This window comes from Paraburkholderia sp. J69-1 (assembly GCF_905220255.1).
Classification (GTDB): Bacteria; Pseudomonadota; Gammaproteobacteria; order Burkholderiales; family Burkholderiaceae; genus Paraburkholderia.
Genome location: NZ_CAJMZG010000003.1, coordinates 399037 through 456707 on the forward strand (window position 1 = coordinate 399037; position 57671 = coordinate 456707).

Here is a 57671-nt window from a genome sequence, read left to right on the forward strand (position 1 = left end):
ACATCGCGACCTCCCGGGCTTTTATCCCTCCGTGGAGCCTCGGCACCGCCCTCGAAACGAAGGTGGGAGACGAGACCGGATTGCTCTCGGACCAGGCATCGGGCACAGGACTGAAACCAGCATCGTCCTGCGCAGCGACCGGAACCCTAGCGATCCTAAGATGATGCAAATTACTTCGCACCTCTCGCCAGGTCATTTAGCGAGATTTGTGCCAGTGAACGAACGAGACTCGCTATGCCTTGTGACGAAAGGGTTTTGCGGGCAATGTGCCCTGCTCGCTTTCGGTTCGCATACGCCCTATGTTGGTGATTCATGCGCTGCAGATGAACCGCGCGGCACTATTTGTGGGCGTAATTTTTAGTGTTTTCACGGCGCGACGCCGCAAATGTCGATGGCATGGCTGTTGCGTTCAATGCCATCGTTCTGAATCCGCTTCGAGATCGCCCATGTCCGCTACTCACCGCCTGCGCCAATTCCTTTATTCGATTTTTTCTGCGCGATTCATCGAATTGCAACGTCATGGTGCTAGCCCGGCGAAAAGCGATATGAGCAAGCGCGCCTGACGAAGCAGCTTGCCGATACCTTGATCGCCGGGTCTATCACCGGGCGCTACATCAGCTATCCGATTTCAGTTTTCCGCCGGTTGCCCAGGCGTCTTTCGCGATCTCCGTAAACACGATTTCGACGACCTCCGGCGGACACGTCAAGGCTTGGCGCACGACTGCTTCATCGCACTACCCGTCAGCACCAACTCACTGAAATCGGCGCGCTTTACTACGAGCGCTGCAAACGCGCACTGTATGAATTCGAACAGGCTGAAGCCAGTGCCGCCGAATTGCGCAGCAGCCCGCGCGGCAGACTGAAAATCGTCGCGCCGGTCAGCTTCGGCAGCGAAAAACTGGCGCCGGTTCTGGCCGATTATCTCGAACGTCATCCCGAAGTCAGCGTCGACCTGACGCTCGACAATGCGCCAGTCGACCTGATGCGCGAGGGATATCACCTCGCCATTCATGTCGGCGAAATCGATAGCGCGGATCTGGTCGCGCATCCGTTACACGCTTATCGGCGCGTTCTGGCGGCGGCGCCCTCGTACCTCGAACAGCATGGTCATCCACCAACGCCGGAGCAATTGCGCGAGCACGCCTGCCTTGGCCTGTCGTACTGGAAAAAGAAGGAATTCTTCTGGACCCTGGCGGGGCCGCAGCAGCAGATATGCCATGTGCCTGTCGATGGTCGTTTTAGCGCGAACGACGGCCGTGCATTACGCGCCGCGGCGCTGCGCGGCACCGGCATCGTGCTGCAACCGGAAATGCTGCTGGAAAACGATCTGGCTGAAGGCCGCCTCGTTGCCGTGCTGCCCGAATGGAGTCATGTGCCTACGCCGATGCATCTCGTGCATTCGCGCGATGTGCGACCGACTGCGATGCTGCGCACCGCTATTGATTTCCTGGTCAAACGCTTCGCCGGTGAATAGCAAGTTATATAGCGATGCGAAATGGTTTTGCCATTTTCATTTATCTCGCTTCGCATAAAAGACATCGCTATTTCACAGACTCACTATGCACGCTGATTGACGGGAAGCCGCTGCCACGCGGCTCTCGCATTTTCCCCTTGCTGCGTTGCACAAGCTCGCCTATACCACTAGGGCGTCGGCGGGGCGACGGCTCGCGCAGCCAGTCGAATGGACCTCATTGCACCGCACGATGCCTCATTGCAGCCAGCAGGCAAGCCGGCCACCGATGCCGGAATGCCATTGAAACGGGGGAGTCAGCATCATGCAACTCGGTATTTCGCCCAAGGTCGAAAAATTGGGCCGTTATGCGGTTCAAAAAGGCAAGAGTTCCATTTCCGGATTATCGTCCGGTGCATTCATGACGGTGCAACTGCATCTCGCGCATTCGGCAAGTTTCAGCGGCGTGGGCGTGATTGCAGGCGGTCCTTTCCGTTGCGCCGAATCGTTTCGCGGCGCAGCGCCGCTCGCCGAAGACGCCTACGTGCAGAGCGCGGAATACATCTGCATGAGCCCGCTCACGGCCGCCACGGGCCCGGATGCCAGCCGCCTCGCCAATCTCGCGCGCAGCACCGCGGATGCCGGCAAAATCGATGCGATCGCCAATCTGCAGGACGATCGCGTCTTTCTCTTTTCGGGTACGGAAGATTCGGTCGTGCATTCGACCGTGGTGAAATGCACGGAGTTGTTTTACCGGCAACTGGGCGTCAAGACGCTCACGTTCGACGGCACCGTGCCCGCCGGTCATTGCATCGTCACCAACAATCCCGAAGACTCGCTGCTGAAGCTGAATCAGCCGCCTTATATCAATCGCGGCGACGGCATGCTCTCACATGAAATCCTGCACTATCTCTACGACGATCTCGCTCCGCCGACCGATCGCCCGACCGGACGTATCGTGCGTTTCGACCAGCGCGAGTTCTTCGATAACGAAGCGCGTGCGAGCATGAGCGATTTCGGTTACGCCTACATTCCGCGTGCCGTGGAACTCGAAGGCAAACCCGCGCGCGTGCATATCGTGCTGCATGGCTGCAAGCAGGGTTATGGCTTCGTGAATTTCGTCAACGGGCGCGAAGACGTGCTCAATCAGGTGAGCTATGGCAATCGCTATATCACCACCACGGGCTACAACGAAATCGCCGATAGCAACGACATCATCGTGCTCTATCCGCAAGCCACGGGTTCGGATGGCACGGTGCAAAACCCCGACGGTTGCTGGGACTGGTGGGGCTATACGAGCCCTGATCCGCAAGCGCCCGATTACTACTCGCGCGACGCGATCCAGATTCGTGCGATCCATCGCATGCTGACCCAGCTCGGCGGTTGAGCGCGGCGCCGGTCATTCCACTTCTTTCGATGTGAGCCTTCCATGAATCAGATGATCACCGAACCGGCCGCGTTCTTACCGGCAGCGCTCGACCTCGCGCAGACTGCTCCCGCCGCGCATGCGGCCACGATCAGCGATTTCGCGCGCGCGCATGTGCTGTTGCAGGGCTGGGCGCAACGCGCCGCCATCAATGGCGCGGATACGACCAAACTGTTGGCCTCGGGCATGCTGTTCGTATTCGCGGGCGAGTTGCTCGACATGCAGCGCGCAACCTATGAACGCTTTATCAAGCAACAGGGCGCAACGCTCGAAGACTGGGTCGAATGGGGCCATCAGCGTGCACAATTGCGCGGCGCGAATACCATGACGAAGCTGATGGAGCAGGAGATGAATCTGGTTGGCCGGATCGGCCAGATCTTTACGGATCAGTTCACCAATCTTGTGGCGCTACAGGAGAACGTGGAAATCGCTTATGGGTTCTGGCTGAGCCAGAAGCTTGGCGGCGCATCCACGAGCCGCGTGGCGGCCGCTGCGTGGTCGGGGCAGGCGCAGGCGGTTTGAGGCTGGCGACACACCCTCGCAGAAAACTGGATACAACGCCGCCGGCAACCTTCTATGCCGACGGCGTTTTCTATTGCGCTCTCTTTCTTTAAACGCGTTCGCGAGATTTGATCCGATATTGCCGATTGTGAATTTATTTTCATCTTCGCGCGCATCCCGCTGGCGCGGGGCACCGGCCTGGATGAATTTCTCTTCATGTTGATGCTGGGGTTTTGTAGCAAAGCCTCCGCTATCGTGCGTTCCGTGGGCGCTTCGCCCTCCTCTGATATTTAAAGGAACGTCATGAAGATCGCTATTCAATTCGGTATCGCCGCCACGCTGCTCGTTTCGGCTCTCGCTCACGCGCAATCGGCACCGCAAGCCTCGCATCAGGCTGGCATCGCAGCGCAAACCGCAACCCAGATCCAAACCGCCGACAACACGTGGGTGCCGCCTTATGGCCAGCCCGTCGCGCAGAAAACCCGCACGCAGGTCTATCAGGAACTGATCCAGGCCGAAAACGACGGCCAGCTGGCTTATCTGGATTCGGTGGTGTTTGCGCATTCGTGATGGTCCACGGGCGCGGGTGGGCCTATGCGATGTATGCCCTTTTTGCGCAATGGGCTATTTCAGCCATTCCCGCTACGGCAGCCGAACTATCGGTGCCCGCCCATCCCGCCGCCCGAACCCATTCTGACGCTTGACCCGCTACCGCTGAACGACGAGCCTTGCATCGTGGCCACCGCATCGCTGGAACTCGACTGGCTGTCGTCCAGCAGAAGATCGCTCGCGCTGTTGCGATTGCGCCTCGGGTTCGTGCCTGTGGCACTCGAACGAAGAGCCGTATCGAACGCTCCCAGCCCACTGGCGTTATGCGCCGGCTGTCTGTGCGTGGCGTCTACGTTCACCGGGGGATGCGCGCCATAAACGTATCCCTGCTCCACACCCACCACCAGGCTCGCGCCAACGGCGCCGCAACCGGTGCTGATCACCGCGGCCTCCTGCGTGAACGAGCCCATCGTCCCCACCCCCATCGACATCTGACCGCTCACCGCCACCGGCGCGCATTGCGCCGCGACGAAGACAATGCCGCTCTCCGGCACGATCACATCGACGAACGTCGTCCCGCCGATAACCAGGCTGGCCAGTTTGCCCGGCGCAAGCACGCCGCCCTGTGCAGCGCCGGTCGTCACGAAATCGATATCGACCGCAAAACCCGTCAGCCGGTTCGCATGCGCGGGTAACGGGACGGAATATGCCGCATCACGCGGCCCATCGTCGATACCTGCGAAGTGGCCGCCGCGAGTCGTTATCCGAAAGCCGAGTCCAGGGAGATTCGTCGCATAGACCTTGCCCAGTCCTGCGCTCACATCCGCGGGTGCCGATACACGCAATTCGCGCACGTTCTTCGAGCCATTACACGTGAACGGAATGTCGCTGACGATCGCGGCATGCGTCGAGCCAACCCGCGTTCCCACCGGCGCGTTGAGCGGCACGGTAATCTGCACGGGCGCGAGCGGCAGGACGACGGCAGCCGGCTCGGCGGTTGGACGGCAATCGGCGTGCGCCAAGGTCGAGCCGCAACAACTCGCAAGCAATGCCATTGCAAGCGTCAACCCGCGCGCACCGCGGCATGCATACGATTCGATCAGACGGAGCATCTTCGGAAAAAGGTCAATGAAGCTGACCGATTTTACGGCACCGTCGATTCGGTGCTTCATGTGCCGTTTTACCGATTCTTACCGCAGCATTGTGGTGAAAAACGTGCGGAACGCAGGGATTGAAACGGCATACTATTTGGCTGGCGACTCCGGCTTTTCCGGAAAGAGCAACGATTTATAAAAGTCGGTGACACGTTCCAGATAGGATTTATCCGGTTCAGAGCCGATCTTCTGCATCCACCGCGTATTCATATAGTTTTTGATAGCGACAAATCGGCTCCATGCATCTTCGATTTCGCTTTCCGCCATACTGTCGTGCACGTGCTTTGCGAACATCGGATACATCGTTTCGACTGCGGGCTGGCGCTCACCAGGAGTGTTCCAGAGCCAGAATAATGCCTGCGCCTCCGGGTCCGTGTTGAACATCGAGGCAGGGACCTTCCCGTCGATCTGCTTCATGGCCTGCGCCTGATCGAACGACGGCAGCGTCTTCGTACCATGCTGCTTGAGATAAGCAATTTCGCGCGTGAGTTTCTCGTAGCGACCGTGGGCCAGCGGATTCGTGACGCCGCCAAACACGCCGCTATTACGCTGTTCGGCGGCCGCACGGTTCTGCGGCTGGTCGTACCACATGCGCAACCACTGGATATACACGACCATATGCCCCTTGAGCTCGCCCTGGATGCTTTTGGGCAGATCGGTGATCACGACAGGACGTGGTGGCGCAGCAGTATCGGATGGATGGCAGCCGTCCAGCATATTGGGCGCGGGCGTCTTCGGATTCAGGAAATCGAGCGCTCCCGTAGCGGGTTTCGCTGCGGACGGCAAACCCATTGGACCGTCAGGACCCAGGCTCGAAAGATTGGGAATCTCGCGCGTGACCGCCACGAGTTTTTTCACAGTCTGGCGGTACGTCAACTGGAAATCCTCGATTTCGCGCGGCGCGAGAATTTCTTCCTGAAGGTCGATATCGATAGCCGCGAGATCCTCCAGTTTCGGCATGGGAATCCCCGCGCCATAGGCGCGGTAGTACATCATCTCCAGCGGCACACGCGCCAGCTTGTCGGACAGGCCCTCCTCGCCTTCGACCGCGCCGCCGCCCACATCCACTTGCGCCCCTGGAAACAGGCGCTCCTGGCGCGGCCCGCGCATGTCCGCGGGGTCGACACCCAGCATGGTAAGTGGCTTGTAAAAGCGCAGTTCATGCGCCGCCGCGTAATGCACGCACTTTTCGATCTCCGGCGAAACAATCAGATCCGACGACACCTCATTGCTCATCGGTATATAGCCGGTCAGCAGGTTGTCGTCGAAACGATTGGTAACGCAGTCGAATAAGCCGACGAACTTGATCTTGACCGATACGCCGTCGTATTTCCCGCCCTTGCAGACCTCTTCGAGCAATTGATTTGCAAAGGCCAATGCGAGTCCGCCGCCCATGTCGTAGCCAAACAGCGCAACATGAATCGAGTTGAGTGTCGAAGTCTTTTTCGCCGCCGCGACTGCGGCCTTGAATTGCGCCTCGGCGGATTTCAATCGCGTGTCGACACCGGTGTTGAAAAGCGCGGCGCCCAGCTTCGTGTCGCGCAAGAGCTGGAACGATTCCGCAAATGCGCCAGCCGTCTCCTTGCCGAGTTCCTTGGCCAGTTGCTTCGGCAAACGATAGGGATATCGCAGCGCATCGCGGTAAAACTGTTTCCACTCCTTGCGCACGTACCGCATTGCACGCCGGCCCTGCGAAGCTGGCTTGGTCGTCGTACGCTCGATCTCTTTCGCGGCCTTGCTCGCGCCGCCCTTCAGCCGGTCGTACACGCCGTCGATCGTCGAACTGACACGGCCGCCCAGCGACGCATCCTTGACCTTACCGCTCTTGCTCCACTCTTCCTTGAGTGCATCTTTCAGCTTGTCGGTCGTCAGCGCGTCGCGCTTTTCCTTGGCCTTGTCTTCCAGCGTGTCCGTTGCCCTGTCCAGCAGCACCGCCTTCAGCGGACTGTCTTCCGGGTCGTAATCCGCTCCCAGACCGGGATAGTAGAACTTGCGCATGTTCTTGCCCGAATCGTCATTCAGCGCGTCGAACAATTTGCTGATATTCGTTCGAGGTCCGTATCGATCGCTGAAGCCAAAGCCGTCAAAAAAGAAGCTGGCCCACAAGACGTGTTCGCACGCCGGGCAGATCTGCTCGGCTTCGGCCTTCGTGCGGTAAATCTCGGCGGAGGCGGCGTCTTTCTTCAGATTGATCTCGGCCATGAGGTCTATTTACCCGGCGTAGGTGGCAAAGTCGGCGCGCCCATATCGTCGACCCATTGAAGATCGGCCGTGCCATTCTTTCTAAAATAGACACGCAGATACTGCGCATTTTCCGACTGAGGCTGCGGGATCGTGACGTCGATGGTCCTGCTTTCCTGCGGCACGCCGTTATCCCTTTCGGCCTTGCTTTGCGCGAACTTCCAGTACAGCTTGACCGTCTGCCCAGGTGTCACGGTGCAGCCGCACGCAAAACCGCCTCCGCCGCCAAAATCCTGCCCATCGCTGCGCCCCGAAGGATTGCCGAAACAACCGGACTGATGCGCTTCGTCCAGCCAGAACCGGTTCAATTTGCGTTCGTACTCGTTGTAGCCCGTCACGCACACCGTATGCTTGTGCGACAGCAATTCATCGCTGTGCTTGCCACATGCGGCCAGCGGGATCGTGGCGAACAGCGCCACTACAATCATCGACTTACTGAATTTCATCAATACCCTCTCAAACCTGTTGCGCATCGCCTGGCGCTTTCTGCAATGGCGGCCCATACCGATTCTGTTCCGGCTCCCCGCCGACAAAACCATTCGCGCCGATCGCAATGAATGGCCCGACAACCGGAACCGCATGAATGAAGACCCACCATCCCGACTTGCCCAGGTCATGCCAGCGCCGCACCGACACCGCCGTCAACAGCCAGAACATCAGGACGATAAACGGAATGCCGACGATTGCCGCGAAAACCTCGGTGGCCGGCAGATCCATCAGCACATCGATCATCGTCGCAACGATCAGCAGCGATACTGTCACGCCCCACCATTGCAGGCGTCCCGAGCGTCCATTGAACGAAAACAGCACGCGTGGGTTCATCTCCGAATCTCCGCGTCAGCAGCGTGAACGGCTGGCTGCGCGTGGCGACCGGCAATGCCATCGTGTACAAGCTCGCATAGCGCGTCGAAATCGTTGCGATAACAGCCGATCGCGTCGACGATGAAACCGGCGATTGCAGGGTCTTCCAGCGACGTGCCCGGATACATCGACATCAGTGCGCCCAGCCGATAAGCCAGTTGCTCGTGCGTTGCGTGGTCGCTCTGCATCTGCTCATCGAGCAGCGCAAACAGCGCGACCATCTCACGATAAATCACGAACGGATCGGCATCGACCGCGATGCGGCCATGACGCCGCAATTCGCCGAGCACCGCATCGACACGATTGCCACGCTGCAAGGCTTCGAGTTCGCACCGCTCGACCCGCGGATAAAAAATGCGCTCGCGCCGGCGCGGATGCTGTTCGACGCCAATCGCGCCATCGCGGCGCACGTAGGTCCACGACACGCATGGCGAAAGCAGGGCTTGCCAGCGCGCCGCAGACAATGCGCTCGCCAGCGTCTGAAACACCGCCGCGTCGTAAAAGCGCAGCAGGCCATCGCGATGGTCCGGCAAGGCCACACGCGTTCGCACACCCAGCCGTGGAGCCAGATCTGCAAGCGGATACGCGCTCACCAGCGCGATAAACGCAAACGGCCGGCGTTCCAGATGCCGCTCGAGCAATGCCCCGACATGCGGCGCGTGATACTCGCAAAGCAGCGCGCACACTTCCGGGTTGGTCGATTCCGGCTGCCCGGCAAGCAGATTCACGACACCGCCGCCCTGCACGAGCCGCTGCCACGGCGCGGCATTGATCGGCAATTGCGAAGCGTCGCTCAGCAAATAACGATACGTGCCCGCAAAACTCGCATGCTCGTGCGCCGCCGCGCGCTCCCAGGACTGCAACAAAGAAGTCATCGTCGTCACCCGCGCGTAGCAATGGCTTCGTGACGCAGTGCGAGATCGCGCATGCAGCCAACGCATGCTGGTTTGTTCAGCGAGGGCAACTGCACGTTCGCTGAACGCGGCCCCGTGAGCGTGTGCTGCGCGGCGTGGAAAGTCGCCTTGCCCGGCGCACCGATCACGATGTCTTTGCCCTCCATCTTCAGATAGGCACCGGCAGCGCTCAACAGCACGCGTTTGGGCGTCTGCACGGCCACGCTCGCCTGGGCGCTCGACACGGTAAGCGTCTTGCGTGCGCTGGCTTCGAGTGTGCCGGCATTCTGCGCCTGCAGCGTGAGCGCACCCGTGGCCGCATGCAATGCAATCCCCTGCGCGCCAACCGGCCGTTGCGCGCCCGATGCGCCGAGCGTATGAAGCGCGATGCCCTCTTTCGCGACGATGCTCGCCTTGCCCTGCGCCGTCAGTTGAACGTCCTGTCCGGCGCTCAATACGGTCGCTGTGCCGGACGCCCAGATATGGCTTTGCGCGCTCATCGCTGCCATGCCAGCGGCTGCGTGCGCGACCAGATGCGGCTCTTGCCACGCACATGCGCGTCCCGCGCCGCCTCCTGATGCATTGCTCGAATCGCTACGCTCCTTGTCTGCACCGATCGATGTCTGGCTGTCACGCAAACTCTCGATCGCCGGGAGCAGCGACGCGCTCGCCGCGCTTGCGGCGGCATCGCTCACAGCGGCCCCGGGCTCCGCGCCCTGCTTGCGCGCGGCATCGGCGAGACTCTGCAGCATCTGCTGATGCTGTGCCAGCACCTGGCTCGCAGCGCTGGCGTCCATCTGGTTTGCGCCGGCCGCCGTGCTGATCAGCAAGCCCGCTCCGCCGCGCAGAGCGCCCGCAGCCTGGGTCGAAAGCTCCACGCCGTAGCCGCGATCGGCGCGACGCTGGTTGTCCTCGACCTGCTTGATATGACCGAGCGTGAGGCCGCTCGCGTGATCCGTGGTGTAAAGGCGCGCGCTGGACTGGGCCGCCGTATCGTCGAGCATGAATTGACGATAACCGCCGGTGCCGTTCTGGCTCACGCTCATATCCTGTGTCTTGAAGCCGCTGAGCACCTCTGCGTGATCGTTGCCCGCGAACCATGCGGACGCATTGCCCGTGCTGCTGCCCGGACCGCCCGCCTGCGCATTGTGCTGGGCGTGGGCGTTGCCTGCGCCGTTGTAGAGCGCAGCCACCGCGACCGGTCGATCCGGCTGTCCTTCGAGCCATTCGGTCCACACTTCCTGGCCGACGCGCGGCACGCTTACGCCGCCCCAGTTATCGCCGCCCACGGGCGTGAGCATACGTGTCCACGTCCCCGCGCCGTGATCGGCTGGTGCGTTCTCCTTGCGCGGGTGCGCTTCGCGACTGGCGGCATTCTGGCCGCGCTGCGCGTGATGCTGGATACGAATGCGATGATCGCGGTCGGTGTGAACGGGATCGCCCGCGCCGACGACGATGGCCGTCTGCGCACCCGGCACGATCGCCACCGGATGAGCACGGCCGCCATGACCGTCATTCGTTAGCGGACGATAAGCCTGTTCGAATGGCAACGCCGTGAAGCGATTCTGATAGACGCCGTCTCCCTGCGCGTCGTTCTGCGCGTCGTTCTGCGTTTGCGCCTGCATGGCGGTTTGCATGACCGCGCCAAGCTGCTGCGCGATCGCGCCGTACACATCCGCGCTCACATTCGCGTGCGCCTCGTGATCGACGCGCAGGCACACGAACGGGTTTTGCGCAGACAGTGTCGGATGATCGCTGATCGCAAAGTGCAGGCCCGCGCGCAAATCGCGCCGCGTGCTGCCGCCTTCGCAACGCCAGGCGGCGACACGTTGCGCATCGAGCTGGCGCTGTGCCTGACGATCGCCGATCGCGGATGTCTGATACGCGTACGGCCCCGCCACGTCGCGGTCCTCGCCGGGCACTACTGCACCCGTCGCCTGCGCGAGCGTCGCGCGCGTCGACAGGCTGCGATGGTCCCAGCTTGCCCGCGCCACGCTGCCGATGCGCCAGCGGCGCGCGTTGACGAAGTGCTGGATGGCACCTTGCGGATCGCCGTCGCTGCTTTGATGAAAGCCGATTGGTTCCGGCTCGGCCGGTGTGAAGCGCAGATTCGAATCTGCGAGGACGAGCGTGTGCTTGCCGAAACTGCCCGACGCGTGATCGGCCGCGTGCTCGAACCAGTAAAACAGGCCCTCTTCGGCCCAAAGGCGCTCCAGAAAGGCAAAATCGGATTCACCCGCTTGCGCGGTGAGGCTGCGCTTCGCATAACGCGAAGCGTCGTCGAGCGACCAGCGCCAGGCGGGCGCAACCACACCGCTCGCGTAATGGCCGAAGATCTGCTCGGTGATCTCAATGACGCTCGCGTCCTGGAAGTTGTAGCTGTCCACGCGCTGCTGAAGAAGCGCGAGCCACGGCTGGACAACGAGTCGCACGCGCGCGAGCCCGCCGTTATAGCCATCGAGTTCGGCGGCGAAAACGTGGCCGTGAAATGGGCGTCGTGCATCGAGTCCTTGCGCCGCCTGCCATTCGATCAGCACAGGTGCGCCGATCAATTTTTCCAGCGGCAGGTCGGGCGTTTCGGTCAGAGCGGTCAGCTCGAAACGGAAACCGCCGCCGTCGAGCGACTCCCAACCTTGCAGGTTTTCGGCGACGAGCGTGTTCTGGCCGAGCGGTGTCGTCAGCCAGAGGAAGCGGTCATGCTGGGACCAGCCGCCGAGAAAAGCACGGATCAGATCAGTAGTGTTCGACATGGTGTGCTCTTGCGGTACGCATCGCGATATCGATTGCCTGCTGGATTGCTGGAGTCATGGTCGGGTTGTATCGCTCGAGCATGAGTACTGCTTCTTGCGCTGACGCTCGATACGCAGTCCATTACCAGGCTTTCGCCAGGCGCAAAAACCACCCGCGTAAATCGGACCGCCTTTGTTATCCCTCGTCGAAATGCCGAACGTGTAGAGCATTCCGCTGTCGAGCGGCTTCGGCGGCGTGACGACTTTGGCCCCGTCGATGGCCTGTCCATAGACAATGCAATCGCCGTGATGCAATATGACCGGCGGCGCGCTTTCAGGTATTTCGACTTCCCAGTAAGTTTCGACCGGCGTCGCAATACCCGTCGCACGTACGACGCCAATGTCGGCCAGTTTCACGGCGTCCTGCATATATTCGTCATCCGAAGCAAAGCACAGTGCTGGCTTGTCGCCAACTTGCCGGACGTCGAGACTCACTACGACGAGTTGACTCGCGCAAGCAGATGTCAAAAAGGTGCATACCGCCAGCAACGCGGCGCTATTTCGGAAGATTCGCTGCATCTTTTGGGTCCTTGAATAACGGCGCCAGTACTTTTTCTAATTTGTGGTGATCGGGGAACGGTGCATCATGAATAGCCGCCCTCAACGTCTTCGCGATAACAATCGCGTAATAGTCGGCCACGATATTGCCCTGCTGTTCCATATTGAAATCCCCGAATACCTGTCCGGCCTCGATGGTGTAATCGTAGGCGCTGCCGAACCGAAGTCTGACGAGAATGCCATGCCAGCGCACGGCATAACCCATCTGGAATTGCCAGACATGTGTCATTTCATGAAGGAACCATGACCTCTTCTGGATAAACTCACCCTGAGGCAATGAGAAATCCTCTTCATAATCTCCTTCAAGAAAATACATCTCTCCATTCGGCGTAACAGCCGTTCTTTTGCTCTGCAGGTTAAACCAGAAATAGCTGCCTTTATGAACGCGCACGCGGCTGTAGTCGATGCCATCCTGAAAGATCAGCTTCGCCATCTCGATCTCGCCTTGCGTCAACGCGCGGCCTTCGCTGCCGACTTCGACGGATTTGACCGAACTCCCCACCTGCGCATCGTTGGTCTGAATATCGGCAATCGGCACATTCACGGCTTCGGGCGCTGCCGCCGCCGTTCTCGAGCAGCAATCGACCGTCTGCGCGGGCGTGAGTGCTGCGCTCTCGATCTTCACGGGCTGATCGGTGACGATGCGCTGGGTCCGGCCGTCGTCGTCGGTCACACCGGAGACGGTCGAACCATCGGCCAGTTTGAGCTGATACGCGACCTTGGCCAACGGGTCCGCCGATTTGCTGACAAAGCGAATCTGCTCGTCATACACCGCAAACGGCGCGAGCACTGGCAACCCAGGCAATTGCACGCTGTCCGAGGCAGCGCCCGGAAACGGATGTCCTGCCGCTTTCACTGAAAACTGCCCCGGCGTCTCGACGATGATATCGGCGCCCTTGATCGTGATGCGGTTCTGGCCTTGCTGCAGCACGATGGCGTCTTTCGCAAGCACATCGACGCGCTCTTCTGTCGACGTCACGCTCACGGTCTGATCGCCGGATATTTCCATCGTAGACGCATGCGCCTCCACGCTCACCGGCCCCTCTCCCGCAATCGCCTTCACACCGCCCGCGACGCTGTAGAAGCTTGTCGCATCTCCTGACGCGGCCGCCACCGTCGCCGCCGCGCCAACGTGGGCGTCTCCTTGCGCGCTCACGTGCACGTGCTGCGCCGCGTAGGCGACTGCGCTATTGGGCGTTGTCATCGCGATGTTGTTCGGCGACTCCATCAGCACCGCTGGCTGCGCGAAGCGCTCGACGGCCTTTCCGCTGGGCTGCGCCGTGCTCTGGCCATTCACGCTGCCCGTGTATTTGCCGTCCTGCGCCGGATCGATCGACTTGAGAAACGCACTTTGTGCCGCATTCGCGCCGAGCCCCAACGCCTGCGCGCCGAGCGCCGCCGTGTCGAGTTCCGCGGATGCATCGACGGCATTCTTCAGTTGTCCGATGCGTTCTGCGGCATCCATCTGCGTCGATACACCCTGACGGCGCGCCGTGCTCGACATCAGCACGCCTTCGCCCGCGCGCACGACGCCCCAGCCCTGCGTCGCCAGTTCGAAGCCTTCGCCGCGATACGCGCCGCGCGTCGCGCCTTGTTGCTCGATCAGGTAGCCTTGCGCGAGCGTGCTGCTCGCGGTCGCATTCGTCAACTCGTGGCGCAACTGTCCGGGCGCATCGTCCATCACCCAACGACTGCCGCTCTGGCCGTCGAGCGTTTGCGTCTGCAGGCCCGTAAGCGTGCCGGAATGATTGGCATCACTCCCTTCGCCCGCCGCGAACGGCGGCTGCACGCGCCCGCCATACACTTGCCCCAGTACGACCGGCAAATCGATGTTGCCCGATTCGAAGCCCACCGCCACTTCGGCACCGACGCGCGGCGTGAACGCGTGGCCGAAGTTCGGCCCCGCCGCCTGCTCGGCCACGCGCACCAGCACGCCGCTGCGATGATCGCCCGGCGCATGACCTGCCGGATTGGAACGGCTCGCCGTATCGGTCAATCCGCCCGCCAGCGGCGCGGTGCCCCGCATCCACGGAAACTGGATGCGCACCTGATGATCGCGCGTGCTGCTCACCACGTTGCCCGGCTCGCCCACGACGATGGCCGTCTGCACACCATGCACAACGGGACGATCGCGAAACGTCGGCACGATCGCCACGTGTTCCGGCACAGCGGTAAAGCGATTCCGATACAACCCCTGGTCGAGTTCGCCGCTCGCGAGCACCTGTGCGATCTGCGCGCCGAGGTTGTTCACCGCCTCGTGCTCGATCCACAGCGGGACGAACTTCACCGTGCCGTCCAGATAACCCGTGAGCGTGTGAACCTTGCCGGTTTCAAGCGTGCGCGACGAACCCGCGCCGTGGTATATGCGCCGGTCGAGTTGCAGCGCGTCCAGCCGCTGATCGGCGTAACGCTGCGCCTCCTCGCCGGTTTCGAAACGGCCGGCACGCTGTCCTTCGTAGATCTCGCGCGCCGGCAACACCGGCACGTCCGCTTCGGAAAGCTGTCTCGCACGTCCCGCGAGCGCGAGCAATTCGCTGGACTTCCAGCTCGTCGCGACCACGCTGTCCGCCACCAGTTGCCGGCGCTCCGCGAATTGCGTCATGACGCCATCGGGATCGCCCACATCCTGCCGGTTATACGCGATGGTACTGCCCGTATCGAAGCCAGCACGCCGATCGAACACCACCACGCTATGATTGCCGCACGGCGCATCGCCCGTATCCTGCGCATGTTCGATGCGATAAGACAGCCCTGCTTCGGCAAGCTGACGTAGCACGAAATCCCGATCCGTTTCGCGATACTGGCCGCGCAGCCTGTACGTGCGCAGCGGCTCGTGCAGCTCGTAGCGCCGCCGCGCTTCGGGGTAATCGCTGAACACACGCTCGCAAACGCCCACCGTATCGAGATCGACGAAATACAGGCAGTTGCGGCGCAATTGCAGCAGCGCCAGCCACGACTCCATGGTGATGCGGTAGCGCGTGATTTCGCCGTCGCTATCGGCATAGGCCGCGTGCGTGACGTAGCCGTTCCAGCAGCGCTCGCCTGCGCCCGTAGCCAGCCGCAGGCGCACCGCGCTGCCCATCAGCGGCGCGAGGTCGAGAAACGCCGCGTTCGACAGCACGTCGATCTCGAAGCGAAACGATTCGTTCACGCCTTCGCGACCATGAAAGCGCTCGACGACGAACGCGCCCGGCATCGCGGTATCGATCTGAATATGACGGGTCGCCTGCCTCACACCCGTTAAAGCGCCAACAAGATCCATGTCGTGTTCCAGCCAGATACGGTAATAGTCGATACGTTCAGAACATCTTGCCCATGTCGATGTTGTACTTCACCATCTGACGCTGCGCTTCCCATTCTTCTTCGGCCGTCGGCACGCGCGGCGCATCCCAGCGCACGCCGTTCACGAACACCGTGCGCCAGCGTAGATAGCCCCATACGAAATAGAACTCGCGGCCCGAGTCCTGCAGCGCGAGCCCGCCGGTCACTTTGGGGTCGGTCAGTACGGCGCTGTCACTCGACGCATCGGTGCGCCTCGCGGCACGCGCCTGTTGCGCCGCGCGCTGTGCGGCGTCGTAACGCGCCAGAATGGCGCTTTGCTGTGCGCTGAGCGGCGAGCGCGGTTCCGGGTCGGCCAGCATCGCAGGCGAAGGCGCGAGGCCCACCGAACCTGCGCCGATCATCTGCATGATCTGCGCCGTGCCCGGCATACCGGTTGCCTGACGCTGCTTCCATTGCGCATGATCGCGCTCGAACTGGGCCTGCTGCTTCTTGAGATCCTGAATCTGCTTGTGGTTCCAGACATCATCGTCGTCGCCAAGCGGCTTGAACCATGCACGCGAGTCATGCATGAAGCCGTCGTAAAGCGCGCTGATCGCCGCTTCGGGCGGCCCCAGGTTCCAGTCGCTGCGCACTTCGCACCATTGCCGCCACTTTTCCTCGATCTGCTGACGAAAGAAGTCGACGGCAAGCTTTCCGCCGCCGATCGCCGGGGCAACGAAGGGATTCACAGCCAGACTCGCGAGCGCAGGCAACAGCGGCGGCGCAACCAGCGCGACGGACTTCGGGTTTTTCGCCATCTGGTTGTCGATCGCCTTCATGACGTAGTGACCCACCGTCGGCCCGCCATTTTTCTCGCACTCGAGCAGGTCCTTCCATTCGGCCCTGAGCTCTTCGTTCGCGCTGTCGAGATCGGCGCCATCCTGCGGATAGGCGGCTTTGGCCGCCTTGAAGCCCGGCTGCTCGCGCAGATTGTCGAGCCGCATCCTGCGCCAGCGCAGATAGAGACCGTAGTGCGCGCGCATCAGCCCTGCGGTGCCGTGATCCTGATTGGCGTAGTAGCCTTTGCTCGTGTTGACGTAGTTCGCGAAGGCGGTCTTGAGGGCGGACGAAATGCCGAAAGACGCCGCGACATCGGCACCCGCGCTGATCGCGTCAAGCGGAACACCCGCCACGCGCGCCGCTCGATACATGTCGAGCAAGGGCACCTGCGAAAGCTTGTCCGCATCGCCGGTGCCACGTCCCTGCTCGCCGGGGCCATAGCCTCCGCCGACGTCCGAATGCACGCCGGGATAGACGATTTCCTCCCGGCCATCCATCGCGCTGTCGATCAGGTCGAGCGGAAACGAGCCGCGCGGTTCATGGGCGGCAACCATATGAACGCAGCGACGCACATAGGACGGCACCGCCATCAGTTCCTTGCGCCCCCAGCCGCCATGTCCGTCGAACACCGTCGCGGCCGTACTCTGGGCAATACCCACAGAGGCCACCGTATCGAAGATGCCGAGAAAATCGTACGAGACCGGCACGCCACAGAGCGTGAAATCCGGATCGAGCGCATCGGCGAGCCAGTTCGAGAACGTGCGCGCCTCGGCCGCACCGCGCGAGAAGCCAAACACGTACAGGCGAATTCGCTGTACTTTCGGCTTGCCATTGACGAGCCGATCGCCCACGCGCGCCTTGAGCGCGGCACAACGCTCGCGCATCACACGGCGGCGTTTCTCGTCCCATTCGCGCATCGTGCGCGTCCAGTTCGCAATATCGACTTCGCCTTTGAGTTGCGACCAGATGGTGTCGCGATCCCAACGCAATTCGATACCGTTTTGCTCCGCGGCTATCAGTCTGAGCGCCCCTGCGCCCGAACTGCCACGCGCGTTGATATCGCCGATGCTGCCAGGCTGGGGTGGCGTGCCGCCGAGATCGATGCCTTTGAAGTTGAGGTCGACGCTGATGGATCGCGTGATGTCCTTGTCTTTTTGTTGCAGCGCTTCGCTCAAGGTCACACCGCAAGCGTATTGATGCACGGTGTTGTGAATCTGCAAGAGGGCCCAGTTGATGCGCCCCTCGCCTGCCCATCCCGCCGCGGCACCTGCAGCAGCCTGCAGGCCGACACCCTGATCACCGACTTCGTTGACGAACGGCGTCCCCACGCCCGCCACATAGATTGGCTGGTGCCATCGGTCGACCATAAATGCATGGAAGAGACGCGAGACGTTGCTGTCTTTCCCTCCCGGACGATCGCGCCCCTCGTTATTGCGCGTCCCATCGAAAAAGACGCCGATGTGAAGCGTCTTGCAGCAACTCATGCCGTCGTCGTCATGCAGACGCCGAAGGATGGCATCCTGCTCCGCCTTCGTCACAATGTTCACGTCCGGACGCTCGGGCGCGGCGAAGCGAAAGCTCATCGCTGACTCCTCTTCTCAGGCGTCAAGCAGTGCGGATCGCTGTTGAGCAGCGCGAAGTGCCCCGGACAAGCCTCGTCGGGCCGCTGCAAACCTTCGGGAAAGCCTGCGAATCCTGGCGCCCATCTGGACGCATAGACCTTGATCCTGTCGCCCGGCATGAACAGTACCCACAGAAAGCCGTCATAGAACGATTCATAGGGCTCGACCTGCACAATCCGTCTCGCCATTGCCACCGGATTCTTCGCGAACATGACGTCATCGCGCCAATCGACGGTCACGGTGACGCCTGGATGCCATTTGGCCGGCAACGAAACGCAGCAACTTATGCCGCTGGCACCGCCGTTACGGCGTGCGCGCACTGCGCCATCGCCGACGTCATTCACCTGGAAACGGCCAATGGGTACATCGGTGTAGTTCAGCGCGCTGATTTTAAGGTCGAGCGTATCGTCGACTCCCGTTGCGCCTGGTGGCGCCGCAACTTGTGCATTCGCCTGCGAAGAAGATTCAGCTGCGCGCGAACAACCCGCTACGTCCAGCGCAAACGTCAGCATGACGAAGCAGCTCGCTGTTTTCCTGATCAACCCGAATATCATGAACGAATCCTTTTTTCAGGCGCCCACGGCCAACGCATCTGATGCGTTCGCCGCCAGCAACCCCGCCGCCTCCAGCGCATCGAGCGCCACACGCGACGCGCCCGCAACCGTTCCCTCATGCATCGTCCACGCCGCGTTCACACACGAGTGAATCTGCGAAGGCGTGCCCGCCAGCGTGCCGAAACTTTCGGGCCGCTGGCGTACGTGATAAATCAACGTGTCGATCCTGGCAGCCTCGCGCAGCGCGCCGATCTGCCTTGCGTCGAGTACATAAGGCTTGCCGCTTTCATCCACGGTCTCACCCGTTTCACCGCGATCCAGCGCGACCAGCGCCCCCGTACGATCGAACATCCACCACGCGTCTATACCCGCGATAAATCGAGCGCGCTGCTGCGCCGTCAATACATCGAGCCATACCGGCAAACAACGCGTATCAGCGAAACGTACGAGAAACGCCTCGTCGTCTTCGCTTGCCTGCGCCTCCATCTGTCCGCGCAGATGCGCAGCCAGCGCCACGCTCGCACACACGCCATGCAGCAGGCTCAACATCGGCCGCCCAGCCGATTCACGCAGCACCACCTCGCAAAGCGCCATGCGTGCGTCGATATCGTCGGGCAAACGCACGAGACACGGCGAGATCGCCAGCAAATCGTCGCCCTCGTACATGCCTTCGTACAGCACGACACGCGAATTGGCGTCGATGTGCGCAGCAAGCCCCTCATGCAATTCGGGCGCAAATGCCATATCGAGAAGCAGATGCCACGCCCCCTCGCCCGCGCCGCGTTCGAACAGCTCGCGCAGGCGCGCCGTCGTATCGTCGCGATACGGATCGATCCAGTCGAACGCTACGTTCTTCACGCTCACACCGCCTTGGCCGCGAGCGCACTGCCCGACTGCATCGCATGCATCAGACACTCGACGCAGACTTTTTCAGGGAACTGCGGCAGCGGCGTATCCGCCTGTTCCGGGCCCACGAACGCATGCTGCGCGGCATACACGACAAACTTGCCCGGACAGCCGAACGTGACGTTACCGCCTTCAATAGTGATGTGCGCGCCGCCGCTGACCGCGAGATGCACGGTCTTCTTCGCGGCGATCTGCACGTCCGCGCTCGCGGATGCGAGCCTCACGTCGTCGCGCGCGCGCATCGCAAGCGTGTCCTGCTGCGCCTGCAAGCTCATGCCATCCTTGCCCGCGATCACGCTCATACCAACACCCGACGCATTGCCCGCGCCCGCCAGCCAGCCGATGCCCTGGCCGCTATGCACGCGCAACTGGCGCGCGCCGGCAAGGTTGAAATCGCCGCCGCTGCCGACGGTCAGCGTCTCGCCCGCGTTCCACTGCAAGGCCTGTCCGGCAATCATCCCGTGACCGCCTTGCGCCTCCACGCCGAGCACGGCATCGCCGCTATGGGGCAATGTCTTGCCGGTTGCGCGCTGCGAGGCATCGGCGCTGGCCTGCTGGTAGCCGTTCGCGCTCACCGTGGTCGCGAAACTCTGCGCCAGCGCGTCGAGCGGCGCAGCGCTCGCGTTCAGCGCCGATTGGCCGCTTTGCGTCACGCCACGCTGCGCGGCGAACGGCAGCGTGCCATGCGCGGCCGCCGTGCTGTCGAAGCGTTTGACCAGCGCGATCTGCCGCGCGAGCAACCCTTGCAATGCCGATACATCGCCCGCCGGCTGTGCCGCACCCGCCGGCGCATAGCTGGAGACCAGCACGCCGCGCGTCGCGCGCACCGCGCCATAAGCATCGGAGCGCAACTCCACGCCCTGACCGCGGAAACTGCCGAGGTAGTTGTCGGCCTGATGGCGCAGATGGCCGATGTTGAGTTGCGTGGCCGCGTGGCTCGTCGACATCTGCATGCGGCCCATGCCGTCACTGTCGTCCGCGACCAGCTGATTGTGGCCCTGCCCGTCGAAGCCCTGGCTCTTGAAGCCGGATAACGCCCCGGCATGATTGTGCCCGCCGCCCTGGCGACTCGCGCCGCCGCCCGCGCCATGCCACGCGGGGCTCAAACCGCCTGCGAGATTGGCCTGGGCGCTGGGCGCATGATCCGATGCGCGCGTGTACACGCTGTCGTCGAGCGTTTGCGCGGCTGTGCCGCCAGGCGTCGGCATCACGCCGCCTTCGCCGCGCCCGTTGAACAGACCACCGAGCACGATCGGCCGATGAATCAGCCCGTGATGAAACTGTACGAGTACTTCGTGGCCGATACGCGGCGTCTGTTGCAGCCCGTGCCCTTCGCTCGCGAGACGCTGTACAGCACGCACCGGATACGTACCGGTATCGCCCACCTCCTGCCAGTGAAAACGCAGGCGCAAACGACCCTGTGCATCGGTATGCACAGGCCCGGTCGCGCCAGCCTGCGCCTCGCCCTGCGGACCGACGACGATGGCGGTCTGCGCGCCCAGCGCCGTCGCCGCAGGATTGAGGCGCTGGCCCGTGCCGTCGGCGAGCGTGGGCCGCCAGACTTGTGTGCGGGGCACCGCATCGAAACGGTTCGCGTAGCCGCCGGCCTTCGCCTGCTTGAGCAGACGCGCGTCCAGTCCCGTGGCAGGCAGCGCTGCAGCGTGTTGCTCCAGCGCCGACAGCACGGCCTCAGGCAGGTTGTTGATGCCGATGTGATCGATACGCGTAAGCAGCAGCGCTTCGGGCGCCTGAGCGTCGCTCTGCGACGTGAGCCAGGACGCGCTCGCCATCTTCATCGCGCAGCCCGCGCGCGCCGTGCGCAACGTGCCGATACCGGTCCAGATCTGCGCTTGCGACAGCATCGCCTGCGCATGGCGCTGCGCGGTTTCCTGCGCCTCGCGCAGACTGTCGAAGGCCTCTGGCCCGACATCGTCGTAAAGCTCGCGCGCGCCATCGGGACGGCGCAGGCTCGCGCTCGCGGTCTTCGCCTGGTTGGCGCGATAGTCGCTGCTGATCAGCGTGACGCGATCGGCGGTCAGCGAAAGCGATTGCCCGATGCCGACGATCATGTCGTCCGCGCTCGTATTCATACCGCTCAACTGGCGCGGCACGCCGCCGAGCCGCGCCGACGTTTCGTCCTCGGCGAGCAGTGTGCTGTCGTCGAAAATCAGCATCGTGTGGCCGGCCGGCGCTTCGTCATCCTCGATAAAGCAGAAACCGAGACCCGCCTCGGCCAGCAAGTGCCGCACGAACGCGTAGTGCGTATGCGTGCGGTACTGCACGCGAAATGGACTCGCGCCCAGCGTTTCGATACGCCGGTCCGCATCGACGGTGAAACGCCAGCTCGCGATATCGGCATAAGGCGCGAACACCGCGTCGAGCACATCCGCCACGGTCTGCTTCATGAAAGTGCGCTGATCTCGCGCATGTTCGAGCACGGCCAGCCACGGCACGAGTTGCAGCCGGTAGCGCGCGACCCCGGCGTCAAAACCCAGACATTCGGCCTGCGCCACCAGCCCGCTGCGCACTGCACTGCTGCCGTCGGCCAGCGTCGTGCGAATCAATGCGCGCTGCCCGAGCATCGCTTCGAGATCCAGCGATGGGTTTGTGGCGAGCGTATGAACGTCCCATTCGAAGTTAGCGGAAAGCGCTTCATGACCGTACCAGCGCTCGATTTGCATTGCCGCAAGCGCGCCTTCGCCTTCCAGCGAATACAGCCGATTGAATGCGTTAAAAAACGACGCCAATTCAGTAATAACGCTCATGCAATTTCCGCTTCTCAGGATCTGACGTTCTTCTAGTTGAATTTAATAATCCGAAGGTAAAGGCACGAGCGTAGGCTATCGCACACCGCCCCGCGTACAACGCCCCGGATAGCGCAATTTCCCCCGAACGATCTCAGGGAAAAATCAAATTAAACCAGACACCTAGCGCTATTTTCATGCACAATGAATAACCAAACCCTACAAATATTACATCGATGAGATTCTAGATCAGCATATCGTTTTCGGCTACTGAAAAACCATCCTTCTTTAAAGCTTGACGCATCGACATTGAACGCGATAATGGCAGGCAGCAAATCCGGCAATCAGCCATCGATACAATCTTTTATTATATTTTCAGGCAATAAATACCGGACCGACCATTCAATTCCGGTTTAAAGAAGCGCGTAGCCAGTAAATTCGCCCGTTTTCGGCGGCGCATTCCCGTTCAATCGCTGCACACATCGCGTCACCCGCCCTGCAAGGAGACCCATTCATGTCGAAGCCCTTCATCGTTCTGGGCGACAAGCACAGCCATGGCGGCAGCGTCACGAGCGCTTCGGCCGTGTCGTCGGTGAAGAACCGTGGAATCGCTCGCCGCAACGACACGGTCAGTTGCCCGATTCACGGCTCGAACCATATCGCCGAAGGCGACGACACAATGAGCGTGCAAGGCGAAGCCGTTGCACGCGACGGCCACAAGACGGCCTGTGGCGCGACGCTGATCGCGAGCCAGTCGGCCGGCAGCGACTGAAACGCGCGAAGCAAACGCGCCATACAAGCGATTCGAATCGCATCGAAAACGGGGTGACGACAGGGATGATCAAGGCGTTGCGCAGGACGGCATCAGTGGCCGTGACCTTTATTGTCGTGTGGACGGCGCTCTATTTCTGGTGGCGATCCACGTGGCATCAGCCCAGCCAACGGGAGTTGATACTCTGCGGCATTGCCCTGCCGATCGCTTTGACCGTCGGCATCGCGGTGGCGCGTGCGCTTCTCCAACAGCGCAAGACGCTGCCCGATGCACAGCAACATGGCGCTGCGGCTACGGCATCCACGTCCACGACGACCGCGCCGCCCGACGCATCGCAGGGACTCACCGCAGCGCTGATCGACAGCAGCGTGCGAGTGCCCGCAGGTGCGACCACGGCGGAGGTCCTGATTGCCGCGCAAGCGAATCGCGCGCTCGGCTTGCACCCCGATCTCGAACGTCCCGATGGCAGCGGCGTATTTGCAGGCAGCGTCGAAGCGCTCTCGCTCGATCGCTTCGACACGGAACTGCTTGTATCGGCCCAACACGAAACACTGCGCGACGAGCACTGGCGTGCGCTGGCGCTCGCGGCCGATGCGCTGGACGAACTGCTCGAACGCCACGCCGCGCTCTCGAATCCCACGCCCGACACCCCGCCGCTAAAACTGCATCTGCTGGTGCCGATACGCTGGCAGCACGAAGCGGCCACGCTAGCGGCATGGCTCGAAACACACGCGGCGCAGGAACGCGTGCCGCCGGGACTGGCGCAAGCGCAATTGCATGTGATCGCGAATCCGGTCCAGGGCTGCATGGTTGTCGACGAGGTCATTCAGGCCTTGCACCTGCTGCCTGGGAGCGAGCCGCACGTCGTACTGGCTTTCGATTCATGCGCGACGCAACAGGCCGTGAATGTGCTCGCACGCGAGGGACGCCTTTACGGACACGACCGGCCCGACGGCGAGGTGCCAGGCGAAGGCGCATGCGCGCTGTTGCTCGCGCGTCCCGACACACCGCTGGCCATGCAGGCACCGCGTCTGCATCGGCTCGTGGCGGCTCAGCATGTGCCAGACGGCGCCACGAAGAGCACGCTCGATCATGTACTGGAAAAAGCGCGCGCGCAGTTCGCCCCTCTTTACCCCGGGAATGCGCCCTATGGTCTGATCAGCGACGCCGATCAGCGCAACGCCACGCGCAGCGAAATCGTGACGATCGCCGAACGTACCTGGCAGGACGAAGCGCCCGCGCGCAGCAGTCATTTAGGCCTTGCCAACGGCGCAAGCGGCACGGCGCTCGCACTGGTGACGCTCGCGGTCGCGGCGCAGCGCGCCAACGACACATGCCAGCCGATCTTCGCCGCAACGCTCAGCGACCCGCTCGCCCGTGCAGCAATCCTTGTTGCGCCTGGTGTGCTGGCGACGCCTGTGCCGGACACGGCGTAGAGATCACGAAACTTCTCCACCCGTTAATTCGTATTCCTTTATTTATATTATTACGAAGTGGATGGAAAAATTTGGGCGGAAAGCAGACAGAGTCGAACTGTCCCAGGAACGGCTGACGTCCCCAACTGGATTTGAAGTCCAGCCGCACCACCGGATGCGATTGCCTTCCCTTGCACAACGATCGAGACACAAAACAAAATCAAAGCCATTCACGCATTCGGCTATCGGGTCTTAGAAAATGCAGATCGCGCTGAAACCGAGTATATCCAACGCGATCGAAGAACTCCAGAATCTGGATCGCGCGCTTGCGCCCGAGACCGGACGTATCGCGAAACGCCGCCGCACCGACACCCGCACGACCACCGAGCGCCATCTCCGCAATCAGGCGCGCGAGATCGTGCACAACCTCACGGTCATAAAACAGATCGCGCACGATCTGATACAAGCGCCCAAGGCGTGCAAGCTTACGCAGCAACGCGCGTACCTTCTCTTCCGGCTGTTGCATATCGCGCGCGAGATCGCGCACCCACGGCGGATCGAAACGGCCTAGCGCGATCAGCGGCATAAGCCGCGCAGCCAGCGCCTCCTCTTCCGCGTCGAGCGAAACCGCATGCGAAGGCAGATGCAGCCACGGCCCGCTACGCGCAATGCGCCCCTGCTCGACCAGCGCATCGACAGCCGCGCGCCATACCGTATCAGTGACAAGCGGCGCTGCCATACGCCGCAGACGCGCGGCATCCGGGCCTTGCTCGTCGGGCATCCGCGCATGGAAATCGCCCAGCACATCGACGATGCGCGCAACCAGCCGCGTCCAATGTTCACGCGCCAGCACAATCGAATCTTCGGCGCGGCCTTGCGGCGCGATGACGATCACGTCGTCCGGTAACGCGAGCGTCGCCGCATCGTAGCCCGTCAACTGCGTCAATGCGCTGCGTTCGAGCCCGCGCGGCGCCTGCGCGATCAGCGCATCGACACGCCCTTCATCCAGCCACGCACGCAGCGCATCGAGCCACGCGCGCCGCTCCGGCGTGCGCCGTCTGCGCGACGGGCCGAAGGGATCGAGCACGCGTCCGCCGCCCACGGTACGACTCGCCTGCGCGTTACGCACGATAAAGCGGTCGCCCGGCAGCGCATGCAGCGGTGCATCGAACACCAACTGCACGCGCGCGCGCTCGCCCGCCGCAAGTGTTTCGCCTTCGAGCAGCGCAACGTTCACCACACGATGCGTCGTGCCCAGATGCACGTGCAGTGGCGACCAGTGTTGCAGGGTGATGTCCGCATCGGCGAGCAATTGCAGTTCGACGTCGAGCCGCGTAGCCGGTTGCGCAAGCCGCGCATCGACGATCCAGTCGCCGCGCGCGATGTGATCCTTGTCGACGCCAGCAAGGTTGAGCGCGCAACGTTGTCCCGCATGGCCGATTTCCGCAGCACGATTCTGCGCATGGATGCCACGCACGCGCACGGGCTCGCCAGCAGGCGCGAGCAGCAGCGTATCGCCGGTCTGCACGCGGCCCGCGAAGACCGTGCCGGTCACGACCGTGCCCTGCCCGGTCAACGTGAATACGCGGTCCACCGCGAGCCGGAACAAACCATCGTCGCCGCGCGATTGCCATTGCATCGCCCGCTCGCGCAGATACGCATCGAGTTGCGCGACGCCCGCGTTATCGGGCTCGCTTGCGTGGGTTTCGAAGATCGGCGCGTCGCGTAACGAAGTCGGCGCGAGCCACGCGGCGATTTCCGCGCGTACCTGCGCGAGACGCCCGGCATCCACGCGATCGACTTTGGTGAGCGCGATCGCACCGTGCTGCACGCCCAGCCATTGCAGGATCGCGAGATGTTCGCGCGTTTGCGGCATCACGCCGTCGTCGGCGGCGATCACGAGCAGCGCGAAGTCGATGCCGCATGCGCCCGCCGCCATCGTGTGCACGAGCTTTTCATGGCCGGGAACGTCGATAAATCCCAGCACGTCGCCGTTCGCAAGCGGCGTATACGCGTAGCCGAGTTCGATTGAAATGCCGCGCGCTTTCTCTTCCTTCAGGCGATCGGTGTCCACGCCCGTCAGCGCGCGCACGAGCGTGGTCTTGCCGTGATCGATATGCCCCGCTGTGCCAACGATCACAGGCGCAGCTCCGCGAGTTGGGCAATGAAGGCCGCTTCGTCGGCGCTTTCGAGGCAGCGCAGGTCGAGGTGCAGGGCATCGTCGGCGATACGGCCGATCACCGGGCGCGGCAACGCCCGCAGCGCGCGTTCGAGCCTGAGCAGCGCGCGGCCGCTGCCGCCCTTGCCGCGATGGCGCAGCACGAGGCCGCTACTCGGCAGCACATCGACCGGCAATGCGCCGCTGCCGATCTGGCTGAACATCGGCGCGATACTCGCTTCGTAGCTTTCGCCCAGCGCGCGCTGCCACGCAGGCAAGGCGCGTGTGGCGGCTTCGTGCATTTCGGCGGCGGGACGCGTGAGCAGGCGCAGCGTCGTCAGCCGTTCGCGCAGAAACTCGGGTGCCTGATAGAGCCTGAGCACCGGCTCCAGCGCCGCGAGCGTGAGCTTGCCCACTCTCAGCGCGCGCTTGAGCGGATGCTTCTTGATCTTCGCGATCAGATCCTTCCTGCCGACGATCAAGCCCGCTTGCGGCCCGCCCAGCAATTTGTCGCCGCTAAAGGTCACGACATCCGCGCCGGCTTGCACGGTTGCGCGCACGGTTGGCTCGGCAGGCAAGCCCCATTGCGTGAGATCGGTCAGCGTGCCGCTGCCAAGATCGACCGCGACCGGCAATCCATGTTGTCGCGCCAGCGGTGCGAGTTCGTCCAGTTCGACGCTTTTCGTAAAACCGCTGATTGCGTAGTTGCTGCAATGCACTTTCATCAGCAAAGCTGTGCGTGCATTGATCGCCGCTTCGTAATCCTTAAGATGTGTGCGATTGGTCGTGCCGATCTCGCGCAGACGTGCGCCTGCGCGACTCATGATGTCGGGGATACGAAACGCGCCGCCAATCTCCACCAGTTCGCCGCGCGAGACAATCACTTCCTTGCGCGTGGCCAGCGCGGAAAGCGTGAGCAACACCGCCGCCGCATTATTGTTCACGACCGTGGCCGCTTCCGCGCCCGTGAGTTCGCCAATGAGTTCGTCGATCAGATCGTCGCGATCGCCGCGCTTGCCGGTGGCCAGATCGAATTCGAGGTTCGCAGGTTGCGTGAGCGCCTGCACCACCGCGCGCACCGATTCGTCAGGCAGCAGCGCGCGGCCCAGATTCGTATGCAGCACGGTGCCCGTGAGATTGAAAACCGCCCGCAATTTTCCCTGCGAACGCTTTTGCAAAGCGATATCGGCATCGGCGATCACGTGCTCGATGGAGAACGGGTGCTGTACATCGTCAGCGTGAAGATACACGCCGGACTGCACATCGCGGCGCCATCCGTCGAGCGTCGCGCGGATTGCTTCGAGCACCTGCGTGCGCCCGTATTGCGCGATCAAGGTCTGTGCAGCGGCCGAGGCGATCACGCGTTCCACCGCCGGCATCTGCGCGAGCAAGGCATTTAGCGCGGGTTTCGCACCGTGCGCCACGGTTTCGCTCATGGGACTCGCCTCACTGATCGGCCGGTGCTTCGGGATACAGCAGCGGGTTCGCACTCGCGCGCCGGTAGCCCGCGTCACTCATCAGCAGATCGAGCGTGAGGCTCGCGAGATCATCGGCGAGCGGTTCGCATTCGAGATCCTTGTCCTGATAGCCGATCTTGCGATACGTATGGCATTCGTCGCACGACTCGGCTTTCAAGGCGCCGTCGCTGCCTTCGATGCCGTGATACGCGATGCCTTTGGTCGAATCGCAATTCGTGCATTTCACGCGTACCACATGGTTTTCCGTGCCGCACAAGCTGCATTGCGTATAGCGATAACCCTGGAATGCGCCGCCCACGCGCACGATGCTCGCCACAGGCGGCAGACCGCATACGGGACACACGCCCGGCGCATCCACGTAAGGCACATCCTGCGCGTTGAGACGGCTCGCCAGATCGGTCCATACCGTTTGCAGCGCGGCCATCACGAACGGCGCGGTGGCGGGCATGACTTCGGCGTAGCGTTGCGCGAGCAGTGCGTCCGCTTGCGCGTCGAGTTGCGTGTCGCTCATCGCGCGCAATGCGTCGAGCACCTTGGCCAGCGCAGGCGTCACCGCGCCCGCCGCTTCCACGCGATCGGCGAGACGACGCAGCACCGTGCGCCATTGCGGGTCGCGCTCCGCGCCCAGCGCCGGCAAGATCGGCATCGAATGACGTTGTGCGTTGGCGATGGCCTCGGCGGAAGGCATCTGCGCGTCGAGATGTTCGAGCGCCTGCTGCTGCGCGTCCACGAGCGCCGCCATGAGGCGCATATAGCCGCCGATAGGATTGCGATCCGCGAGCTTGCGCAGACGCGCGGCGCGCTCCCTGAACAGCGTCAGCCGTTCGGGCAGGCGGATGCGCGGAATCGCGGAAGGGTCCTGCGTCTGGATCTGCTCGGGGTCGAGAATGCGTTGTTGCGTCACGGCTTAGTCTCCGTCCAGCCACTTTCCGTCCAACCAGCAAAAAGCCGCCGCGCCCTTTCGGACGAGGCGGCTTGCCAGCAGCGCTATTACCAGGCAACGCTACTTGATGCTCTCGCGGAACCAGCGCGGATGATGCTTGCGCGCCCAGCCCCAGGTGACGTAACCGCGCGTCATGGCGCCGATCGAACCCTTCACCCAGATCGCCGCATAGATATGCACGACGATGCTCACGATCAGGACGAAGGCCGCGGCTGCATGCACGACGGCGGCAAGGCGGATGATCCCGATCGGGAAATAGAACGAGAAGTAGCGCCGCCAGATCACGATGCCGCTCACCAGCAGCAGCACGAGGCAAACCACCAGCGTGAAGAATAACAGCTTCTGTCCCGCATTGTATTTGCCGATCTCGGGCAGTTTGTCCTCGCGGTTATTGAGCACGTCGTCCATCTGTTTGAGCCATTGCACATCGGCTTTGTCCAGATAGTTGTGATGCCAGAAACGCAGCGCGAGAATCATGAACGAAACAAACATCACGATGCCGATAAACGGATGCAGGATGCGCGTCCACTGCCCGCCGCCGAACAGCGCGGAAAGCCAGAACATGGCCGGATGAAACATCGCCAGCCCGGAAAGCGCGAGCAGGACGAAGGTGATGGCCGTGATCCAGTGATTGCTGCGTTCGTTGGCCGTATAACGCTGGATCAGACGCGGTTCATGGTCGCTCATCGTTGCGCTCCTCGGGCGGGATACCGCCACGTTGCGAACGAATGCGCTGCGCTTCGTTCAGCGCGGCTTCTTCGTCCTCGGCATGCGTTTCGTTCGGGCCGATGCGCGTGTAGTGGAAGAAGCCCGCCACCGCCGCGAGCGCGATGCCCGCAAGCGCAAGCGGCTTCGCCACGCCTTTCCACAAACGCACGAACGGGCTGATGCGCGGGTTATCGGGCAAGCCGTGATACAGCGACGGCGTATCCGCATGATGCAGCACGTACATCACATGCGTGCCGCCCACGCCCGGCGGATCGTAGAGCCCGGCCTTATCGAAGCCGCGTTCCTTGAGGTCTTCGATACGCTCGGCCGCGTGCACTTTCATGTCTTCCTTGGTGCCGAAAACAATGGCGCCAGTCGGACAGGTTTTCACGCACGCAGGCTCCTGCCCCACGGCCACGCGGTCGGAGCACAGCGTGCACTTGTACACGCGATGCTCCGTCTTCGAAAGCCTGGGAATGTTGAACGGGCAACCGGTGATGCAATAGCCGCAGCCAATGCAATTCTCTTCGTGAAAATCCACGATGCCGTTCGTGTATTGCACGATCGCACCTGGCGACGGGCACGCCTTGAGGCAACCCGGGTCCTCGCAATGCATGCAGCCGTCCTTGCGGATCAGCCATTCGAGGTTGCCGTCCGGGTTCTCGTATTCCGTGTAACGCATCACGGTCCACGAGTGTTCGGTGAGATCGCGCGGATTGTCGTACACACCCGTGTTGATGCCCACCTCGTCGCGCAGGTCGTTCCACTCCATGCACGCGGTCTGACACGCCTTGCAACCGATGCACTTGGTGACGTCGATAAGCTTCGCGACCGTGCCCGTCACCGGCTCGCGCACGCCTGGCGGCGGCGTGGTGGTGGCGGACAGGCGTTTGATGTCGAGCGACTGGAATGCCATGTTCCCCCCGTTATGCCTTTTCCACTTTCACGAGGAAGGACTTGAATTCCGGCGTCTGCGAATTGCCGTCGCCGACAGGCGGCGTCAGCGTATTCGTCAGATAGCCGGGTTTCGTCAGTCCCGTGAAGCCCCAATGCAGCGGCACGCCCACCGTATGCACCTTTTTGCCCTCGATCGTGAGCGCCTTGATGCGTTTGGTGACCACGGCGACGGCAATCAGATAACCGCGATTGCTCGACACCTTCACGCGCCCGCCATCGGCCACGCCCACTTCCTTCGCCAGCTCTTCGCCGATTTCGACGAACTGCTGCGGCTGGATGATCGAATTCAGGCGCGCATGCTTGGTCCAGAAGTGGAAGTGCTCGGTGAGGCGATAGGTGGTGGCAACGTGCGGGAAATTCTGCGCGGTGCCGAAGGTTTTGCGGTCGTCCGGGAACACGCGCGCGGCCGGGTTGGACGTGGCCTGCGGATTGTTCGGATGAAACGGGTTATAACCCAGCGGGTTTTCGAACGGTTCGTAATGCTCGGGGAATGGACCTTCGTTCATGCCGTCGCGGGCGAAGAAACGCGCCACGCCTTCCGGGTTCATGATGAACGGTCCCGTGCCGAGATCGGGCGATTCGTCGACCTTGCAATCGGGCACATCGGCGCCCGTCCACGCCGCGCCGTTCCAGCCGATCAGCTTGCGCGTGGGATCGAACGGCGTGCCCGCGGTATCGCACGATGCACGGTTGTAGAGCACGCGCCGGTTCACCGGCCACGCCCAGGCCCAGTTCAGCGTCTGGCCGATGCCGGTCGGGTCCGAGTTGTCGCGCCGGCCCATCTGGTTGCCCGCCTGGGTCCACGCGCCGCAGAAGATCCAGCAGCCGCTGGCCGTGGTGCCGTCGTCCTTCAGTTGCGCGAAGCCCGCCAGTTGCTCGCCCTTCTTCACGAGCACCTTGGTGGGATCTTTCGGATCGGTTTGATCGGCGAGCGCACGGCCGTTGTACTCCTTGGCGAGTTCCTCGGGCGTCGGGCTTTCCGGGTCCGAATACGGCCAGCTGAGCTTGAGGATCGGGTCGGGCACCTTGCCGCCATCCTTCTGGTAGGCGGCGCGAATCCGCAGGAACAGCCCCGACATGATCTCCAGATCGCTCTTTGCCTCGAACGGCGGCTGCGCGCCCTGCCAGTGCCATTGCAACACGCGGCTCGAACTCACGAGCGAGCCGTTTTCTTCGGCGAAGCAGGTCGTCGGCAGGCGGAACACCTCGGTCTGGATCGATGTGGAATCGACATCGTTATAGTCGCCGTACTTCTTCCAGAACTCCGATGTTTCCGTGGCGAGCGGGTCCATGATGACGAGCCACTTGAGCTTGCCGAGCGCGGACAGCGTTTTCGCCTTGTCCGGCGAGGACGCGAGCACGTTGAAGCCCTGGCAGATATAGCCGGTCATCTTGCCTTGATTCATCAGCTCGATGGTTTGCAGCAGGTCGTAGGACTTGTCGAGCTTGGGCAGCCAGTCGTAACCCCAGTTGTTTTCCTGGGTGGCGTTATCGCCCCACCACGACTTCATGAAGCTCACGAAGAACGCGCCGTAGTGCTGCCAGTAACTGAGCTGATTCGGCCGCAACGGTTGTGGCGCACGCTTCTTGATGTACTCGCCGTAGTCCTGCTCGGCTTCGACCGGCAGCGTCATATAGCCCGGCAGCAGATTCGACATCAGGCCGAGGTCCGTCAGCCCCTGGATGTTCGAGTGGCCGCGCAGCGCATTCATGCCGCCGCCCGCGATGCCGATGTTGCCCAGCAGCAATTGCACCATCGCGCCCGTGCGGATCATCTGTGCGCCGATCGAGTGATGGGTCCAGCCCAGCGCATAGAGTATCGTGCCCGCGCGCCCCGGCACCGCCGTGCTCGCCAGCATTTCGCACACCTTGAGGAATTTATCCTTCGGCGTGCCGCAGACCTTTTCCACCATCTCGGGCGTATAGCGCGAGTAATGTTGCTTGAGCAATTGATACACGCAGCGCGGGTTCTGCAGTGTAGGGTCGGTTTTCACGAAGCCGTCATCGCCGATTTCGTAGTTCCACGACGATTTATCCGGATACGCGTGCTTTTCAGCGTTGTAGCCCGAATAGATGCCGTCGTTGAACGCGTAATCGTCGCGCACGATAAACGAGAAGTCCGTGTAGTTCTTCACGTACTCGTGCTGGATCTTGTCGTTCGTGAGCAGCCAGTTGATGACCGCGCCCAGGAACGCGATATCCGTGCCGGTGCGGATCGGCGCGTAATAGTCCGCGACCGATGCCGTGCGCGTGAAGCGCGGGTCCACCACGATGAGCCGCGCCTTGCGATGCGCCTTCGCCTCCGTGACCCACTTGAAGCCGCACGGGTGCGCCTCGGCTGCATTGCCGCCCATCACCAGAATCACGTCCGCGTTGCGAATGTCGACCCAATGGTTCGTCATCGCACCACGGCCAAACGTCGGGGCAAGACCTGCCACCGTCGGGCCGTGTCAGACACGCGCCTGGTTATCGAATGCGAGCAGGCCCATCGAGCGGGCCACTTTATGCGTGAGATAACCGACTTCGTTGCTGCCCGCCGAAGCGGCCAGCATGCCGGTGGTCAGCCAGCGGTTGACCGTTTTGCCGTCGGCGGTTTTATCGACGAAATTCGCGTCGCGATCTTCCTTGAGCAGTTTCGCGATGCGGTCGAGCGCCTCGTCCCACGAAATGCGTTTCCACTCGTTCGATCCGGCCGCGCGGTATTCGGGATACTTCAGGCGATTCGGACTATGAATGAAATCGATCAGGCTGGCGCCTTTGGGACAAAGCGTGCCGCGATTGACCGGGTGATCGGGATCGCCCTCGATGTGGATGATGCTCGCGGTGGCGTTTTTCGCGCCGTCGCCGAGACCGTACATGAGTATCCCGCAGCCCACCGAACAATATGGACAAGTGTTGCGGGTTTCAGTGGTGCGCGCCAGTTTGTATTGCCGGACTTCGGCTAATGCGTTGTCAGGCGCGAAGCCCATCAACGCGAGGCTGGAACCTGCCAGCGACGTAGCCGTGACCTTGAGGAACTGACGCCGGGACATTTGCAGCATGGTGCGGTCCTCGGCTTTCTGGTTGTGGGTAGATTCAGTATAAGACGTTTTGAGAACCGGATCGCACGACTTGCGCCGCGGCGCATAGCGCGCAGGCGGGTATCGGGATTGCTATAGTCAAACGAAAGGTGCAGTGCCGGCAGGGCCGCCTCCTCGTTCCTTTTCGTCGGCTTTTTTGGTGGACTTTTCCGGCCGTTGCGCCGGAACATGCTCGAACGCGGGACGCATAACTATGGCAACCATTTCATCCCGGCGGCTCGAATCGGCCGCCCGCAAGGAAGCTTCCTGGGTCGTCGGCGCGTGCCGGCAATTCTTCGCGAATCGCTGCCCGTCGCTGGCCGCGAGCATCGCCTTCTATTCGGCGTTTTCGCTCGCGCCCACGCTGGTCATGGTGATCGCCGTGGCGGGCTGGTTTTTTGGCGCCGATGCCGCGCGCGGCGAACTGTTCCGGCAGGTGCATAACGTGCTGGGCAACGACGCCGCCGCCGGCATCACCACCATCGTGCAGAACGCTCATCGCGCGGGCGGCGCGGGCGGGCTGGCCGCGGTGATCTCGCTGGTGCTGCTGGTGGTCGGGGCGTCCGCAACGTTCTCGTCGCTGAATTCCGCACTCAATATGGTGTGGCCGCCGGACGGGCCGCGCACCTCCTCCGTGATCGCGCTGGTGCGGGTGCGGCTGATCTCGTTCGGTCTCGTGCTGGGCGTCGCTTTTCTGCTGATTGTTTCGCTGGTGCTGGATGCCGTCATCACCTTCGTCGGCCAGTGGCTGCTGGGCGCGTCGACCTATCTGTTTATCGGCAACATCGTGCAGTTCGTGGTGGGGCTGCTGGTGCTCGCGGTGGCCTTCGGCGCGCTGCTGCGCTTTTTGCCCGATGCACTCGTGCAATGGCGCGATGCGATGGTGGGCGGCGTGGTCGCCGCCGTGCTGTTTTCGGTCGGCAAGAAGCTGTTTGCGCTTTATCTCGCGCATGCGGGCATGGCGACGGCGTTCGGCGCCGCCGGTTCGCTCGCGGTGCTGCTGATGTGGCTGTACTTTTCTGCTGCAGTGCTCTTGTTAGGCGCGGAATTTTCGGCCGCGCGTGGCCGCCTGCACGATCCGCGCGGCGCCTGGGGTTTTCTCGAAGAAACGCCGCCGGGCAGCCGCGCCAAGCTCGCCTCGGTGCTGGCCGCCTCGACGATCGCGCCGCTGCGCGAAGCGGCCATCGGCGCGCCCAAAGCGACTGCCGTGCCGATCGGAACCGCCGCTGAAACAGAAAACGGTGTGAGCGCCGGCACGCCGCCGCCCTACGCCGCCGCTCTGACCGCCGAAACCGATGCCACCGGCGCGGCCGACGATCTGCACGAACCGCTGCGCGCCATCGGCCGGGCGCGCGCGACGGGCGGGGCGTTTGCGCGGCGTGGCGTGGGCGCGCTGCAGATTCGCCGCTCGGTCGTGCGCCTGGAAGACAGCGCCACCTATGCCGCCGCTCTCACGCTGGTGCAGGCCGGCCGCACGGTCGCGGCCGCCGACCGCTATCTGAAACGCCATCCCTGGAGTTCGGTCCTGCTGGTCGCCAGCGCCACACTGGCGGTGACCGCCGCCGCCAGCCGACGTCATCCCAGCAAGCGCGACAAGAACTAGGCAAGCGCCGCTCGCATCGCGTCGATCTGGCTTCTTCAGCATCCCTTCACACCGCACTCCTTATTAGAGTGCGCGCCACGCATACCCATGAGTAAGCCTATTTAACGGCGCAACCAGGGCACACCCCTGGTTGCTCCATGTTTACCCGTATTCGTCTTTCGACGAGGTTGCACTTTTCGCGACTTGTAGCAGAAACGACAATAATGCAGAGTCAACAATCCAGTATTTCGAGATCCAGAAGAATGGCGTAATCGCCCGCTTTTCAAGGCCTTACCGGCGGGTGTCAGCTTTTCGCGACACTGATTTTTTTTCAGTTCGGTGGTTTTGCACCCCTGCGTTATTCTCCTTTGCGCAACAGCAACAACTAAATCAAACATCTGCGTGGAGAATTCTGGATGAAACGAGTCGCACTCTCGACCCTCTCGCTGGCCCTGCTGGCCGCGACCGGCGTGGCACATGCACAAAGCAGCGTCACCCTCTACGGTGTGATCGATGAATCGATCCAGTGGGTTCACAACACCGCAGTCGATGGCGCCAACAAGAATCTGTATCAACTGGCTGGCGGCAACCTGTCGGGCAACCGCTTCGGCCTCAAGGGCACGGAAGATCTGGGTGGCGGTCTGAAGGCGATTTTCCAGTTGGAAAACGGCTTCAACATCAACAACGGCAAGATGGGCAGCTACAACGGCAACTCCGCCCTGTTCGGCCGCCAGGCATACGTTGGTCTGACGCATGAGCAATTCGGTACGGTCACGCTGGGCCGTCAGTACGACCCGCTGGTCGACCTGGTTCAGCCGCTGACGGGCGACAACTACTTCGGTAGCCAGTTCGCAACGCCGGGCGACATCGACAATAACGACAACAGCTCGCGTACCAACAGCGCCATCAAGTACACGTCGCCGGTTCTGGACGGCTTCCAGTTCGAAGGCATGTACGCACTGGGCGGCGTCGCTGGTTCGACGGGTTCGGGTCAAAGCTGGGGCGCAGCCGGTACGTACGGCATCGGCTCGCTGAACATCGCTGCTGGCTACTTCCGCATGGACAACTCGTCGAACCCGGCTAACCGCCTGACGACGAACGGCGGCTGGGCATCGCAGGCAACCTCGGACAACGTGTTCCAGGACGGCAGCGTCATCACCGACGCATTCGCATCGGCGAAGTCGGTTGGCATCGCTTCGGTTGCTGGCCAGTACGTCGCCGGTCCGTTCACGATCGGCCTGCGTTACAGCAACGTGCAAGTCAAGCCGGACGGCTACTCGACGTTCCAGTCGACCGAGCGTTACAACGTCGGCGGCGCGTTCCTGGGCTACCAGCTGAACCCGGCACTGCTGCTGGGTCTGGGCTACATCTACACGCACGCTGCAGGCGACACGTCGAGCTCGTACCACCAGGTTTCGCTGGGTGCGGACTACAACCTGTCGAAGCGCACGGACTTCTACGCTGTGGCGGCTTACCAGCACGCCAACGGCACGCAGCCGGGCCAACCGGGCGTGAACGCAACGGCATCGATCGGTTCGTACGGCTACAACTCGGCTTCGAGCTCGCAAGAGATCGTCAGCTTGGGCATCCGCCACAAGTTCTGATCGTCAGCATGAGCCGGGCGCATGCCCGGCCGTGCGATGCGATGCTGTACACAACCAGCCTCAGGCGCAAGCCGAGGCTGGTTTTTTATTGGGCACGCGGTTTCGTGCTGAAGGATCGATCGCGCGTCTAACGCCAGCGACAACGCCGGCGATTCACCGTAACCGCGCGAGCGCCGCCGCGGCATGCCGGGCGAACGCGTCGGCCAGCGGCGCCGTTTCCTGCCGCTCGTTGCGCGCCACCATCACCGCGACCTCCAGCGCCGGCTCGAAGCGCTTGACGGCCACCCGTGCGCCCGCCACCGCCGCCGTGACCGGGTCGATCAGCGCGATGCCCATGCCCGCCTCCACGAGCGTCACGACCGCCTGCGCGTAATCCGCTTCGACGCCGGTTCTGCGCGTCACGCCACATTCCGCGAATAGCCGGTCGATCCGCACACGTTCGGGCGTGCCTGCCGCAAACGAAACGAAAGCCTCGCCTTCGCAATGCGCCGCGTTCAACGCGCGTTTGCGCGCGAGCGGATGACCACGCGGCACGATGCCACGCATCGGCCATTGCCCAAGACGTTCGAGCCGCACGCCACGCGTGGAAACCGTTTCGCCGACGATCGCCAGATCGCAGCGCTGCGCAGCCACACGCTCCAGCGCTTGCGCCGCACCAAGCGTGAGCAGGCTGACATCGACGCCTGCGTGCTCGTGCGCGAACGCCGCCGCCACACGCGGCAGAAAATCCGCCGCGAATTCCGGCGCAGCCGCAACACAGATTGCGCCACGACGCTGCTCGCGAATCTGCGCAGCGGCCTGCACGACGCGATCGAATCCGTTGAACGCACGTTCGACTTCCGCATGCAGCGCATGCGCCTGCCCCGTTGGCCACAACCGTCCATGTTTGCGCTCGAACAGCGCAAAGCCCACGCTCGCTTCGAAATCGGCGAGCAAACGGCTCACCGCAGGCTGCGATACACCCAGCGCATGCGCGGCGCGCGTGACGGTGCGCGACGCCATCAAGGCGCGGAAGGCTTCGACCTGCCGAATGCTGAATTCAGAACCGGCCATAACATGAGCGCATGAGTTTTAAGAAAACTTCAACCAGGCAGCATCAATAGAAAATCAGGCTTACTGACTATGCCTTATATATTGCCCGATATTACAGATATCTGCGCCATAACATCTGAACATAGAACTTACGTATTTCATTTCCCTGCATTTTTCGCAGGCAAATAAAAATCCCCGTGGGCGAAAAGCCAACGGGGATTCCTTGGGTACTCACGCATACCGCAGCCGATTCACGGCCACGGCGCGAGGCGCTTAGCCTGCAGCTGCGTCCTTCAGCTTCTTCAGCGCGCGTGCCTTGACGCGAACGCTAGCCGGCTTGGCCGGGAACCAGCGCTCTGCACCCGTGAACGGGTCCTTGCCGAAGCGCTTCTTCTTCGCCGGCACAGCCTGAACGACGATCTTCAGAAGGCCCGACAGCGTGAATTCGCCAGCGCCCTTCTTGTGGACCGAACCCAGGATCGTGTCTTCCAGTGCGGCGAGCACAGCCTTCGTTGCCTTCGGTTCGACACCAGCGCGCTCAGCGACGTGAGCAGCCAGCGAGGCCTTCGTGAAGGTGTCCTTGATCGGCGACAGTGCGCCGGACGCCTTCACGGCGACCTTCTTAGCTGCGGGCGTCTTAGCGGCTGCCGTCTTGGCGGGCGCTGCGGCCTTTTTAGCAACAACCTTCTTGGCCGGGGCAGCTGCCTTTTTGGCCACTTTCTTTGCGGAAGTCGGCATGTTTCTCCTACCAGTGTTGGTCAGTGAATCGACGAAGCACAGCGGGATGCAAATGCTTCATCGGCGGATTCTACAAGCGTGCAAGCGTTTTGCGTCATTCTTTTGCATCGTCGATGCAAATTTTTTGTTCGAAGCCCACCTATGAACACATTTCGACGCCTGTTTACAGGGGTAAACGTGGTCCGGTGCGGCACATGACCGGTGCGTCCAGGCGACTGCGAGGCGGCGTCGATGCTGCGAAAACGCCACACGTATGGCGTTTTTCGCGTTCCGACGACCTTCGCGAAGCACGTTCGGCAGCATCGCAAACGTCGCAATAGTGTCTTTCGTAACAGCTTTTACACGGCGCGTGACGTTCAGCGCATGCTTCACGCCGCCGCAAGATGCGTGGCGAGCGAGTCGAGCGCCGCGTCGATCTGCGCGCTTTCCACGCCGCCATAGCCGAACAGAAAACCCGCCTGTGCAGGCGTTTGCAGATAAAACGGCGCGAGCGCATGCAAGCCGACCGAGGCCGCGCGCGCCGCCGCCAGCAGCGCGTTTTCATCGGCGCCATCGACGAGACGCGCCGCAAGATGCAGCCCCGCCGTGTTCGGCATGACCGGTTCGAGCCATGCGGCAAGCGGTCCGCGCAGATGGCCGAGCAGGCGCGCGCGACGTTCGGCATAGGTCTGGTGCACGCGCCGCAGGTGGCGCGCGAAGTGGCCGTTGAGCATGAAATCCGCGAGCGCGGTCTGCGTCAGCACGCAGCCGTGGCAATCCGCAGTCTGGCGCGCGCGCAGCAGCGCGCCCTTGAGCGCGGCGGGCGGCACCATGTAGCCCACGCGCAACTCGGGAAAGATGGTCTTCGAAAACGTGCCCACGTAGGCCACGAGACCGGCGTTATCGAGGCTCTTGAGCGGTTCGAGCGAACGCCCTTCGAAACGGAATTCGCAGTCGTAGTCGTCTTCGATCACCAGCGCGCCGTGCGTCTGCGCCCATTCGAGCAGCGCCACGCGCCGCGCGAGACTCATCGGCATGCCAAGCGGAAACTGATGCGAAGGCGTCACGTAGACCACGCGCGCGTCCTTCGGCAACTGGTCGACGATCAGACCGTCGGCGTCCACGGGCACCGGCACGACCTTCGCGCCGAGCGCCCCGAACGCTTCGCGCGCAGGCGGATAGCCGGGATCTTCCACGGCGATCGTGTCGCCGGGCCGCAAAGTCACGCGCGCCAGCAGCGCGAGCGCCTGCTGCGCGCCCTGCGTGACGATCACGTCGTCCCAGTTGCTCGCCACCGCGCGATTGAAGGCGAGATAGCGCGAAACCGCGAGCCGCAGCTTTTCTTCGCCGGCCGGATCGCGATACGCGCCCTGACCGCGCGCCTGCACGCGCAGCGCATCGGTGATGCAGCGGCGCCAGACGTCGAAGGGAAAACGCGTCTTGTCGGTGATGCCGCCCGCGAAATCGCAGGCAAGCCGCGGATCGGGACGCGGCAGCGCGAGTGCTTCGGTTTGCGTTTGCCACCACGGCGGCGTGTCTTCATCTGCAGCGCGCGGTGCGTTGCGCGCGGCATTCGACGTGCCGCTTTGCGCCAGCGCCGCGCGAATCTGCGCATTCGGATGTCCGGGCGCACGCGCGGGCAAACGCTCCAGCGTATCGGCGACGAAGGTGCCGGAGCCGCGTTTCGCGATCAGATAGCCTTCGGCGAGCAGCCGCTCGAACACGTCGAGCGTGGTCTTGCGCGAGACGCCCAGTTGATCGGCGAGATCGCGCGTGGACGGCAGGCGCGTGCCGCCCGCCAGCCGCCCCTCGACGATGCGCTCGCGCAACTGGCGATAGATCTGCCCGGCGAGGTCGCGACGGCCGGACACGGTGACATGAAGATCCATGTGGCAACAGGATTCTGTAATGAGGTCTGGCAGGATGCTGGCACAAACGCGTGAAGCGCTGGCAGCTTTTGCGCGTTTTTTGGCGCTTGCGCGGGCCCGCTCGCACCTAGAGTGACGATGAGCGGTCCGCAACGCAATGCGGGCCGCCCTTCTTTTATCGTCACTTCAGGGCCCTCGCCATGACGCTACAAATCGGCTTTCTGCTGTTCCCACAGGTGCAACCGCTCGACCTTTGCGGTCCCTACGACGTGCTGGCCTCGATGCCGGATACCCAGGTTCGGCTCGTCTGGAAGCATCGCGAGGCGGTCGTTTCGGCAACCGGCATGCGGCTCACGCCCGATACCGTCTTCGACGATTGTCCGCCGCTCGACGTGCTTTGCGTGCCGGGCGGCAGCGGCGTCGGCCCGCTGCTCGAAGACGATGCCACGCTCGCCTTCATCCAGCATCAGGCGCGCCAGGCGCGCTACGTCACGTCCGTGTGTACCGGCGCACTCATGCTGGGCGCGGCAGGTCTGCTACGCGGACGCCGCGCCACCACGCACTGGGCCTTCCATGCGCTGCTCGAACCGTTCGGCGCCATCCCGGTGCATGAACGCGTCGTGCGCGACGGCTCGCTGATCACCGGCGGCGGCATTACGGCCGGCATCGATTTCGCGCTCACGCTGGCCGCCGAGCTGATCGGCGACGATGCCGCGCAGGCGCTGCAGCTCGAGCTCGAATACGCGCCCGCGCCGCCCTTCGATGCAGGCAGTCCGCATAGCGCGCCGCCAGCGATCGTGGAACGCGTGCGCCAGCAGAACGCGGCGACGCTCGCGCAACGCACGCTTATCGTCGAACGCGCGGCGGCAAAGCTCTAGAACGCGGGCGCGCACCGCTCTCTTGTCAGGGTCGGCCAGGGTCGGCACTTGCTACCGTCAATTGCAAGGATCGTATACATTGAGCCCCGGGCGCGACGTGTTCGTTTCGGGTCGCGCTGCTTTGAGGCTTTTTGCCTGCTTCTCGCCTTGCCTGCATCACAAACCCTGAATCCAGCAGCACACACCAACCAAGAGGGGTATCAATGCGTTCCACCACCAGCAAGCTGACTCTCGTTGCGGCCACCGCCGCTTTCCTGCTCGGCACCGCCGCGCCCGTGTTCGCCCAGGAAGCCAGCGCGCCTGCCGCCATGGCACCGGCCACGGCATCGGCGCCGATGACCAAGGAACAGAAGTCCGCCGCGAAGAAACAGGCCCGCGCACAGCGCAAGGCCGCCCGCAAAGCCGCTCGCGCGAAGAACAACGCCGAGCTCAAGAAGCTGGAAGACGCTGGCTACAAGCCCGCGAACAACGACCCGAACTACCCGCAGAACCTCCAGGACGCGCAGAAGAAAGCCGCTGCCGCCCAGGGCGCCAGCCAGTAAGTTCGCCGTCGTTCCCGCTGTCGTTGTTTGAGCATTGCGGACCGGCGCATCGCCGGTCTGTCACGAATCCCCGCTACATCCCCGCCCGGAACGCTCATAAGCGTTCACAAGCACCTACAAGCGTTCATTCGCTTTTTTTCCGCCAGACCGTTACAGCACACCTACGAAGCAGGCCCAGATTCGTTATGGGACGATGCGCGACGTGCCGGTCCACACGGAGCGCAACCCATGAACGCAGCGAAACCCGAGGCTTCCGCCGTCCAGGCGCAGAAGAAAACCGGTCCGCCGATTGGGCTGATTGCGGGCGCCATCGCGCTGGTTGTCGTGATGTTGCTGCCGCTGCCCGCGAGCCTGCCCGTAGCCGGTCAGCGCATGCTGGCGATCCTCGCGTTCGCCGTGGTCGTGTGGCTCACCGAAGCGGTTTCCTATGAAGCCAGCGCCATCATCATCACTTCGCTGATGGCCTTTCTCGTAGGCACCGCGCCCACCATCGACGATCCCTCGCAGCTTTACGGCACGTCCAAAGCGATCAGCATGGCGCTGGCGGGCTTCTCCAATTCCGCGCTCGCGCTGGTGGCGGGCGCGCTGTTCATCTCCGCGGCTATGACCGTGACCGGGCTAGACCGGCGCATCGCGCTCGTCACGCTTGCGCTGATCGGCACGACTACGAGGCGCATTCTGATCGGCTCAATTGCGGTGACGATCGTGCTCTCGCTCGTCGTGCCCAGCGCTACCGCGCGCAGCGCTTGCGTGGTGCCGATCATGGTCGGCGTGATTTCGGCCTTTGGCGTGGACAAGCGCTCGAATATCGCGGCCGGCATCATGATCGTGGTGGCCGAAGCGACCAGCATCTGGAACGTCGGCATTCAAACGGCCGCCGCGCAGAATCTGCTGACCGTCGGCTTCATGGACAAGATGCTCGGCGCGCGCGTGACCTGGCTCGACTGGCTGATCGCGGGCGCGCCGTGGGCGCTGGCGATGTCGGCGATCCTGCTGGTTCTGGTGCTCAAGATGCTGCCGCCCGAAGCCGATGCCATCGCGGGCGGCAAGGAAGCCGTCGAGACATCGCTGCGCGAACTCGGTCCCATGACGGGGCCGCAAAAACGCCTGCTGGGCGTCTCCATCGGCCTGCTCTGTTTCTGGGCCACCGAAGGCAAGCTGCATGCGTTCGACACCACCTCGGTCACGTATGCGGGCCTCGTGCTGCTGCTTCTGCCGCGCTTTGGCGTGATGGACTGGAAGACCGTGCAAAGCCGCATTCCGTGGGGCACGGTGATTGTGTTCGGCGTGGGGATCAGTCTGGGCACCGCGCTGCTGACGACCAAGGCCGGCCAGTGGCTCGGCGACCTCGTTGCGCATCACACGGGACTCGACACCGCCGGGCCGTTCATGACGTTCGCGATCCTCGCGGCGTTTCTGATCGTGATTCACCTCGGTTTTGCCAGCGCCACGGCGCTCACCTCCGCGATGTTGCCGATCCTGATCGCGGTCCTGCAGTCGATGTCGGGCGATTTCAACCGCCTGGGCATCGCCATGCTGCTCGGCTTCACGATGAGCTTCGGCTTTATCCTGCCGATCAACGCGCCGCAGAACATGGTCTGCCTCGCCACCGATACCTTCACCGCGCGGCAGTTCGCGCGCGTGGGCCTCGTGCTGACGATCATCGGCTATCTGTTGCTGCTGCTGTTCGCGGCGACGTGGTGGCGCTGGCTCGGCTGGATCTGAACTCGCCAGGGAGACCGGATGCCGCGCGCGAGCCATTCGCCGATCAGGCGGTTGACGGCGCTTTGAACCCGCCATGGCATGAAAAAAGGGGCGCATTTTTGCGCCCCTTTTGCGTAATCGCGACGTTACCGCCGCTCAACGAGTGCGAACGGATTACACCGCCACCGCGCCCACGTAGTTTTCGGCCATCGACATCGCGGCTGCGCGCGAGGTCGTCACGTGTTCCAGTTCCGCGACCTGCAGACGCTGCTCGAACGGCGTGGCGTCGTCGAGGCGGTGCATCATGCGCGTCATCCAGTACGAGAAGTGCTCGGCGCGCCAGATGCGGCGCAGCGCGGTTTCGCTGTAGGCGTCGAGCAGATCGGTGCGGTTTTCCTTGTAGAACGCGTCGAGCGCAGCGGTCAGCACGCGCACGTCGGAGACGGCCAGATTGAGGCCCTTCGCGCCGGTCGGCGGCACGATGTGCGCCGCGTCGCCCGCGAGGAACAGGCGGCCGTGCTGCATCGTCGTCGAAACAAAGCTGCGCATGCCGACAATGTTCTTCTGGAAAATCTTGCCTTCGACCACCTGATGGCCTTCTTCCGAATCGACACGGGCGTGCATTTCGGCCCAGATACGGTCGTCGGACCAGTTATCGACGTTGTCCTTGGGATCGCACTGGAAATACATGCGCTGCACGTTGGGCGAGCGCGTGCTCACCAGCGCGAAGCCGCGATCGTGGCGCGCGTAGATCAGTTCGTCCGACGAAGGCGGCGCTTCCACCAGAATGCCGAACCAGCCGAACGGGAACACACGCTCGTAATCCTGGCGCAGCGCGGCCGGAATCGCGGCGCGCGAGACGCCCTGCGAGCCGTCGCAACCCATCACGTAATCGCAATGCAGCGTGTGCTGTTCGCCTTCGTGCTCGAAGCGGATCGACGGCGTATCGGTTTCGATGCCGTGAATCGAGGTGTTCTTGACGCTGAAAAAGAGCTTGCCGTCCGCCGCCACGCGCGCCGCGACGAGATCCTTGAGCACTTCGTGCTGCGCATAGACCGTGATGGCCTTGCCCGTGAGTTCGGTCAGATCGATCCGGCGGCGCTTGCCTTCGAAAGCCAGTTCGAAGCCATGATGCAGCGCGCCTTCGGCCTTCATGCGGGCGCCGACGCCGGCTTCGGTCAGCACATCCATCGTGCCCTGTTCGAGCACACCCGCGCGGATCGTCGATTCGATCTGCTCGCGGCTACGCGTTTCGAGCACGACCGAGTCGATGCCGCGCAGATGCAGAAGATGGGAAAGAAGCAGGCCCGCAGGCCCCGCGCCGATAATGCCAACCTGGGTGCGCATGATGGTGTCTCCATGTTTGCGTGTTGATTTTTCGCAAGTTTGGCTGCGGCAGGTGGTATCGTGCAACGCGATATCGAGAATAGGCACTATCCTGATTTGAGATATCGCTCGACGGCGTGCCGGGCCGAAGCACAGCCTCGCAAACTCGATTCGCGCGCAACGATCTCAAAGCGGGGCGGAATGGAAATTGCTGCGCCACAGCGGTTTGTCGGCGACACGGTCGCGCGCCGGCAAGCGCCCTTCCACCGAAAATCACCGCGAGCCACGCCGATGCCGTTTTCAAGCCTGAGCGCCCAGCGCCTGTCCATGCCGGATTTTTTCCACCACGCCGCAGCGCTGATCGTCGCCCTGCCGCTCGCCTGCGCGGCACCGCTCGCTAGCGCGCAATCCGCCGCGCCGCAGACAGCCTCCGCGCCTGCGCCCCAGCAGGAATTACAAAACGCACAAAACCCGCAAAACCCGCAAGCCGCACCGAAGCCGCCCTCGGAGCTTTTCGGCCAGCTTTATCGCGATGTCGAACTCGCCCAGGTCTTCCCGGACAGCAAAACGTTCGCTGACATGGAGCCAAATACCGCGCCCGCGAAAATCGTTTCAGAGTACGAAATCTGGAGCGCGCGCAACGCCGGCATCACCGATCCCGACGCGCGCAAAACCGCACTGCGCGCCTTCGTTGCGCAGTATTTTTCCGATCGGAAACCAAGCGAGGATCACTATGTTTCCGATCCGAATCAGGACGTCGTGAGCCACATCGATACGCTCTGGGACGTGCTGCGCCGCAACCCCGACACCACCCAGCAACCGTATTCGTCGCTGCTGCCGCTGCCCAGACCGTATGTCGTGCCGGGCGGGCGCTTCAACGAGATTTACTACTGGGATTCGTACTTCATCATGCTCGGTCTGGAAGCGAGCGGGCGGCACGATCTGACGCGCGACGAACTCGATAATTTCGCTACCCTGATCGATCGCTACGGCCATATTCCGAACGGCAACCGCAGCTATTACCTGAGCCGTTCGCAGCCGCCGTTTTTCGCGCAGATGGTGGCGCTGGTCGCGCGCCGCGACGGCGACGCCACCTATGTGCGCTATCTGCCCGAACTGCGCAAGGAATACGACTACTGGATGGCGGGCGCAGACACGCTCAAGCCCGGCGACGCCGTGCGCCACGTCGTACGTCTGGACGACGGCACGCTGCTCAACCGCTACTGGGACGCGCGCGACACGCCACGCGACGAGTCGTATCGCGAAGACGTGCTGACCGCGCAAAGCGCGCCGCAACGCGCCGCGCCCGAACTCTGGCGCAATCTGCGCGCGGGCGGCGAAACCGGCTGGGATTTCAGCTCGCGCTGGCTGGCCGATAACCGCACGCTCGCGAGCATCGACATCACCTCGCTCGTGCCCGTCGATCTGAATGCGCTGCTGGTCGATCTCGAACGTGCGCTCGCCCGGGCCTACGGCATGGAAGGCAACGCGGCCCAAGCGCAGCAGATGAGCGAGCGTGCGCAGCAACGCGCGGCCGCGATCGGTCGAGTGCTCTGGGACCCGCAACTGCACGCCTTCAGCGACTACGATTTCGTGCACCGCACGCTCACGCACCGGCTCACGGCGGCGACGGTTTATCCGCTTTACACGGGCGTGGCCACGCGCTCGCAGGCGCATCAGGTGGCGGGCGCGGTGCGCGCCGGGCTGCTGCGCCCCGGGGGTCTCGCGACCACTCAGGTGGCGAGCGGCCAGCAATGGGATGAGCCGAACGGCTGGGCGCCGCTGCAATACCTGGCCGTGACGGGCTTGCGCCGCTACGGCGAAAACGCGCTTGCGCAGACCATCGCCACGCGCTGGATCGCAACCAACCTCGTCTACTACCAGCGCACGCACAAACTGGTCGAAAAGTACGACGTGAGCGCGGCGGCGGCGAAGGCATCGTCGGCGGGTGGCGGGGAATATCCGCTGCAGGACGGTTTCGGCTGGACCAATGGCGTGCTGCGCGCGCTGCTGACGATGTATCCGCATACGGAAAGCACGCCGGCTGTGCGGGCGTCGAGCGTGCCGAAGGCAGCGGTTCCGTCACGCTAGAACCGTCACGGCGAGAAACGCGGCAACAACTGCAGCACCGCACAGGCATGACGCGTGCGAGACCCACACTATGCCAGTTGAGTCGCGCACCGCTCCCGCACCGCAGCATCGATCATGCCAATGTGCGGTTTTTGGCGCTTTTTCGGCGCTTTCCGGCCTGCTGGCGTGGTGCAAGCCGCCTCGCATCGGCGTATGCTCGAACGTACTCGCTTGAACCCCTCCGCAGAGCGATCTGCATGCTGTACGCCGGCTTGGGCCGTGCGCAACGCGATGGAAGATGGAACCGCGATGAACGCCTCCGCTCCCGCTCCTGGCGCCCCCGGCGCCCCCAGTGCCCCGCAACCCCAGGCGGGCCCCAGACACGATTCCACAGCCGGCCCGCGCATCACGGTCGTCGTGCTCACGCGCAATCACGTGCGGCAGACCGTCGATACGGTCGCACGCCTGACCGCCTTGCCCGAACGTCCCCATGTGATCGTCGCGGATAACGGCTCGTCCGATTCCACCGTCGGCCTGCTGGCCTCGCTGTTTCCGCAGGTGCGTATCGTCCAGTGTCTGGGCGATCGCGGCATGGCGGGCTTCAATCGCGCCGTCACGCTCGCCCCCACCGAATATGTCGCCTGCTGCGACGACAGCACCTGGTTCGCGCCCGGCGCGCTCGCCTGCGCGACGCTCTGGCTCGACGAACATCCGCAGGTGGGCGTGCTCAATGCGCGCGTGGTCGGCCACGACGAACGCGAAATCCACCCGGCCTGCCTGATGCTCAACGCCACCTCGCCCGGAGATGACGATTTGCCCGGCCCGGCGCTCGCGAGCTATATGCCGGGCGCCTGCATCTTCCGCACCGCGGTGTTCCGCGCGCTCGGCGGCTACGAAGAACGGCTCTCGCACGGCGGCGCGGAAGAACTCGCGGCGCTCGACGTGCTCGCCGCCGGCCATGCGATCGTCTATTGCGAATCGGCGCTCGCGCACCGCGAACCGCTCTACCGCTGGCTCACGCGCGCGCAGCACTGCACGCACGCGCGCAATGCCGCGTGGGTCGCGTGGATGCGCCTGCCGATGCGCGATGCGCTCGCCGCCACCGGCCGCGCGCTGGTGGTGTTCGCGCGCCAGCGCTCGCTCGGGCCGGCCGGCTTCGCGCTGCTTCGCGGCGCATTCTGGACCTGGCGCCGCCGCCGCGTGGCCCCGGCACACGTCGTGCTGCTCTTGCGGCAAGTGCGCCGCGCCGAGCGTCTGGTGCGCGCCGGCATACCCGCCATGGCCGAAAAGTACGACCGCGCCGGACAACGCGCGTGGTAAGCTGCGCGGCGCCAAAGTGTAAGTGACAGTAACAGGCGATGGCGCACGGCCGTCACTTGTGCTCCTTGTGCTCTTTCCCGATTACGAAGGACCATGACGACGCCCGATTCCTCGTTGCCACCCGATGCCGGCCTGTCCGCCGAAGGCCATAGCGGACGCCGCTTCGAAGCGCTCGTGCAGCCCATCGAGGATTACGCGATCTTTCTGCTCGACCCGCGTGGCCATGTGGTGAGCTGGAACCGGGGCGCGGCCCGCATCAAGGGCTTCGAAGCGCACGAAATCATCGGCCAGCATTTTTCCCGTTTCTATACCGACGAAGCCAACGCCCGCCGCTGGCCCGAGCACGAGCTGGAGCAGGCCGCCCTGCATGGCCGCTTCAACGACGAAGGCTGGCGCGTGCGCAAGGACGGCTCGATGTTCTGGGCCAATGTGGTGATTACGGCGCTGCGCGAGCACGACGGCTCGCTCGCCGGTTTCGCCAAGATCACGCGCGATCTCACGGCGGAACGCCGTCAGGTGGAAGCGCTGCGTCTCTCGGAGGAACGCTTTCGCCTGCTGGTGGAAAGCGTCAGCGATTACGCGATCTTCATGCTCGACGCCCAGGGCCGCGTGGTGAGCTGGAATAGCGGCGCGACCAACCTCAAGGGCTACCGGCCCGCCGAAATCATCGGCCAGCATTTTTCGGTGTTTTATCCCGCCGATGACATCGCCGCCGACGCGCCCGGCCGTGAATTACGCCGCGCCGCCGAACTGGGCCGCTGCGTCAACGAAGGCTGGCGCGTGCGCAAGGACGGTTCGATGTTCTGGGCCAACGTCACGCTCACGGCGGTTCACGACGCGCACGGCCGCCTGACCGGCTTCGCCAAGGTCACGCGCGACATGACCGAAAGCCGCCGCACCGACGAACTCGAGCATTCGAGCGAGCAGATGAAGCAGTTCCTCGCCATGCTCGCGCACGAACTGCGCAACCCGCTCGCGCCGGTGCGCAACGCCGTCGCCACGATGCGTCTGATGACGGCGCAAAGCCCCGAAATCGAGCGCGCACGCGACCTGATCGATCGCCAGATCGTCCATCTCACGCGCCTCGTCGACGATCTGCTCGACGTGGGCCGCATCACCTCGGGCAAGATCGAACTGCGCGAAGCGCCGATCGATCTGCGCGAAGTGGTCAAGGATGCGCTCGAAGCGGCGCAGCCCTTCACCGCCGCGCGCGGCCAGCGCGTGGAAGCGCTGCTGCCCGCCGCGCCGCTGCCGATGACCGGCGATCACACGCGCCTCGTGCAGGTTTTGCAGAACCTGCTGCACAACGCCTCGAAGTTTTCGCCGCCGCAGAGCCGCATTACTGTCGAAGTGCAGACGGCCGGGCGCGGCGTGCAGATCCAGGTGCGCGACGAAGGACGCGGCCTGCGCCCGGAATCCTTCGAAACGATTTTTGGCCTGTTCAGCCAGGATCGCTCGATGCCCGGTCCGGTCGAAAACGGTCTGGGTATCGGCCTGATGCTGTGCCGCTCGCTGGTCGAACTGCACGGCGGCACGATTTCCGCGACCAGCGCGGGCATCGACGCGGGCAGCACCTTCACGATCCGTCTGCCGCTCGAACGCACCAGCGCCACACACGCCGATCTGCCCGCCGAAGGACTGATCAGCACGGTGGGCCAGCCGGTGCTCATGCACGACGAATCGCTGCCGCTGCGCGTGCTGGTGGTGGACGACAACCGCGATTCCGCCGATAGCCTCGCGATGCTGCTCGAACTGAAAGGCCATGACGTGCGCGTGGCCTACAGCGCGATCCAGGCGCGCGAATGGGCCGAGCGCTTCACGCCCGACGCCGCGCTGATCGACATCGCCATGCCCGAGATCGACGGTTACGCCGCGCTGCGCGACCTGCGCACGCTGGAGGCGCTCGGACACACGCTGTTCGCGGCGATGACGGGCTTCGGCCAGGCCGCCGATATCGAACTCACGCGCGCGGCGGGCTTCGAAATGCACCTCGTCAAGCCGGTGGATGTCACGCTGTTCGACGAAGTGCTCGCACGCGCGGCCGCGCGGCGCGCGGCGCGTGTGGGCTGGGTGACGCTGCCGCGCTGAATCTGTGCTTTACCGCATGCCTTACGGCATCACCGGCACGAAATCCCGATACTCGATCTCCGGCCCGCGCACCAGAATCGCGGTGGATTCGGGCACTTCGGCCCACGCTTCCGGCAGATCGACGATCGGCTCGGACACCAGCAGATAGGCATCCTCGCCCACCGCCGCAATGCGCGGATCGTCGGGATACAACTCGCGCAGATGCTTGAACGAGGTGCTGTGAAAGAGCGAGCGGGAATTACGCTCGCTCGAATACCGCACGGCCACGATCTGCTCGCCGTCGCTGGCGAACACCGTCATGTTGAGCGCCGGCTCGATACCGTGATTCTTCGCGACCGCCTCGACAAAACCGGCCATGCGTTCGAGCGCCAGCACGGGATCGAGTTCGAGCCCGAAGGTCATCGCCAGATAGAACATCACTTCGGAATCGGTCGATCCTTCGAGCGCATTGAAGCGGCCCGGATCGATCGCCAGCAGCAATTCGCGCCGCACGAGCGGAAAACTGTGAATCAAACCATTGTGAGCAAACATCCAGCGCCGATGCCGGAACGGATGGCAATTGGTCTCCTGCACCGGCGTGTTGGTGGCAGCGCGCACGTGCGCGACGAACATCGGCGCATGCACGGCGCGCGCCAGTTCGCGCAGATTGCGGTCGTTCCATGCCGGATGCACGCTGCGATAACGGTACGGAATATCGTGCGGATTCTGATACCAGCCGATGCCGAAACCGTCGCCGTTCGTGGTAGTCGCGCCGAGCGTCGAATGCAGGCTCTGGTCGATCAGCGAATGGCGCGCGCGAAACAGCACGGCTTCGAGCGAAATCGGATTACCCGTGTAAGCAAGCCAGCGGCACATCGTTGTCTCCATCGATGGGATTGACGGCCGGCCGCGTCCGCGCGCCGGTCAGTTCGCTGCGTGGAGCCCGGCAATCGGCGTAAGAAAGCCGGTCAGGCCGGTCAAGATGATCTGCACACCGATACACAGCAACAGGAACGACGACACGCGCATGGCCACGCGCGTGCCTTCCACGCCCAGGTAATGCGCGAGACGCGCGGCGCGGCTGTAGACGTAGTAAATCACCAGCACGACGAGCAGCGAAATCACCACCGAAGCGATGCTCGACAGCAGCCACGCCGAAAGCTTGTGCGTACGGTTCGCGTTCAGCGCGATGGCCGTGGCGATCGAACCGGGACCGGTGGTGAGCGGCACCGTCAGCGGAAAGAAAGCCTTGCCGCTCGCCGACCACGAACTGACCGGCTTGACCGCCGGGTCGCTCGCGGCGGGCGGTTCCGGCTCGGGCGCGTTGAGCATCTGCCAGCCGCTCACGGCCACGGCAAGACCGCCGCCGATACGCAACGCTTCCATCGAAATACCGAAGAAATGCAGGATCGGCGTGCCGACAAAAAACGCCGCGAGCAGCACGAAACCTGCATTGGTGGCGACGCGTTTGGCGAGCAGGCGGCGCTCTTCGTCGGTGAGCGTGGCCGTGCGATCGAGAAAGACAAAGGCGATGCCGATGGGGTTGATGATGCTGATCAGTCCGGTGAAACCGAACAGAATGTCTGAAATCAGGCTCTCGATCATGAAGGCGATCCGAAAAACGGGGCGAGTGCTGCAAGTCTTCACTGGAGCGGCGCGCGACTTCTGCGCTGCACAGATCAACGCGTGCCGCCGGGGTGCGTGAAGTGTAACTGGATCGGCGTGCGGCGTGCCCTGCCGGTGCGCTATCGCGACGGCGCGCGCACGAAATTTGCTTGCTGGTGACGCGCTGCACCATGAAAACGCCGGTTAAAAGGATCGCTAACCTGGGATTTTTGGCGGCTTTACGGGGTGCGTTCACGGGCATAGAGTGGACCGATTGAACCCGGTCGCGACGTTCCCCTTTTGCACAAAGGAGTTGCCATGTCACTGAGGTTGCTCGCAGCGCTACCCTTCATCGGCATTCTGCTCGGCGTGCCGTTCGTCAATCACACCGAGCCGCTCGTGCTCGGCATGCCGCTGGTGCTGGCGTGGATCGTCATGTGGGTGGTGCTCACCTCCGTGATCATGGCGATCGTGTATCGCCTCGATCCGGTCAATCGCACTGCAGGCGAAACGCAAGCCGAGGTGCGGCCATGAGCGCGCTGATCATCATCGCGGCGGTCACGCTGGTCGCGCTATTTCTGGGCGTGCGTGCGCGGCGCGGGCACGATATGAGTCTCGAACAGTGGTCGGTGGGCGGACGCAGTTTCGGCACGGCCTTCGTTTTCCTGCTGATGGCGGGCGAGATCTACACCACCTTCACGTTCCTCGGCGGCAGCGGTTTTGCCTACGGCAAGGGCGCGCCGGTCTACTACATCCTCGCTTACGCCACGCTCGCCTACATCCTCTCGTACTGGATGCTGCCGCCCATCTGGCGTTTCGCCAAGCAGCACCGGCTGATGTCGCAACCGCACTTTTTCGCGCGCAAATACAACAGTCCCGCGCTTGGCGTGCTGGTGGCCTGCGTGGGCGTGCTCGCGCTCGTGCCGTATCTGGTGCTGCAGTTCAAGGGCCTGGGCATCATCGTAACGACGGCGTCGTATGGCGCGGTATCGTCGACGGCGGCCATCTGGATCGGCGCGGTCGTGGTGACGGCTTATGTGATCGTCTCGGGCGTGCGCGGCTGCGCGTGGAATTCAGTCGTGAAAGACACGATGATTCTCGCCATCGCCATTTTTCTGGGCATTTATCTGCCGATCCATCATTACGGCAGCATGGCCGAGATGTTCCGCGCGATCGACGCGGCCAAGCCCGGCTTCCTCACCTTCCCCGCCAAAGGCCAGAGCGTGACGTGGTTCCAGTCCACCGTGCTGCTGACGGCGCTGGGCTTTTTCATGTGGCCGCATACGTTCGGCTCGGTGTATACGGCGAAGGACGAACGCATTTTCCGCCGCAATGCCGCGATTCTGCCGCTCTATCAGCTGATTCTGCTGTTCGTATTCTTTTGCGGCTTCGCGGCCGTGCTCAAGGTGCCGGGCCTCAAGGGCGGCGCGATCGATCTCTCGCTCTTCAAGCTGGCGTTGCAGACTTTCGACCCGTGGTTCGTGGGCGTGATCGGCGCGGCCGGTGTGCTCACGGCCCTCGTGCCGGGATCGATGATCCTGACCACGGCATCGACGCTAATCGCCAACGACGTCTATCGCGGCGCAATGATGAAACAGGCCGACGACGCCCGCGTGGCGACACTCGCGCGCTTCTTCGTACCGGTCATCGCGCTGGTGGCGGTGGGCTTCACGCTCAACGGCGGCGAGACCATCGTGGCGCTTCTGCTGATGGGCTATAACTTCGTGACGCAGTTGTTTCCCGCGCTGGTTTGCAGCCTGGCGCCGCGCAATCGCGTGACGAAACAAGGCGCGTTCTGCGGGATTCTGGCGGGCGTGCTGGTGGTCGTGCTCACGACCGTGCTGCATGTGAGTGTCGCGCAGCTGATTCCTTTTGCACCGGATGCGCTCAAGGACATCAATATCGGCTTTCTTGCACTGGGCGTGAATATCGTCGTGCTGGCGGCCGTGAGCGTGGTGACGCAACCGCATACACATGCCGATCACAAACACGCGGGCGCGCATTGAATCGAAGCGGGGCCAACCGGGTTGGCCCCTTTCGCTTTAGATCCGGTCTGCGGGAATACCGCCGAAATCGGCCCGCTTTGCGCGTGCCTGGCTGCGCTCCAGCGCGGTAGTCGGCACTTTCTGCAGACGCACACGCATGAAATGCGCGTGCTCCAGCGTGGTATTCGCGTGCTGGCCGTCCAGATACACCTGTTCGACGATCGCGAAGCGCGTTTCGAACCAGCCGAGATACCAGAACCAGTCGGCGTAATAGATCCACGAATGCTCGTTGAACGCGCGCACGTGTGTGGGGTCTTGCCACGCGGACGGCGCTTTTTCGTAAGGCACTTCCACCAGCATCTGGCCGTCCATTTTCAGCAGACGCAAACAGTTGCTCATCATCTGCGTGAGATCGCCGACGTGTTCCAGCACGTTATTCGCGTAGATAAATCCCACCGAATCCGCTTTCAGTTCGACCGGGCCCGCGAGGCCGCTTTCGAGTTGCAACGGCAAGGCAAGCGGTGCGGAAAGATCGAGTAGAACGTCGGGTTCGGCGCGCGCCAGAATGTCCAGATTGAGCCAGCCCGGCATGTAATCCCTGCCCGATCCGATCTGCAGACGCTCCGGCTGCCAGCGCGCCGTGGAAATCGCCTGAGTCGCGAAGTACTGTTGCGCATGGTCCAGCGCGGCAGCGTATTGATCGAGTACATCGTGTGCCGCAAACGCATTCAAACGCTCGCGAGCAGAATCCGCGAATGACGCCGCACGAAAATCGCTTGCGAAGAACGACCGGACATTCGCCGCATCGACCCAGAAAACACTGTCTTCGAATTGCGACGGCGCTTCGGTTGTCGGCGTGCGCTCGCTGATAACCGGCGTGCCCAGCGACAGACATTGAAAGACCCGCGCCTGTTCGAAACGCGCGCTCTCGTAGTAGTGGCAGTTGAAAACGGCCTTTGCCTGACGCACGACTTCGTCGCGCTCCGGGCCGAAAATACCAAACGGCAATACGCTGACTTTGCAGCCCGCCGCTTCGATCTCTCGCAATAGCGCCAGCCGCCGCTCGTTCAGGCTGCCGAAGAACAGCACGTCGACGGGCCGCTGTTCGATCGGCATGGCGGCTTCGGAACAAAGATAAGGCGCGTGAGCAAACGAAACGATCGACACCGGAGCGCCCGCGCCATAGGCCGCAATGTTGCGTTCGTCGTAATCGATCACGGCCGAAGTGGACAGCAGGCGCAAATAATCGGGCGAAACCGTTGCGCCGTTCTCGCCCAGTTGCTCGAGGTTCACGAATACGCAGCGATATCGCCGCTTCAGATCGGCATCGAAACCGGCATGAGCGCCAAAAACGACATTGATCGCGTCATGCCGCAGACGATTCTTGCCGATCGTCACCTCGGCGCCCAGACGCCGGAATTGATATCGGAAGAAACGCGCCTGGTCGAGAAAGCCTAAAAACTGGACATTGCTGTCCGGCTGGATGATGCAAAGATGGATGGGCGATGTGGACATGATCGGACCGTTCAAGCGGAAAGGCTCAAAGCGGTCCATCGCGCTGCGCTGCTTCTATCGCATTCGCGCCGTACAGCCTTGAGTCAAGACTCGTTACGGAAAGCGATGATAGTCAAACGCATATCTCAAAACGTTCGAATGAATTCGATTCTGGCTGCCGGCTGGGCAAAATGTCGCAAAGCGTTGCGGCGCATCATCTGAAAATCAATTCGCCAGGCTCGCTTCGCATAGCGTCACGTAATTGCGCGCGGCTTCGTCGCTCAATCCGTTGTGCACGAACGCGTGGGCGACGTCCGCCACGCTCAGGTATTCGCGGTAGCGCCGGTATATGGCGCGCACGCAGTTGAACTTGCGCAGATCGCAATAATTTTTCAACAGCGCAACGCCGCGCGGCGACGCCAAAGTCTGAATATCCAGCGCATCGATGATTTCAAACATCGCGCGATCTTCGACATGCCGCCACATATTGAAGACGCCGTGAAAGCCGAAAGTCGGCTGGCGTGGCAGCGCGTATTCATAGGCGAATTGATCGGCGATTCCAGCGGGCGCAAAACGAATGCCGAAGTCGGTTTCGAGCGCCGGTCGCCAGGTGCTGCCAATCAGCACGTCTTCGCCAACATCGCTTTCGATGACAAACCGGTCGCTGGCCAGTGCCGTGAGCAGTTTCGCGGAGCGCAGCGAAAAGCCGCCATTGCCGACTTCCTTGCCAGTATCCGCATTCGGCCAGCGCGCGCCAATGTAGTCGTATTGACGGAAATCGCGGCGCCACTGGGACGCATCGGTGACAAAGCCATCCCATTGCACCACCAGAACCCAGGGCGTGGCGATGTGATCGGCCAGGCGCTTGAGCATGAAATGGGAATAGGCGGCCAGCGATACGATGGGTTCGATCGGCACGATGCGCGCGCGCGTGGGCACGGTGGCGTGCGTAATCAACATCGCATCGGCGAACTGGCACTGGGACAGCGTTATGTCGAGCGCACGCGCGGCGAGATCTGGATTGACGGTATCGACGGCGCAGAGCGTGACGTCGCTCAGATTCGGAATTTGATTAGCAAACTTTGAGTCTTCGTCACGCATGGTTTGCCTCCTCGAATTTCAAAGGCCGCCAGTCTACCGCTTGCCCACTCCATACAAGGTCGAATCCGCGAAACCTTCCGCGCCCAGCACGCGCCCCACGAGGATCAGCGCCGTGCGTTCGATATCCGTTGCCTGGACTTTTGCGGCGATATCCGCGAGCGTTCCCGTGACGCGTTCTTCGTCGGGCCAGCTTGCACGATACACCACCGCCACGGGGCAATCGTCGCCGTAATGCGGTCGCAGTTCCTCGACGATACGCGCGATATGGCGCACGCCCAGATGAATCGCCATGGTCGCGCGATGACGCGCGAGATCGCCCAATGCCTCGCCTTCGGGCATCGAGGTTTTGGTGGCAAAACGTGTCAGGATCAGCGTCTGCGAAATGCCGGGCAACGTGAGTTCGTTGCCGAGTGTCGCGGCGCAGGCTGCCGTCGCCGTCACACCCGGCACGATTTCATAAGGAATCCCAAGCTCGCGCAGACGACGAATCTGCTCGCCAATTGCGCCGTAAAGCGAAGGATCGCCGGAATGCACGCGCGCAACGTCGTGCCCGGCACGATGCGCGTTTTCCAGCAACGCGACGATTTCATCGAGCGTCAACGGCGCGGTATCCACGACCTGATGCGCGCGATGGCCTTCGAGCACCGCAGTCGGCACGAGCGAACCCGCGTAAAGAATGACGGGGCAAGTGCGCACGAGGCGCTGGCCTTTTACTGTGATCAGTTCCGGGTCGCCGGGGCCTGCGCCAATGAAGAAAACAGTCATGCGTCGATATTCCGATGTTTGAGATTCGCGAGCGCGTGCAAGGCATCCAGTGCATCCTGCACCGACTCGAATTCGCGCAGCGCCGGCGGCAGCGCGGGCCGCCGCACCATCACCACGGGCAACTTCATTTCGCGCGCGACGGCGAGTTTCGCTTCCGTGGCCGCGCCGCCAC

At 62.9% G+C, this 57671-nt stretch carries 44 protein-coding genes, 1 tRNA gene and 1 riboswitch (1 of these 46 running past the window's edge); of the genes, 16 read left to right on the plus strand and 29 right to left on the minus strand.

Features of this window, described 5'->3' with window-relative positions; genetic code table 11:
* Positions 1-8: 8 nt before the first annotated feature.
* A riboswitch (guanidine-I (ykkC/yxkD leader) is annotated at positions 9-161 on the minus strand.
* A 674-nt stretch (positions 162-835) separates the two neighbouring features.
* The 4 genes from U5A67_RS07485 (at position 836) to U5A67_RS07500 (ending at position 3947) form a co-directional block, all read left to right on the plus strand.
* On the plus strand, positions 836-1474 hold the full coding sequence (locus tag U5A67_RS07485) for a LysR substrate-binding domain-containing protein (RefSeq protein ID WP_321813562.1): 639 nt from the start codon (positions 836-838) through the stop codon (positions 1472-1474).
* A 301-nt stretch (positions 1475-1775) separates the two neighbouring features.
* Positions 1776-2837 carry a poly(3-hydroxybutyrate) depolymerase gene (locus tag U5A67_RS07490; protein ID WP_205985469.1) on the plus strand — a complete coding sequence of 354 codons (1062 nt, stop codon included), beginning with the start codon at positions 1776-1778 and terminating at the stop codon, positions 2835-2837.
* A 42-nt stretch (positions 2838-2879) separates the two neighbouring features.
* Positions 2880-3398, plus strand: coding sequence for a hypothetical protein (locus U5A67_RS07495; RefSeq protein ID WP_321813563.1), 519 nt, complete (start codon positions 2880-2882; stop codon positions 3396-3398).
* A gap of 282 nt (positions 3399-3680) precedes the next feature.
* Positions 3681-3947: a DUF4148 domain-containing protein gene (locus tag U5A67_RS07500; RefSeq protein WP_321813564.1), complete on the plus strand. Its 267-nt coding sequence runs from the start codon at positions 3681-3683 to the stop codon at positions 3945-3947.
* Between the two features lie 86 nt (positions 3948-4033).
* On the opposite strand, the gene U5A67_RS07505 is transcribed toward U5A67_RS07500, so the two are convergent.
* The 12 genes from U5A67_RS07505 to U5A67_RS07560 form a co-directional block, all read right to left on the minus strand.
* Complete coding sequence (locus U5A67_RS07505; protein ID WP_321813565.1) at positions 4034-4981, minus strand: hypothetical protein; 948 nt, start codon at positions 4979-4981, stop codon at positions 4034-4036.
* 189 nt (positions 4982-5170) lie between these two features.
* Positions 5171-7282, minus strand: coding sequence for a phospholipase effector Tle1 domain-containing protein (locus U5A67_RS07510; RefSeq protein ID WP_321813566.1), 2112 nt, complete (start codon positions 7280-7282; stop codon positions 5171-5173).
* 5 nt (positions 7283-7287) lie between these two features.
* Positions 7288-7794 carry a hypothetical protein gene (locus U5A67_RS07515; RefSeq protein ID WP_321959685.1) on the minus strand — a complete coding sequence of 169 codons (507 nt, stop codon included), beginning with the start codon at positions 7792-7794 and terminating at the stop codon, positions 7288-7290.
* Complete coding sequence (locus U5A67_RS07520; protein ID WP_321813568.1) at positions 7778-8143, minus strand: DUF805 domain-containing protein; 366 nt, start codon at positions 8141-8143, stop codon at positions 7778-7780. Before U5A67_RS07520 ends, U5A67_RS07515 begins: the two co-directional genes overlap by 17 nt.
* Positions 8140-9057 carry a DUF4123 domain-containing protein gene (locus tag U5A67_RS07525; RefSeq protein ID WP_321813569.1) on the minus strand — a complete coding sequence of 306 codons (918 nt, stop codon included), beginning with the start codon at positions 9055-9057 and terminating at the stop codon, positions 8140-8142. Before U5A67_RS07525 ends, U5A67_RS07520 begins: the two co-directional genes overlap by 4 nt.
* Before the next feature lie 5 nt (positions 9058-9062).
* On the minus strand, positions 9063-11825 hold the full coding sequence (locus tag U5A67_RS07530) for a type VI secretion system Vgr family protein (RefSeq protein ID WP_321813570.1): 2763 nt from the start codon (positions 11823-11825) through the stop codon (positions 9063-9065).
* A gap of 54 nt (positions 11826-11879) precedes the next feature.
* Positions 11880-12383 (minus strand): hypothetical protein, encoded by a 504-nt coding sequence (locus U5A67_RS07535; protein ID WP_205985477.1) that lies wholly within the window; start codon positions 12381-12383, stop codon positions 11880-11882.
* On the minus strand, positions 12361-15684 hold the full coding sequence (locus U5A67_RS07540; protein ID WP_321813571.1) for a type VI secretion system Vgr family protein: 3324 nt from the start codon (positions 15682-15684) through the stop codon (positions 12361-12363). Before U5A67_RS07540 ends, U5A67_RS07535 begins: the two co-directional genes overlap by 23 nt.
* 37 nt (positions 15685-15721) lie before the next feature.
* The gene (locus U5A67_RS07545; RefSeq protein WP_321813572.1) at positions 15722-18106 is read right to left on the minus strand and encodes a DUF2235 domain-containing protein; all 2385 of its coding nucleotides are present in this window, start codon (positions 18104-18106) and stop codon (positions 15722-15724) included.
* A complete protein-coding gene (locus U5A67_RS07550) occupies positions 18103-18699 on the minus strand; it encodes a DUF3304 domain-containing protein (protein WP_321813573.1) in 597 nt (198 codons plus the stop codon). Before U5A67_RS07550 ends, U5A67_RS07545 begins: the two co-directional genes overlap by 4 nt.
* 15 nt (positions 18700-18714) lie before the next feature.
* Complete coding sequence (locus U5A67_RS07555; RefSeq protein WP_415767786.1) at positions 18715-19557, minus strand: DUF4123 domain-containing protein; 843 nt, start codon at positions 19555-19557, stop codon at positions 18715-18717.
* 2 nt (positions 19558-19559) lie between these two features.
* Positions 19560-22370: a type VI secretion system Vgr family protein gene (locus tag U5A67_RS07560; protein WP_321813575.1), complete on the minus strand. Its 2811-nt coding sequence runs from the start codon at positions 22368-22370 to the stop codon at positions 19560-19562.
* A 493-nt stretch (positions 22371-22863) separates the two neighbouring features.
* Here U5A67_RS07560 and U5A67_RS07565 point away from each other — a divergent pair, with 493 nt between their 5' ends.
* Together U5A67_RS07565 and U5A67_RS07570 are read left to right on the plus strand one after the other, a co-directional pair.
* The gene (locus U5A67_RS07565; RefSeq protein ID WP_205985483.1) at positions 22864-23121 is read left to right on the plus strand and encodes a PAAR domain-containing protein; all 258 of its coding nucleotides are present in this window, start codon (positions 22864-22866) and stop codon (positions 23119-23121) included.
* A 65-nt stretch (positions 23122-23186) separates the two neighbouring features.
* Complete coding sequence (locus U5A67_RS07570; RefSeq protein ID WP_321813682.1) at positions 23187-24557, plus strand: hypothetical protein; 1371 nt, start codon at positions 23187-23189, stop codon at positions 24555-24557.
* Positions 24558-24633: 76 nt separating this feature from the next.
* On the opposite strand, the gene U5A67_RS07575 is transcribed toward U5A67_RS07570, so the two are convergent.
* The 7 genes from U5A67_RS07575 to fdnG form a co-directional block, all read right to left on the minus strand.
* Positions 24634-24726: transfer RNA gene (locus tag U5A67_RS07575), tRNA-Sec, on the minus strand.
* 30 nt (positions 24727-24756) lie between these two features.
* Positions 24757-26676: a selenocysteine-specific translation elongation factor gene (gene selB, locus U5A67_RS07580; protein WP_321813576.1), complete on the minus strand. Its 1920-nt coding sequence runs from the start codon at positions 26674-26676 to the stop codon at positions 24757-24759.
* Positions 26673-28130 (minus strand): L-seryl-tRNA(Sec) selenium transferase, encoded by a 1458-nt coding sequence (gene selA, locus U5A67_RS07585; protein ID WP_321813577.1) that lies wholly within the window; start codon positions 28128-28130, stop codon positions 26673-26675. The genes selB and selA overlap by 4 nt, the downstream gene beginning before the upstream one ends.
* A 10-nt stretch (positions 28131-28140) precedes the next feature.
* Entirely contained in the window at positions 28141-29076 is a 936-nt protein-coding gene (gene fdhE, locus U5A67_RS07590; RefSeq protein ID WP_321813578.1) for a formate dehydrogenase accessory protein FdhE, read from the minus strand.
* Positions 29077-29175: 99 nt separating this feature from the next.
* On the minus strand, positions 29176-29802 hold the full coding sequence (locus tag U5A67_RS07595; protein WP_205985487.1) for a formate dehydrogenase subunit gamma: 627 nt from the start codon (positions 29800-29802) through the stop codon (positions 29176-29178).
* Entirely contained in the window at positions 29789-30739 is a 951-nt protein-coding gene (gene fdxH, locus U5A67_RS07600; protein ID WP_205985488.1) for a formate dehydrogenase subunit beta, read from the minus strand. The genes U5A67_RS07595 and fdxH overlap by 14 nt, the downstream gene beginning before the upstream one ends.
* A gap of 10 nt (positions 30740-30749) precedes the next feature.
* A complete protein-coding gene (gene fdnG, locus U5A67_RS07605) occupies positions 30750-33821 on the minus strand; it encodes a formate dehydrogenase-N subunit alpha (protein ID WP_321813579.1) in 3072 nt (1023 codons plus the stop codon).
* A gap of 226 nt (positions 33822-34047) precedes the next feature.
* Here fdnG and U5A67_RS07610 point away from each other — a divergent pair, with 226 nt between their 5' ends.
* Both U5A67_RS07610 and U5A67_RS07615 read left to right on the plus strand, forming a co-directional pair.
* Entirely contained in the window at positions 34048-35442 is a 1395-nt protein-coding gene (locus tag U5A67_RS07610) for a YihY/virulence factor BrkB family protein (RefSeq protein ID WP_321813683.1), read from the plus strand.
* Between the two features lie 395 nt (positions 35443-35837).
* Positions 35838-37025 carry a porin gene (locus tag U5A67_RS07615; RefSeq protein WP_205985490.1) on the plus strand — a complete coding sequence of 396 codons (1188 nt, stop codon included), beginning with the start codon at positions 35838-35840 and terminating at the stop codon, positions 37023-37025.
* Positions 37026-37178: 153 nt separating this feature from the next.
* On the opposite strand, the gene U5A67_RS07620 is transcribed toward U5A67_RS07615, so the two are convergent.
* The 3 genes from U5A67_RS07620 to U5A67_RS07630 all read right to left on the minus strand — a co-directional run bounded on the left by U5A67_RS07620 (position 37179) and on the right by U5A67_RS07630 (position 40663).
* Complete coding sequence (locus U5A67_RS07620) at positions 37179-38078, minus strand: LysR substrate-binding domain-containing protein (RefSeq protein WP_321813580.1); 900 nt, start codon at positions 38076-38078, stop codon at positions 37179-37181.
* 252 nt (positions 38079-38330) lie between these two features.
* Positions 38331-38795, minus strand: coding sequence for an HU family DNA-binding protein (locus U5A67_RS07625; protein ID WP_205985492.1), 465 nt, complete (start codon positions 38793-38795; stop codon positions 38331-38333).
* A gap of 368 nt (positions 38796-39163) precedes the next feature.
* On the minus strand, positions 39164-40663 hold the full coding sequence (locus tag U5A67_RS07630) for a PLP-dependent aminotransferase family protein (protein WP_321813581.1): 1500 nt from the start codon (positions 40661-40663) through the stop codon (positions 39164-39166).
* Positions 40664-40842: 179 nt separating this feature from the next.
* Here U5A67_RS07630 and U5A67_RS07635 point away from each other — a divergent pair, with 179 nt between their 5' ends.
* The 3 genes from U5A67_RS07635 (at position 40843) to U5A67_RS07645 (ending at position 43787) form a co-directional block, all read left to right on the plus strand.
* The gene (locus tag U5A67_RS07635) at positions 40843-41520 is read left to right on the plus strand and encodes a DJ-1/PfpI family protein (RefSeq protein WP_321813582.1); all 678 of its coding nucleotides are present in this window, start codon (positions 40843-40845) and stop codon (positions 41518-41520) included.
* Between the two features lie 203 nt (positions 41521-41723).
* Positions 41724-42062 (plus strand): DUF4148 domain-containing protein, encoded by a 339-nt coding sequence (locus U5A67_RS07640; protein ID WP_205985495.1) that lies wholly within the window; start codon positions 41724-41726, stop codon positions 42060-42062.
* 228 nt (positions 42063-42290) lie between these two features.
* Positions 42291-43787 carry a DASS family sodium-coupled anion symporter gene (locus tag U5A67_RS07645; protein ID WP_321813583.1) on the plus strand — a complete coding sequence of 499 codons (1497 nt, stop codon included), beginning with the start codon at positions 42291-42293 and terminating at the stop codon, positions 43785-43787.
* Positions 43788-43940: 153 nt separating this feature from the next.
* On the opposite strand, the gene U5A67_RS07650 is transcribed toward U5A67_RS07645, so the two are convergent.
* Positions 43941-45113 carry a 4-hydroxybenzoate 3-monooxygenase gene (locus tag U5A67_RS07650; protein ID WP_205985497.1) on the minus strand — a complete coding sequence of 391 codons (1173 nt, stop codon included), beginning with the start codon at positions 45111-45113 and terminating at the stop codon, positions 43941-43943.
* Between the two features lie 270 nt (positions 45114-45383).
* Here U5A67_RS07650 and treF point away from each other — a divergent pair, with 270 nt between their 5' ends.
* The 3 genes from treF to U5A67_RS07665 all read left to right on the plus strand — a co-directional run bounded on the left by treF (position 45384) and on the right by U5A67_RS07665 (position 50570).
* On the plus strand, positions 45384-47183 hold the full coding sequence (gene treF, locus U5A67_RS07655; protein WP_321813584.1) for an alpha,alpha-trehalase TreF: 1800 nt from the start codon (positions 45384-45386) through the stop codon (positions 47181-47183).
* Between the two features lie 288 nt (positions 47184-47471).
* Complete coding sequence (locus U5A67_RS07660) at positions 47472-48482, plus strand: glycosyltransferase family 2 protein (protein WP_321813585.1); 1011 nt, start codon at positions 47472-47474, stop codon at positions 48480-48482.
* Between the two features lie 93 nt (positions 48483-48575).
* Positions 48576-50570 (plus strand): PAS domain S-box protein, encoded by a 1995-nt coding sequence (locus U5A67_RS07665; protein ID WP_321813586.1) that lies wholly within the window; start codon positions 48576-48578, stop codon positions 50568-50570.
* 21 nt (positions 50571-50591) lie between these two features.
* Here the strand turns inward: U5A67_RS07665 and U5A67_RS07670 are convergent, their stop codons facing one another.
* Together U5A67_RS07670 and U5A67_RS07675 are read right to left on the minus strand one after the other, a co-directional pair.
* On the minus strand, positions 50592-51425 hold the full coding sequence (locus tag U5A67_RS07670) for a class II glutamine amidotransferase (protein ID WP_205985501.1): 834 nt from the start codon (positions 51423-51425) through the stop codon (positions 50592-50594).
* 48 nt (positions 51426-51473) lie between these two features.
* Positions 51474-52154 (minus strand): MarC family protein, encoded by a 681-nt coding sequence (locus tag U5A67_RS07675; protein ID WP_205985502.1) that lies wholly within the window; start codon positions 52152-52154, stop codon positions 51474-51476.
* Positions 52155-52472: 318 nt separating this feature from the next.
* Between U5A67_RS07675 and U5A67_RS07680 the strand changes: the two genes are divergently transcribed.
* Entirely contained in the window at positions 52473-52688 is a 216-nt protein-coding gene (locus tag U5A67_RS07680) for a DUF3311 domain-containing protein (protein ID WP_205985503.1), read from the plus strand.
* Positions 52685-54160, plus strand: coding sequence for a sodium:solute symporter family protein (locus tag U5A67_RS07685; RefSeq protein WP_205985504.1), 1476 nt, complete (start codon positions 52685-52687; stop codon positions 54158-54160). The genes U5A67_RS07680 and U5A67_RS07685 overlap by 4 nt, the downstream gene beginning before the upstream one ends.
* Positions 54161-54196: 36 nt before the next feature.
* On the opposite strand, the gene U5A67_RS07690 is transcribed toward U5A67_RS07685, so the two are convergent.
* The 4 genes from U5A67_RS07690 to U5A67_RS07705 all read right to left on the minus strand — a co-directional run.
* Positions 54197-55654: a hypothetical protein gene (locus tag U5A67_RS07690; protein ID WP_321813587.1), complete on the minus strand. Its 1458-nt coding sequence runs from the start codon at positions 55652-55654 to the stop codon at positions 54197-54199.
* A 204-nt stretch (positions 55655-55858) separates the two neighbouring features.
* The gene (locus U5A67_RS07695) at positions 55859-56734 is read right to left on the minus strand and encodes a DUF5672 family protein (RefSeq protein ID WP_321813588.1); all 876 of its coding nucleotides are present in this window, start codon (positions 56732-56734) and stop codon (positions 55859-55861) included.
* A gap of 33 nt (positions 56735-56767) precedes the next feature.
* Positions 56768-57499, minus strand: a complete 732-nt coding sequence (gene cobM, locus U5A67_RS07700; protein WP_321813589.1) for a precorrin-4 C(11)-methyltransferase — start codon at positions 57497-57499, stop codon at positions 56768-56770.
* Positions 57496-57671 carry the 3' portion of a cobalt-precorrin-6A reductase gene (locus U5A67_RS07705; RefSeq protein ID WP_321813590.1) on the minus strand. 577 nt of this gene lie beyond the right edge of the window, so the window shows 176 of its 753 coding nt (coding positions 578-753); its start codon lies beyond the right edge, outside the window; its stop codon occupies positions 57496-57498. The genes cobM and U5A67_RS07705 overlap by 4 nt, the downstream gene beginning before the upstream one ends.

Bases quoted from the DNA above. Each gene is read 5' to 3' on its own strand.
- U5A67_RS07490 (WP_205985469.1), top strand. From the start codon at position 1,776: ATGCAACTCGGTATTTCGCCCAAGGTCGAAAAATTGGGCCGTTATGCG.
- U5A67_RS07495 (WP_321813563.1), top strand. From the start codon at position 2,880: ATGAATCAGATGATCACCGAACCGGCCGCGTTCTTACCGGCAGCGCTC.
- U5A67_RS07500 (WP_321813564.1), top strand. From the start codon at position 3,681: ATGAAGATCGCTATTCAATTCGGTATCGCCGCCACGCTGCTCGTTTCG.
- U5A67_RS07505 (WP_321813565.1), bottom strand. From the start codon at position 4,981: ATGGCATTGCTTGCGAGTTGTTGCGGCTCGACCTTGGCGCACGCCGAT.
- U5A67_RS07510 (WP_321813566.1), bottom strand. From the start codon at position 7,282: ATGGCCGAGATCAATCTGAAGAAAGACGCCGCCTCCGCCGAGATTTAC.
- U5A67_RS07515 (WP_321959685.1), bottom strand. From the start codon at position 7,794: ATGCGCAACAGGTTTGAGAGGGTATTGATGAAATTCAGTAAGTCGATG.
- U5A67_RS07520 (WP_321813568.1), bottom strand. From the start codon at position 8,143: ATGAACCCACGCGTGCTGTTTTCGTTCAATGGACGCTCGGGACGCCTG.
- U5A67_RS07525 (WP_321813569.1), bottom strand. From the start codon at position 9,057: ATGACTTCTTTGTTGCAGTCCTGGGAGCGCGCGGCGGCGCACGAGCAT.
- U5A67_RS07530 (WP_321813570.1), bottom strand. From the start codon at position 11,825: ATGTCGAACACTACTGATCTGATCCGTGCTTTTCTCGGCGGCTGGTCC.
- U5A67_RS07535 (WP_205985477.1), bottom strand. From the start codon at position 12,383: ATGCAGCGAATCTTCCGAAATAGCGCCGCGTTGCTGGCGGTATGCACC.
- U5A67_RS07540 (WP_321813571.1), bottom strand. From the start codon at position 15,684: ATGGATCTTGTTGGCGCTTTAACGGGTGTGAGGCAGGCGACCCGTCAT.
- U5A67_RS07545 (WP_321813572.1), bottom strand. From the start codon at position 18,106: ATGAGCTTTCGCTTCGCCGCGCCCGAGCGTCCGGACGTGAACATTGTG.
- U5A67_RS07550 (WP_321813573.1), bottom strand. From the start codon at position 18,699: ATGATATTCGGGTTGATCAGGAAAACAGCGAGCTGCTTCGTCATGCTG.
- U5A67_RS07560 (WP_321813575.1), bottom strand. From the start codon at position 22,370: ATGAGCGTTATTACTGAATTGGCGTCGTTTTTTAACGCATTCAATCGG.
- U5A67_RS07565 (WP_205985483.1), top strand. From the start codon at position 22,864: ATGTCGAAGCCCTTCATCGTTCTGGGCGACAAGCACAGCCATGGCGGC.
- U5A67_RS07570 (WP_321813682.1), top strand. From the start codon at position 23,187: ATGATCAAGGCGTTGCGCAGGACGGCATCAGTGGCCGTGACCTTTATT.
- selA (WP_321813577.1), bottom strand. From the start codon at position 28,130: ATGAGCGAAACCGTGGCGCACGGTGCGAAACCCGCGCTAAATGCCTTG.
- U5A67_RS07595 (WP_205985487.1), bottom strand. From the start codon at position 29,802: ATGAGCGACCATGAACCGCGTCTGATCCAGCGTTATACGGCCAACGAA.
- fdxH (WP_205985488.1), bottom strand. From the start codon at position 30,739: ATGGCATTCCAGTCGCTCGACATCAAACGCCTGTCCGCCACCACCACG.
- U5A67_RS07615 (WP_205985490.1), top strand. From the start codon at position 35,838: ATGAAACGAGTCGCACTCTCGACCCTCTCGCTGGCCCTGCTGGCCGCG.
- U5A67_RS07620 (WP_321813580.1), bottom strand. From the start codon at position 38,078: ATGGCCGGTTCTGAATTCAGCATTCGGCAGGTCGAAGCCTTCCGCGCC.
- U5A67_RS07625 (WP_205985492.1), bottom strand. From the start codon at position 38,795: ATGCCGACTTCCGCAAAGAAAGTGGCCAAAAAGGCAGCTGCCCCGGCC.
- U5A67_RS07630 (WP_321813581.1), bottom strand. From the start codon at position 40,663: ATGGATCTTCATGTCACCGTGTCCGGCCGTCGCGACCTCGCCGGGCAG.
- U5A67_RS07635 (WP_321813582.1), top strand. From the start codon at position 40,843: ATGACGCTACAAATCGGCTTTCTGCTGTTCCCACAGGTGCAACCGCTC.
- U5A67_RS07640 (WP_205985495.1), top strand. From the start codon at position 41,724: ATGCGTTCCACCACCAGCAAGCTGACTCTCGTTGCGGCCACCGCCGCT.
- U5A67_RS07645 (WP_321813583.1), top strand. From the start codon at position 42,291: ATGAACGCAGCGAAACCCGAGGCTTCCGCCGTCCAGGCGCAGAAGAAA.
- U5A67_RS07650 (WP_205985497.1), bottom strand. From the start codon at position 45,113: ATGCGCACCCAGGTTGGCATTATCGGCGCGGGGCCTGCGGGCCTGCTT.
- treF (WP_321813584.1), top strand. From the start codon at position 45,384: ATGCCGTTTTCAAGCCTGAGCGCCCAGCGCCTGTCCATGCCGGATTTT.
- U5A67_RS07660 (WP_321813585.1), top strand. From the start codon at position 47,472: ATGAACGCCTCCGCTCCCGCTCCTGGCGCCCCCGGCGCCCCCAGTGCC.
- U5A67_RS07665 (WP_321813586.1), top strand. From the start codon at position 48,576: ATGACGACGCCCGATTCCTCGTTGCCACCCGATGCCGGCCTGTCCGCC.
- U5A67_RS07670 (WP_205985501.1), bottom strand. From the start codon at position 51,425: ATGTGCCGCTGGCTTGCTTACACGGGTAATCCGATTTCGCTCGAAGCC.
- U5A67_RS07675 (WP_205985502.1), bottom strand. From the start codon at position 52,154: ATGATCGAGAGCCTGATTTCAGACATTCTGTTCGGTTTCACCGGACTG.
- U5A67_RS07680 (WP_205985503.1), top strand. From the start codon at position 52,473: ATGTCACTGAGGTTGCTCGCAGCGCTACCCTTCATCGGCATTCTGCTC.
- U5A67_RS07685 (WP_205985504.1), top strand. From the start codon at position 52,685: ATGAGCGCGCTGATCATCATCGCGGCGGTCACGCTGGTCGCGCTATTT.
- U5A67_RS07690 (WP_321813587.1), bottom strand. From the start codon at position 55,654: ATGTCCACATCGCCCATCCATCTTTGCATCATCCAGCCGGACAGCAAT.
- U5A67_RS07695 (WP_321813588.1), bottom strand. From the start codon at position 56,734: ATGCGTGACGAAGACTCAAAGTTTGCTAATCAAATTCCGAATCTGAGC.
- cobM (WP_321813589.1), bottom strand. From the start codon at position 57,499: ATGACTGTTTTCTTCATTGGCGCAGGCCCCGGCGACCCGGAACTGATC.